The sequence below is a fragment of the Nocardia sp. NPDC057227 genome, from assembly GCF_042669725.1.
GTDB lineage: Bacteria > Actinomycetota > Actinomycetes > Mycobacteriales > Mycobacteriaceae > Nocardia > Nocardia asteroides_A.
Window position 1 is genome coordinate 55,080 of sequence record NZ_JBHUXA010000023.1, and the last position, 54,947, is coordinate 110,026.

The 54,947-nt window shown below is 72.6% G+C and carries 55 protein-coding genes and 1 riboswitch (2 of these 56 cut by a window edge); of the genes, 17 read left to right on the plus strand and 38 right to left on the minus strand.

Annotated features, from left to right (window positions below):
• Window positions 1-953, plus strand: the 3' portion of a protein-coding gene (locus ACFUJ1_RS26585) for an alpha/beta fold hydrolase (protein ID WP_378649802.1). 214 nt of this gene lie to the left of the window's left edge; only the last 953 of its 1,167 coding nucleotides appear in the window; its start codon lies beyond the left edge, outside the window; the stop codon is at window positions 951-953.
• Here the strand turns inward: ACFUJ1_RS26585 and ACFUJ1_RS26590 are convergent, their stop codons facing one another.
• From ACFUJ1_RS26590 to ACFUJ1_RS26610, 5 genes are all read right to left on the minus strand, one after another.
• Window positions 954-1,793: an SDR family oxidoreductase gene (locus tag ACFUJ1_RS26590; RefSeq protein WP_378649803.1), complete on the minus strand. Its 840-nt coding sequence runs from the start codon at window positions 1,791-1,793 to the stop codon at window positions 954-956.
• 11 nt (window positions 1,794-1,804) lie between these two features.
• Window positions 1,805-3,037, minus strand: coding sequence for an acyl-CoA dehydrogenase family protein (locus tag ACFUJ1_RS26595; protein ID WP_378649804.1), 1,233 nt, complete (start codon window positions 3,035-3,037; stop codon window positions 1,805-1,807).
• A 93-nt stretch (window positions 3,038-3,130) separates the two neighbouring features.
• Entirely contained in the window at window positions 3,131-3,763 is a 633-nt protein-coding gene (locus ACFUJ1_RS26600; RefSeq protein WP_378649805.1) for a TetR/AcrR family transcriptional regulator, read from the minus strand.
• A gap of 9 nt (window positions 3,764-3,772) precedes the next feature.
• The gene (locus ACFUJ1_RS26605; protein ID WP_378649806.1) at window positions 3,773-5,008 is read right to left on the minus strand and encodes an MFS transporter; all 1,236 of its coding nucleotides are present in this window, start codon (window positions 5,006-5,008) and stop codon (window positions 3,773-3,775) included.
• A gap of 72 nt (window positions 5,009-5,080) precedes the next feature.
• Window positions 5,081-6,073, minus strand: coding sequence for a helix-turn-helix domain-containing protein (locus tag ACFUJ1_RS26610; protein ID WP_378649807.1), 993 nt, complete (start codon window positions 6,071-6,073; stop codon window positions 5,081-5,083).
• Between the two features lie 121 nt (window positions 6,074-6,194).
• Between ACFUJ1_RS26610 and ACFUJ1_RS26615 the strand changes: the two genes are divergently transcribed.
• Entirely contained in the window at window positions 6,195-7,058 is an 864-nt protein-coding gene (locus tag ACFUJ1_RS26615; RefSeq protein WP_378649808.1) for an NAD(P)-dependent oxidoreductase, read from the plus strand.
• A 36-nt stretch (window positions 7,059-7,094) separates the two neighbouring features.
• On the opposite strand, the gene ACFUJ1_RS26620 is transcribed toward ACFUJ1_RS26615, so the two are convergent.
• From ACFUJ1_RS26620 to ACFUJ1_RS26640, 5 genes are all read right to left on the minus strand, one after another.
• Window positions 7,095-7,649 (minus strand): hypothetical protein, encoded by a 555-nt coding sequence (locus ACFUJ1_RS26620; RefSeq protein WP_378649809.1) that lies wholly within the window; start codon window positions 7,647-7,649, stop codon window positions 7,095-7,097.
• Complete coding sequence (locus ACFUJ1_RS26625; protein ID WP_378649810.1) at window positions 7,646-8,530, minus strand: hypothetical protein; 885 nt, start codon at window positions 8,528-8,530, stop codon at window positions 7,646-7,648. The genes ACFUJ1_RS26620 and ACFUJ1_RS26625 overlap by 4 nt, the downstream gene beginning before the upstream one ends.
• Window positions 8,527-8,838 (minus strand): hypothetical protein, encoded by a 312-nt coding sequence (locus tag ACFUJ1_RS26630; RefSeq protein ID WP_378649811.1) that lies wholly within the window; start codon window positions 8,836-8,838, stop codon window positions 8,527-8,529. Before ACFUJ1_RS26630 ends, ACFUJ1_RS26625 begins: the two co-directional genes overlap by 4 nt.
• Window positions 8,828-9,553 (minus strand): hypothetical protein, encoded by a 726-nt coding sequence (locus ACFUJ1_RS26635; protein WP_378649812.1) that lies wholly within the window; start codon window positions 9,551-9,553, stop codon window positions 8,828-8,830. The genes ACFUJ1_RS26630 and ACFUJ1_RS26635 overlap by 11 nt, the downstream gene beginning before the upstream one ends.
• A 111-nt stretch (window positions 9,554-9,664) precedes the next feature.
• Window positions 9,665-10,882, minus strand: coding sequence for an NADP-dependent isocitrate dehydrogenase (locus tag ACFUJ1_RS26640; RefSeq protein ID WP_378614410.1), 1,218 nt, complete (start codon window positions 10,880-10,882; stop codon window positions 9,665-9,667).
• Window positions 10,883-11,283: 401 nt separating this feature from the next.
• Window positions 11,284-11,394, plus strand: a riboswitch (SAM riboswitch).
• Window positions 11,395-11,408: 14 nt separating this feature from the next.
• Here ACFUJ1_RS26640 and ACFUJ1_RS26645 point away from each other — a divergent pair.
• Both ACFUJ1_RS26645 and ACFUJ1_RS26650 read left to right on the plus strand, forming a co-directional pair.
• Window positions 11,409-12,725 (plus strand): bifunctional o-acetylhomoserine/o-acetylserine sulfhydrylase, encoded by a 1,317-nt coding sequence (locus ACFUJ1_RS26645; protein ID WP_378649813.1) that lies wholly within the window; start codon window positions 11,409-11,411, stop codon window positions 12,723-12,725.
• Window positions 12,722-13,849, plus strand: a complete 1,128-nt coding sequence (locus tag ACFUJ1_RS26650) for a homoserine O-acetyltransferase (RefSeq protein WP_378649815.1) — start codon at window positions 12,722-12,724, stop codon at window positions 13,847-13,849. The genes ACFUJ1_RS26645 and ACFUJ1_RS26650 overlap by 4 nt, the downstream gene beginning before the upstream one ends.
• Here the strand turns inward: ACFUJ1_RS26650 and ACFUJ1_RS26655 are convergent.
• The 3 genes from ACFUJ1_RS26655 to ACFUJ1_RS26665 all read right to left on the minus strand — a co-directional run bounded on the left by ACFUJ1_RS26655 (window position 13,846) and on the right by ACFUJ1_RS26665 (window position 15,467).
• Window positions 13,846-14,091, minus strand: coding sequence for a DUF3017 domain-containing protein (locus ACFUJ1_RS26655; protein ID WP_233021153.1), 246 nt, complete (start codon window positions 14,089-14,091; stop codon window positions 13,846-13,848). The genes ACFUJ1_RS26650 and ACFUJ1_RS26655 overlap by 4 nt on opposite strands.
• Window positions 14,092-14,165: 74 nt before the next feature.
• Window positions 14,166-14,522, minus strand: coding sequence for a VOC family protein (locus tag ACFUJ1_RS26660; protein ID WP_378649817.1), 357 nt, complete (start codon window positions 14,520-14,522; stop codon window positions 14,166-14,168).
• A gap of 147 nt (window positions 14,523-14,669) precedes the next feature.
• Window positions 14,670-15,467 carry a helix-turn-helix domain-containing protein gene (locus ACFUJ1_RS26665; RefSeq protein WP_378649819.1) on the minus strand — a complete coding sequence of 266 codons (798 nt, stop codon included), beginning with the start codon at window positions 15,465-15,467 and terminating at the stop codon, window positions 14,670-14,672.
• 107 nt (window positions 15,468-15,574) lie between these two features.
• Here ACFUJ1_RS26665 and ACFUJ1_RS26670 point away from each other — a divergent pair, with 107 nt between their 5' ends.
• Window positions 15,575-16,039, plus strand: coding sequence for a tRNA (cytidine(34)-2'-O)-methyltransferase (locus ACFUJ1_RS26670; protein ID WP_378649897.1), 465 nt, complete (start codon window positions 15,575-15,577; stop codon window positions 16,037-16,039).
• Here the strand turns inward: ACFUJ1_RS26670 and ACFUJ1_RS26675 are convergent.
• The 6 genes from ACFUJ1_RS26675 to ACFUJ1_RS26700 form a co-directional block, all read right to left on the minus strand.
• Window positions 16,036-16,431, minus strand: coding sequence for an antibiotic biosynthesis monooxygenase (locus ACFUJ1_RS26675; RefSeq protein WP_378649820.1), 396 nt, complete (start codon window positions 16,429-16,431; stop codon window positions 16,036-16,038). The genes ACFUJ1_RS26670 and ACFUJ1_RS26675 overlap by 4 nt on opposite strands.
• A gap of 91 nt (window positions 16,432-16,522) precedes the next feature.
• Window positions 16,523-17,521 carry a DUF4349 domain-containing protein gene (locus ACFUJ1_RS26680; RefSeq protein ID WP_378649821.1) on the minus strand — a complete coding sequence of 333 codons (999 nt, stop codon included), beginning with the start codon at window positions 17,519-17,521 and terminating at the stop codon, window positions 16,523-16,525.
• Between the two features lie 20 nt (window positions 17,522-17,541).
• Window positions 17,542-21,003: an error-prone DNA polymerase gene (locus ACFUJ1_RS26685; RefSeq protein WP_378649822.1), complete on the minus strand. Its 3,462-nt coding sequence runs from the start codon at window positions 21,001-21,003 to the stop codon at window positions 17,542-17,544.
• 9 nt (window positions 21,004-21,012) lie between these two features.
• The gene (locus tag ACFUJ1_RS26690; RefSeq protein ID WP_233016145.1) at window positions 21,013-21,465 is read right to left on the minus strand and encodes a hypothetical protein; all 453 of its coding nucleotides are present in this window, start codon (window positions 21,463-21,465) and stop codon (window positions 21,013-21,015) included.
• 79 nt (window positions 21,466-21,544) lie between these two features.
• Window positions 21,545-22,735: an epoxide hydrolase family protein gene (locus tag ACFUJ1_RS26695; RefSeq protein WP_378649824.1), complete on the minus strand. Its 1,191-nt coding sequence runs from the start codon at window positions 22,733-22,735 to the stop codon at window positions 21,545-21,547.
• Window positions 22,735-23,169 (minus strand): MarR family winged helix-turn-helix transcriptional regulator, encoded by a 435-nt coding sequence (locus ACFUJ1_RS26700; protein ID WP_378649826.1) that lies wholly within the window; start codon window positions 23,167-23,169, stop codon window positions 22,735-22,737. Before ACFUJ1_RS26700 ends, ACFUJ1_RS26695 begins: the two co-directional genes overlap by 1 nt.
• Window positions 23,170-23,254: 85 nt before the next feature.
• Here ACFUJ1_RS26700 and ACFUJ1_RS26705 point away from each other — a divergent pair, with 85 nt between their 5' ends.
• Window positions 23,255-24,175: an SDR family NAD(P)-dependent oxidoreductase gene (locus ACFUJ1_RS26705; RefSeq protein ID WP_378649828.1), complete on the plus strand. Its 921-nt coding sequence runs from the start codon at window positions 23,255-23,257 to the stop codon at window positions 24,173-24,175.
• Between the two features lie 84 nt (window positions 24,176-24,259).
• Entirely contained in the window at window positions 24,260-24,769 is a 510-nt protein-coding gene (locus tag ACFUJ1_RS26710) for a VOC family protein (RefSeq protein ID WP_378649830.1), read from the plus strand.
• Here the strand turns inward: ACFUJ1_RS26710 and ACFUJ1_RS26715 are convergent.
• The gene (locus ACFUJ1_RS26715; protein ID WP_378649832.1) at window positions 24,760-26,340 is read right to left on the minus strand and encodes a DNA polymerase Y family protein; all 1,581 of its coding nucleotides are present in this window, start codon (window positions 26,338-26,340) and stop codon (window positions 24,760-24,762) included. The two genes, ACFUJ1_RS26710 and ACFUJ1_RS26715, sit on opposite strands and share 10 nt — an antisense overlap.
• A 168-nt stretch (window positions 26,341-26,508) precedes the next feature.
• On the opposite strand from ACFUJ1_RS26715, the gene ACFUJ1_RS26720 reads away from it, so the two are divergent.
• Window positions 26,509-27,660: a serine/threonine-protein kinase gene (locus ACFUJ1_RS26720; RefSeq protein WP_378649834.1), complete on the plus strand. Its 1,152-nt coding sequence runs from the start codon at window positions 26,509-26,511 to the stop codon at window positions 27,658-27,660.
• Window positions 27,661-27,664: 4 nt separating this feature from the next.
• On the opposite strand, the gene ACFUJ1_RS26725 is transcribed toward ACFUJ1_RS26720, so the two are convergent.
• Complete coding sequence (locus tag ACFUJ1_RS26725; protein WP_233021152.1) at window positions 27,665-28,300, minus strand: response regulator transcription factor; 636 nt, start codon at window positions 28,298-28,300, stop codon at window positions 27,665-27,667.
• 49 nt (window positions 28,301-28,349) lie between these two features.
• Complete coding sequence (locus ACFUJ1_RS26730) at window positions 28,350-29,621, minus strand: PspC domain-containing protein (RefSeq protein WP_378649836.1); 1,272 nt, start codon at window positions 29,619-29,621, stop codon at window positions 28,350-28,352.
• Window positions 29,622-29,746: 125 nt separating this feature from the next.
• Here ACFUJ1_RS26730 and ACFUJ1_RS26735 point away from each other — a divergent pair, with 125 nt between their 5' ends.
• Window positions 29,747-31,357 (plus strand): PspC domain-containing protein, encoded by a 1,611-nt coding sequence (locus ACFUJ1_RS26735; protein WP_378649838.1) that lies wholly within the window; start codon window positions 29,747-29,749, stop codon window positions 31,355-31,357.
• A complete protein-coding gene (locus ACFUJ1_RS26740; protein WP_378649840.1) occupies window positions 31,350-31,550 on the plus strand; it encodes a hypothetical protein in 201 nt (66 codons plus the stop codon). The genes ACFUJ1_RS26735 and ACFUJ1_RS26740 overlap by 8 nt, the downstream gene beginning before the upstream one ends.
• 50 nt (window positions 31,551-31,600) lie before the next feature.
• Here ACFUJ1_RS26740 and guaA read toward each other — a convergent pair whose 3' ends face one another.
• Window positions 31,601-33,163, minus strand: a complete 1,563-nt coding sequence (gene guaA / locus ACFUJ1_RS26745; RefSeq protein ID WP_378649842.1) for a glutamine-hydrolyzing GMP synthase — start codon at window positions 33,161-33,163, stop codon at window positions 31,601-31,603.
• Between the two features lie 12 nt (window positions 33,164-33,175).
• Here guaA and ACFUJ1_RS26750 point away from each other — a divergent pair, with 12 nt between their 5' ends.
• Window positions 33,176-34,054: an alpha/beta fold hydrolase gene (locus ACFUJ1_RS26750; protein WP_378649844.1), complete on the plus strand. Its 879-nt coding sequence runs from the start codon at window positions 33,176-33,178 to the stop codon at window positions 34,052-34,054.
• Here the strand turns inward: ACFUJ1_RS26750 and ACFUJ1_RS26755 are convergent.
• Window positions 34,014-35,174, minus strand: a complete 1,161-nt coding sequence (locus ACFUJ1_RS26755) for a GuaB3 family IMP dehydrogenase-related protein (protein WP_378649846.1) — start codon at window positions 35,172-35,174, stop codon at window positions 34,014-34,016. The genes ACFUJ1_RS26750 and ACFUJ1_RS26755 overlap by 41 nt on opposite strands.
• A gap of 253 nt (window positions 35,175-35,427) precedes the next feature.
• Window positions 35,428-36,972, minus strand: coding sequence for an IMP dehydrogenase (gene guaB, locus ACFUJ1_RS26760; protein ID WP_378649848.1), 1,545 nt, complete (start codon window positions 36,970-36,972; stop codon window positions 35,428-35,430).
• Between the two features lie 277 nt (window positions 36,973-37,249).
• On the opposite strand from guaB, the gene ACFUJ1_RS26765 reads away from it, so the two are divergent.
• Entirely contained in the window at window positions 37,250-37,663 is a 414-nt protein-coding gene (locus tag ACFUJ1_RS26765) for a DUF5319 domain-containing protein (RefSeq protein ID WP_011207424.1), read from the plus strand.
• 128 nt (window positions 37,664-37,791) lie between these two features.
• Here the strand turns inward: ACFUJ1_RS26765 and ACFUJ1_RS26770 are convergent, their stop codons facing one another.
• The 3 genes from ACFUJ1_RS26770 to ACFUJ1_RS26780 all read right to left on the minus strand — a co-directional run bounded on the left by ACFUJ1_RS26770 (window position 37,792) and on the right by ACFUJ1_RS26780 (window position 40,503).
• Window positions 37,792-38,871: an anti-sigma-D factor RsdA gene (locus ACFUJ1_RS26770; RefSeq protein WP_378649850.1), complete on the minus strand. Its 1,080-nt coding sequence runs from the start codon at window positions 38,869-38,871 to the stop codon at window positions 37,792-37,794.
• Complete coding sequence (locus ACFUJ1_RS26775) at window positions 38,864-39,442, minus strand: sigma-70 family RNA polymerase sigma factor (protein WP_233016130.1); 579 nt, start codon at window positions 39,440-39,442, stop codon at window positions 38,864-38,866. Before ACFUJ1_RS26775 ends, ACFUJ1_RS26770 begins: the two co-directional genes overlap by 8 nt.
• Before the next feature lie 200 nt (window positions 39,443-39,642).
• Window positions 39,643-40,503: a hypothetical protein gene (locus ACFUJ1_RS26780; RefSeq protein WP_378649853.1), complete on the minus strand. Its 861-nt coding sequence runs from the start codon at window positions 40,501-40,503 to the stop codon at window positions 39,643-39,645.
• 596 nt (window positions 40,504-41,099) lie between these two features.
• On the opposite strand from ACFUJ1_RS26780, the gene ACFUJ1_RS26785 reads away from it, so the two are divergent.
• The 3 genes from ACFUJ1_RS26785 to ACFUJ1_RS26795 all read left to right on the plus strand — a co-directional run bounded on the left by ACFUJ1_RS26785 (window position 41,100) and on the right by ACFUJ1_RS26795 (window position 42,526).
• Complete coding sequence (locus ACFUJ1_RS26785; protein WP_067646602.1) at window positions 41,100-41,393, plus strand: WhiB family transcriptional regulator; 294 nt, start codon at window positions 41,100-41,102, stop codon at window positions 41,391-41,393.
• 253 nt (window positions 41,394-41,646) lie between these two features.
• The gene (locus tag ACFUJ1_RS26790; RefSeq protein ID WP_378649855.1) at window positions 41,647-42,285 is read left to right on the plus strand and encodes a sigma-70 family RNA polymerase sigma factor; all 639 of its coding nucleotides are present in this window, start codon (window positions 41,647-41,649) and stop codon (window positions 42,283-42,285) included.
• Between the two features lies 1 nt (window position 42,286).
• Window positions 42,287-42,526 carry a hypothetical protein gene (locus ACFUJ1_RS26795; protein WP_378649857.1) on the plus strand — a complete coding sequence of 80 codons (240 nt, stop codon included), beginning with the start codon at window positions 42,287-42,289 and terminating at the stop codon, window positions 42,524-42,526.
• A 102-nt stretch (window positions 42,527-42,628) separates the two neighbouring features.
• On the opposite strand, the gene groL is transcribed toward ACFUJ1_RS26795, so the two are convergent.
• Window positions 42,629-44,239 carry a chaperonin GroEL gene (gene groL, locus ACFUJ1_RS26800; protein WP_378649859.1) on the minus strand — a complete coding sequence of 537 codons (1,611 nt, stop codon included), beginning with the start codon at window positions 44,237-44,239 and terminating at the stop codon, window positions 42,629-42,631.
• Window positions 44,240-44,329: 90 nt separating this feature from the next.
• Window positions 44,330-44,632: a co-chaperone GroES gene (gene groES / locus ACFUJ1_RS26805; RefSeq protein ID WP_067646611.1), complete on the minus strand. Its 303-nt coding sequence runs from the start codon at window positions 44,630-44,632 to the stop codon at window positions 44,330-44,332.
• Between the two features lie 444 nt (window positions 44,633-45,076).
• Here groES and ACFUJ1_RS26810 point away from each other — a divergent pair, with 444 nt between their 5' ends.
• The gene (locus ACFUJ1_RS26810; RefSeq protein ID WP_378649861.1) at window positions 45,077-46,558 is read left to right on the plus strand and encodes an Hsp70 family protein; all 1,482 of its coding nucleotides are present in this window, start codon (window positions 45,077-45,079) and stop codon (window positions 46,556-46,558) included.
• Window positions 46,559-46,576: 18 nt separating this feature from the next.
• Here ACFUJ1_RS26810 and tsaD read toward each other — a convergent pair whose 3' ends face one another.
• The 7 genes from tsaD to ACFUJ1_RS26845 are packed head-to-tail and all read right to left on the minus strand — an operon-like array spanning window position 46,577 to window position 53,161.
• Window positions 46,577-47,620 carry a tRNA (adenosine(37)-N6)-threonylcarbamoyltransferase complex transferase subunit TsaD gene (gene tsaD / locus ACFUJ1_RS26815; protein ID WP_378649863.1) on the minus strand — a complete coding sequence of 348 codons (1,044 nt, stop codon included), beginning with the start codon at window positions 47,618-47,620 and terminating at the stop codon, window positions 46,577-46,579.
• The gene (rimI, locus tag ACFUJ1_RS26820; RefSeq protein ID WP_378649898.1) at window positions 47,617-48,126 is read right to left on the minus strand and encodes a ribosomal protein S18-alanine N-acetyltransferase; all 510 of its coding nucleotides are present in this window, start codon (window positions 48,124-48,126) and stop codon (window positions 47,617-47,619) included. The genes tsaD and rimI overlap by 4 nt, the downstream gene beginning before the upstream one ends.
• Before the next feature lie 23 nt (window positions 48,127-48,149).
• Window positions 48,150-48,872, minus strand: coding sequence for a tRNA (adenosine(37)-N6)-threonylcarbamoyltransferase complex dimerization subunit type 1 TsaB (gene tsaB / locus ACFUJ1_RS26825; protein ID WP_378649865.1), 723 nt, complete (start codon window positions 48,870-48,872; stop codon window positions 48,150-48,152).
• 48 nt (window positions 48,873-48,920) lie between these two features.
• Entirely contained in the window at window positions 48,921-49,367 is a 447-nt protein-coding gene (tsaE, locus tag ACFUJ1_RS26830) for a tRNA (adenosine(37)-N6)-threonylcarbamoyltransferase complex ATPase subunit type 1 TsaE (RefSeq protein WP_378649867.1), read from the minus strand.
• On the minus strand, window positions 49,360-50,424 hold the full coding sequence (locus ACFUJ1_RS26835) for an alpha/beta fold hydrolase (protein WP_378649869.1): 1,065 nt from the start codon (window positions 50,422-50,424) through the stop codon (window positions 49,360-49,362). Before ACFUJ1_RS26835 ends, tsaE begins: the two co-directional genes overlap by 8 nt.
• Window positions 50,421-51,581: an alanine racemase gene (alr, locus tag ACFUJ1_RS26840; protein ID WP_378649871.1), complete on the minus strand. Its 1,161-nt coding sequence runs from the start codon at window positions 51,579-51,581 to the stop codon at window positions 50,421-50,423. Before alr ends, ACFUJ1_RS26835 begins: the two co-directional genes overlap by 4 nt.
• 32 nt (window positions 51,582-51,613) lie before the next feature.
• Window positions 51,614-53,161, minus strand: a complete 1,548-nt coding sequence (locus tag ACFUJ1_RS26845) for an NAD(P)H-hydrate dehydratase (RefSeq protein ID WP_378649873.1) — start codon at window positions 53,159-53,161, stop codon at window positions 51,614-51,616.
• A gap of 207 nt (window positions 53,162-53,368) precedes the next feature.
• Between ACFUJ1_RS26845 and ACFUJ1_RS26850 the strand changes: the two genes are divergently transcribed.
• Window positions 53,369-53,782 (plus strand): cupredoxin family copper-binding protein, encoded by a 414-nt coding sequence (locus ACFUJ1_RS26850; RefSeq protein WP_378649875.1) that lies wholly within the window; start codon window positions 53,369-53,371, stop codon window positions 53,780-53,782.
• A gap of 25 nt (window positions 53,783-53,807) precedes the next feature.
• On the opposite strand, the gene glmS is transcribed toward ACFUJ1_RS26850, so the two are convergent.
• Window positions 53,808-54,947: the 3' portion of a glutamine--fructose-6-phosphate transaminase (isomerizing) gene (gene glmS / locus ACFUJ1_RS26855; protein ID WP_378649877.1), read on the minus strand. The gene runs 741 nt beyond the window's last position; only the last 1,140 of its 1,881 coding nucleotides appear in the window; its start codon lies beyond the right edge, outside the window — the gene reads right to left on this strand; the stop codon is at window positions 53,808-53,810.

The window sequence follows — 54,947 nt, forward strand, 5'->3', positions numbered from 1 at the left end:
CGCCGAGTCTGCCGACGGTGATGCCCGACGAGGAACCCCTGACCCGCCCCTCCGGCACCCGCCGGGTGACGACGCTGCCCGTGCGCCCTGCCCCGGAACCCGCACCGAAACCGAAGCGCCCCATCCCCGCTCGCCCGCAACCCATCGCGGCGATCAACCTCGGCTCCGGCGACCCGCTGCTGCTCCTGCACGGCTTCCTGCTCTCCCCGCACTGCTGGGAGCAGGTGGCGGCACGGATGGCGGCGCGCTGCGAGGTCTTCGCGCCCGCACTGCCGGGCCACTGGGGCGGCCCGCCGGTCGACGGCCCCCTCGACGTGGGAAAACTGGCCGACGAGATCGAGCGGATGCTGGACGAGAAGGGCTGGCGCACCTGCCATATCGCGGGCAATTCACTCGGCGGCTGGATCGGCGCCGAGCTGGCGCGGCGCGGCCGGGCCCGCACGCTGACGCTGATCGCCCCCGCGGGCGGCTGGGGCTCGCCGAGCCTGACCCAGTTCCGGGTGGGGCTGAAGTTCCTCGCGCTGGTCCCGCTCGCCGAGGCGGGAAAGCGGATCGGGGTGCGGCCGATGGACAACCCGGTCGTGCGAAGGCTGGCCGGGTACGCGCTGGCCAAGCACCCCGGCCGGATCGCGAGCCGGGATTCGAGCGCCGCCGTGCAGGCCGTCCTGCAGTGCGCGGCCATGGTTCCCCTGCTGCTCGGCGGCGTGCGCCACCCCGCGCTCCCCGACCTCGCCACGCTCGGCACCCCGGTGCGGCTGCTGCTGGCCGAGTACGACCGGGTGATCCCGAACCGGGTCTACGCCCGCCGCTACCTCGCCGAACTCCCCGACTCCGCCGACCTCATCCTGGTCAACGGCGTCGGCCACGTCCCCATGCTGGAGGCGCCGGACCGGATCGCCACGCTCATCGCCGAGCACGTCTACGCCAGCCGGAGCCGCCTCAAAGCCCTGTAGCTACTCGTCCTCGCCCCGCGCGCGGCGCTCGTAGGCACTGCGCGCGGCGGTGTCGACATCGTCCAGGAAGACCTTCTCCAGCCCGAAGGCGTGCGCGAGGTACTCGCTCACCTTGGTCGGCAGGAAGTACTGCGAGGCAACCAGCGCCCCGGCCAGCTTGGTGACCGCGACCCGGCGCTTCGGCTTGGCGATCAGCCCGGCGACCGCCGCCGCGATGTCCTCGGGCTCGGCGTTCTTCATGCCCTTCGCGCCCGCGGTGCCGGAGACCAGCTCGGTATTGGTGAAGGTCGGGAGCACCGCGGAGAACTCGACGCCCTGCTCCCGGTACTCCGCCCGCAGCGTGTCGGTGAGCGCGAGCACCGCCGCCTTGCTGGCGCAGTAGGTGGCGAGGCCCGGCGTCGGCGCCTCGCCTGCCAGCGAGGCGATATTGATGACGTGGCCGCTGTGCCGCGGCGCCATCCGCTGGGTGGCGAGCTTGCTGCCGACGATCACGCCGTGCACGTTGATGTCCATGATCCGGCGGCTCACCCGGTCCGGTTCCTCGTCGAAACGGCCCGCAGGCATGATCCCGGCATTGTTGACCAGCACGTCCACCGGGCCGAGTTGCCGCTCCACCTGGTCGAGGAAGGCGGCGAAGGAGTCCGGGTCGGTGACGTCGAGCCTGCCGTAGACCTCCAGGCCGAGGTCGGCGCCCGCCTCCTTGACCTTCGCCTCGTCGATATCGCCGATCGCCACCTGTGCGCCCTGGTCACGCAGGTGCTTCGCGGTGGCGAAGCCGATGCCGCGCGCGCCGCCGGTGATGACGACGACCTTGCCCGCGATGGTGGTTGCCGTTGCCATGCGAGTTCCTCTCAGCGCTTGGTGGCGGAGTCGGCGAGCAACCCCTTGGCGATGTGGGTGACCTGGATTTCATTGCTGCCCGCGTAGATCATCAGCGACTTCGCGTCCCGCGCCAGCTGCTCCACCCGGTACTCCTGCATGTACCCGTTGCCGCCGAACAGCTGAATCGCGTCCATGGCCACGTCTGTCGCCGCCTCCGAGGCGTACAACTTCATCGCCGACGCCTCGGCCAGGCTCGGCGGCTTTCCGGCCCGGCCGCGCTCCAGGGTGCTGAAGACCATGTTGCGCACATTGATCCTGGCCACCTCCATCTTCGCCAGCTTGAGCTGGATGAGCTGGAAGCGGCCGATCTCCTGACCCCACAGCGTGCGGGCGCGGGCGTAGTCGACCGAGAGCCGCAGGCACTCCTCGATGATGCCGAGCGCCTGGAACGCCACCCCGACCCGCTCGGCGGTGAAGCTGGAGCGCGCGCTCTCCCTGCCGTCGCCGCTGCTGTGCTCCTCGGTCTCGCCGAGCAGCCGGTCGCGGCCGAGCCGGACATCGTCGAAGAAGAGCTGGCCGGTGGGCGAGGCGTGCAGCCCCATCTTCTTGAACGGCTTGCCCTGGGTGAAGCCGGGCATGCCGGAGTCGAGCACGAAGGTGAGGACCTTGCGGTCGCGCTTGGCGGTGGTGCCGTCGTCGAGTTTGGCGTAGACAATGACCACGTCGGCGTAGGGGCCGTTGGTGATGAAGGTCTTCTGGCCGTTCAGGATGTAGTCGTCGCCGTCCCGGCGGACCGTGGTCTGCATGCCGCCGAAGGCGTCCGAGCCGGAGTCCGGTTCGGTGATCGCCCAGGAGGCGACCTTGCGCATGGTCATGAGATCGGCGAGCCAGCGCTCCTTCTGCGCCAGCGTGCCGCGCGCCCTGATGGTGGCCGCGCCCAGCCCGAGGCTCACGCCGAGCGCGCTGACCAGGCCCAGGCTCACGCCGGAGAGCTCGGAGATGAGCACCGCCATCATGGAGTCCTGCGAGTTCTCCTCGCTCGCGGCGCCGCCGCTCTCGCCCGCCCGCTCGCGGGCCAGCGCTTTCTGGACGGCGTCGTCCGACATGGCGTCGATCCCGAACTGCGCGAAAAGCTTCCGGATCACCGGGTACGGCGGCAGCTCACCGCTCTCCAGCTCGTCCAGCCGGGGCCGGAGCTCCTTGTCCACGAAACCGCGCACCGCGTCGCGGATCATCAGGTCGGTCTCGGACCACTCGAACATCGTTGTTCCTCCCGGCACACATGCGTGCACGCTTGTATGGAAGTGACCATACCGGCGGGCTCGCGGGGGCGGGCCGGTTCGCTGCAACCGGTGTCAGCGTGGCACGCCGGGGGGCTGTTCCGGCAGCGTGCGGCGCAATTCGGTGCTGGCGCGGAGCCAGCGGCGGCGGGCGCGAGATGGGTCGGTGCCGACGAAGTCGGCGACCAGGATGCCGCGCAGCACGTCCATGGCGGTGTAGAGGAGGTCGCGCAGCGGGCGGGAATCGCGGCCGGCGGGGAGCAGGTGGGCGATGGTGGTCAGCACCATCTCGTCGATGACCGGTTCGGCCTCGCGCAGGGCGGCGGCGAGGACCGGGTCGGTGCGGCCGGCGATCCAGAGTTCGGCGGAGGCGGCGAAGAGCGGGCCCTGGTGGGTCTCCCAGAGCAGCTCCAAGGCGACGCCGAGCGGGTCGGCGCTGGTGGTGGCGCGGTCCAGCTCGCGGACCGCGATCTCCGAGCGGCGCTGCGCCAGGTGCCGGACCGCGGCGACCACCAGATCGGCCTTGGCGCCGAAGTGGTGCACCTGGGCGCCGCGGGTCACCCCGGCCCGTGCCGCGATGCGCGGCGTCGTCGTGCCCGCGTAGCCGTACTCGACCAGGCAGTCGACGGTGGCGTCGAGCAGCCGCTCACGCATGGCGCTGCTGCGCTCGTGCTGGGTGCGGCGGCCGCCCGCCACGCTGCTGGCCATCAGCGGATTCTACGCGCGAGGCGCAGGGGGGCGGGGGTGTGCGGACGCGCTGGGCGCAGTGCGGCGACCGAAGGCGACGGTGATGGCGAAGAGTACGACACCGCTGACGGCGAGGGCGGCGCCGACGGCGGCGGGCGCGGTGTAGCCGTAGCCCGCGACGATCACCAGCCCGCCGAGCCAGGCGCCCGCGGCATTGGCGATGTTCAGCGCGGCGTGGTTGAGCGCGGCGGCGAGTGTCTGGGCGTCGGCGGCGACATCCATCAGCCGGGTCTGCAACCCGGGCGCGAGCGCGGCACCCGACGCCCCGACCAGCAGCGCGCCGATCGCGGCGGTCACCGGGTTGTGCGCGGCGGCGACGAAACCGGCCAGGATCACCACCATGAAAATCATGCCGATGAAGATCGAGCGATTCACCCCGCGGTCGGCAAGGAAACCGCCTGCGATATTGCCGATCACCATGCCCACCCCGAAGAGCGCGAGCACCAGCGGCACCAGCCCGGCGCCGAGCCCGGCCACATCGGTGAGCGTGGTCGCGATGTAGGTGTAGACCGCGAACATGCCACCGAAGCCGATGGCGCCGACCGCGAGCGTGAGCAGCACCTGCGGCCTGCGCAGCGCGCTCAGCTCGGTGAGCGGGTTGGTGGTGACGATCCCGGTCAGCGGCGGCACGAAGCGGAGCAGCGCCGCGACGGTGAGCAGCCCGATCGCCGCGACCACGACGAACGCCGAACGCCAGCCGAAGGCCTGCCCGAGCCAGGTGGCCGCGGGCACCCCGACCACATTGGCCACGCTGAGCCCGAGCATCACCGCCGCCACCGCCTTGGCCCGCTGCCCGGCGGGCGCCAGCGTCGCGGCGGCCAGCGAGGCCACGCCGAAGTAGGCGCCGTGCGGCAGCCCCGCCACGAAGCGCGCGGCAACGAGGGTGCCGTAGCTCGGCGCGAGCACCGTCGCCAGATTGCCGACGGTGAACGCCACCATCAACCCGACCAGCAGCTTCTTCCGCGGCATCCGCGCGAAGGCGGCCGCGATCACCGGCGCGCCGATCACCACGCCGAGCGCGTAGGCGGAGACCGCGTGCCCGGCCGTCGGCTCGGAGACATGCATGGCGCCCGCGATATCGGGCAGCAACCCCATGGTGACGAACTCGGTGGTCCCGATCCCGAACCCGCCGAGCGCCATGGCGAGCACGGCGGGCAGGTGCCAGCTGGTGCGCGGGATCTCGACGGCGGTAGCGGTGGAAGTCACGCTTCGGTGCAACCTCGCCGCACCGGCGCGGGGTTCCCGATCCAGGGGTGAGATCGGCCACCCGCCGGGGGATCAGCCCGCGGTGCGCTGCTCGAAGGTGCGTCGGTACTGGGCCGGGGAGACGCCGAGCGCGGCGGCGAAGTGCCTGCGCAGATTGGTCGCCGTGCCGAGCCCGCAGAGCACGGCGATCCGCTCCACCGGCAGCGCCGTGGTCTCCAGCAGTGTCCCGGCGTGCGCCAGGCGCTGGCTCAGCAGCCACTGCATGGGTGTCGAGCCGGTCGATTTCAGCAGCCGCCGGTGGAAGGTGCGCGGGCTCATGGCGGCACGGGTGGCGAGCGTCTCCACCGTGAGCGGCTCGTCCAGGTGGGTCAGCGCCCACTGCAGCACCGGCCCCAGGTCGTCGGCGGGCCGGGCAGGAACCGCGAGCTGGACGAACTGGGCCTGTCCGCCGGACCGGTGCGGCGGCACCACCATCCGCCTGGCCAGCTTGTTCGCCACGGCGGCGCCGAGGTCGCGGCGCACGAGGTGCAGGCAGACGTCCACCGCCGCGGTCATCCCGGCGCTGGTGAGCACGTCGCCGTCGTCCACGTAGAGCACCGAGTCGTCCACCTGGACCCGGGGGTGCCTGCGCGCGAGCAGCTGCGCGTGCTCCCAGTGCACCGTGACCCGACGGTCGTCCAGCACCCCGGCCGCCGCGAGCGCGAAGACGCCGTCGCAGAGCGCGACCATCCTGGCGCCGCGGTGGTGCGCGGCGGCCAGCGCGCGCACCAGCTCGGCGGGGACCGGGCGCTCGGCGCCGACGCACTCGTGCGAGACCGAGGGCACGATCACCGTGTCCGCGCCGACCAGCCCCTCCGGGCCGTACTCCGGCCTGAGCACCGCGCCGAAGCCGATGGGTTGCTCCACCCCGGCCCCGCCGACCGCGCAGACCCGCAGCTCGTACCAGGGATCGGCGAGATCGGGCTGCGGGGTGCCGAAGACGGCCGCGACCACGCCGAGTTCGTAGAGATCCCAGGGGTGCAGCGCGCCGGGGGCGAGCGCGAGGGCGACGGTGCGGTTCCGCATGCCGTTCAGGGTATGGCAGTAATCGTTCGCAAGTGGTCGGTCCTGCCACTGTCGTTGCCGCCTCGCCGTACGGAGACTGGATGCCGGGCGCCCACCCCGTCTACCTCCGAAGGGAACTCCGATGACCTCCACCCCCGTCACCGTGCTCGGCCTCGGCCGGATGGGCGCCGCCATCGCCGCCCTGCTGCTGCGCACCGGCCACCCCGTCACGGTCTGGAACCGCACGCCCGGCCGCGGCGACGGCCTGACCGGCGCCACCGTCGCCACCGAGCTCGCGGCCGCGGTCGCGGCGAGCCCGCTGATCGTCTCCGTCTCGGCGAGCACCACCGCGGCGGCCGAGACATTGCTCCCGCTCGGCTCCGCACTGCGCGGCCGCACCGTCCTGAACGTCGCTACCGGCCGCCCGGACCAGGCCCGCGACCTCGCCGCCGCCCTGGAGCGGCACGGCGCCCGCTTCCTGGACGGCGCCATGCTCGCGGTGCCGCAGACGCTCGGCACCCCGGAGAGCGTGCTGCTGCACAGCGGCTCCGAATCCGCCCGCGCCGAGTACGCCGACGTCCTCGCCGCCTGGGGCACCGCCCGCTACCTCGGCGCCGACCCCGGCGCCGCCGCGCTGCACGACATGGCGGTGCTCGGCGGCATGTACGGCCTGTTCGCCGGGTTCTTCCAGGCCACGGCCATGGTCGGCGGCTCGGCCCGCGGCTTCACCGACGACCTGCTGCTGCCCTGGCTGCGCTCGGTGCTCGACCTGCTCCCGATGCTGGCCGACGAGATCGACTCCGGTGAGTACCCGGTCAGCTTCTCCGACCTGGCGGTCAACCGCAGCGGGCTCGCCGACATCCAGGCCACCGCCGCGGGCGCGGGTGTCCGCACCGACCTCCTCGATCCGCTGCTGCGGGTCTTCGAGGAGCAGGAGGCGGCCGGGCACGGCTCGGACAGCTTCAGCCGCGCCGTCGCGGCGCTGCGCCCGGAGCCGGTGCACTGACCGCTCCCGGTCCCGCCCGCAGGGGCGGGACCGGGGTCAGCCGGTGAGCCCGGCGGTCAACTCCCGCACTACGCGGACCGCCGCGATCTTGTCCTCGTCGCTGAGCCGCAGCGCACCTGTAGCCGTCCGCGTCTCGGTGTCCACGACCTCGAGGGTGGCGTTCCACTCCTCGAGCCGGGTGGCGAACCGGACCTTCGTCGACGGGTTCGCCGCGTCCGCTCGCAGGTCGTAGACCCACACCGCGTCCCCAAGGGCGGGCTCCCGCACAAACCCCTCGACCCGGTTGGTCGGGTCCGGCTCGTCGGGCGCGCTGCGCGCCGAGTAGTAACCGATACGATTCGTCCCTTGATCGATCTCACAGATCGTGCCGCCGCCGATCACCATCTCCGCGGCGATGGTCGGTTCGGCCCGCACGTCGACAGCCCCCAGCTCGTTCACGAAGAAGCGAGCGACCGCTTCACACAATTCCCCGTGCGTGGTCCGCTGCTGCGCCGGGACCGGCGTCGGTACCGGTGCCGGTGTCGGGTCGGCGCACGCGGTTGCCGCCACCAGCAGAGCCAGGCCGATGGCGGCTGACGAGCCACGCTTCATTTCGCCACGCTCCAGTCGGATTTATCCCCGTCGCGCGTGGAGCCGTCGCCGATCGCTGTCCGGATTCCTTCGATACCGGCTCCGTACGAGGACTTCACCCCGCTGGGCCACCGGTTGTCGGGCAGCCCCTTCTGAACATGCAGGGACTCGGAGATCCTGTTCCCCTCGATCATGTTGTTCTTGGCGGCCTCCGCCATGCCGCGGACGACGGCTAGGATGAAGGAATTCGCGGCCTCGACCGCCGAGGTGAGCGCCTTGATCTGCGCAACCGCGCCACTGAGCGAGAAAACGTCGAGCAGCGCACCGAGGTAGTCGACGGTGGTCTCCTCGACCTTGGTGATGAGCTCCTGCGCCTTGACCGCGAGCTCGCCGTACAGCGCCAGCTCCGATGACGCGATTCCTTCCAAGCTCAGCGCGATCTTGTCGAACTCCAGCGGCAGGAAATCGAAGGCGTCCTTCTGCCGCACCCGCAGTTCCGCGTAATTGGTCGCCGCGGCACCCTGCCACTCGCTGGCGAGAATGGTGTCGTTGAAGTTGTTCCCGGCTTCGACGAGATTGTTCCTGAGCCCGCGCCACTCGTTCGCGACATCGATGAACCGCACCGGCACCTCGAGATCGGGATCCAGACGGCTCAGCTTCGCCCACGTCTCCCGGATGGCGCTGTTCGTCTTGTCACGTTCGCGCCAGACCTCGTCGACCGTGTCCTCGACGGTCAGCGCGCCGAACGGGTTGACCACAGCGTTTCCGTAGCCGGCGGTCCGGATGTGCGCCACCAGCGCCCCGGCATAGTCATCGACCTTCGCCGGAAGATCGCCGATCCGATCCTTCTTCTCCCTGATGTACGAGATCTTGTCGATCAGGCTCGCCCGGTCATCGCTCATATCTCGTTCTCCAGCTTCGTCAACCGCGCGGCGCTCGCCCGTTCTTCGGCCTCGTAGGCGTTGCATGCCGCGTTCAGGACCTCCGCGATGTCCCCGAGCACGGTCACGCCCTCACGCAGCCGGTCACCGAAGTACCCGGGCGCCGGTTGATACTTGCCGAGGGCTTCGGCGAACGTTCCGGCTTGCGTCGCCGTGATCTCGAGTTTCGATGTCGCGGCGGCGCCCTCGCCCACGCTCGCCGCGGCTTCCTGCCAGCTCTGCACGGCCAGCCGCATCGCGGCGATGCTCAGGCCCACTTCATCGGTCACGGTGCACCTCGGAATCGAGTAGTCGGAGCCGGTGGATATCGAGTTCGTGCTCGAGCTCGGCGTCCGTCCAGCGTGCGTAGTCACCGCGGGCAACGAGTCTCGGGCGCATGGCCCGGATCTGGTCCGCGCAGTGGAGGATCTCGTCGCAGATCTCATCGGGGTCGGCGGTCGCGGCCCAGTCGCCGCGCACCGCGATGGAGCGGATGTAGGTCCGGTCGGCGATCACCGTGACGGCACGTTCCCCGTGCACGACGGCCCGGCCGGAGCCGTGGAATCTACCGTTGCTGATCAGCTCGCTGGACAGTCTGCTGAATTCGGCCCAGGTGCCGGTCTCCAGCAGCAGGGTCCACATGGTTCGGAGGTCGGGAACCGCCGCGTCCGAGATCTGCCGCTCGGTGGGCCACCTGCCGCTGCCACACAGCTGCTCGATCCGGTCGGATACGGCTGCCCGATAGGCCGCCATGAACTCACCGGCCACCGTGTGCGGTGCGGGATCCCACCCGGGGCTCGTCGAGATGCCGATCGGGAGACACCCCCCATCGATCGCAACGGAGACGAGCGGCGCGCCGAGAACCGGCGTACTCGGCGCAGGGTCGGTCAGCGGCGGCGGCTCGGCCACCACCTCGACGACGGGCGGCGCAGCCCCTCGCACGATCGGCTCGTCGTCCCAGAATTCGTCAGGGTCGTCCACATGGTTGTAGAAGCCTCCCCCCATCGATAGCCCCCCATCGCTCTGCTCGTCAGCAACTCTCGTGCCGCGGCGGGCACTTGTCAATCGCAAAACCCCCGCTCCGCGGTCGGCGGAACGGGGGCTTCGGCGACGAGATCAGCGCAGCGCGCGCGCCAGGTTGACGTCGAGCGCGCCGAGGAACTCCTCGGTGCTCAGGTACCCCTGGTCCCCGCCGACCAGCGCGGCCAGGTCCTTGGTCATCTGACCACCCTCGACCGTCTTGATGACGACGTCCTCGAGCGTCTGCGCGAAGCCGATCACCTCGGGGGTGTTGTCCAGCTTGCCGCGGTGCTCGAGCCCGCGGGTCCAGGCGAAGATCGACGCGATCGGGTTGGTCGACGTCGGCTTGCCCTGCTGGTGCTGGCGGAAGTGCCTGGTGACGGTGCCGTGTGCGGCCTCGGCCTCGCAGGTCTGGCCGTCCGGGGTGAGCAGCACCGAGGTCATCAGCCCGAGCGAGCCGAAGCCCTGCGCGACGGTGTCGGACTGCACGTCGCCGTCGTAGTTCTTGCAGGCCCAGACGTAGCCGCCCTCCCACTTCATGGAGGAGGCGACCATGTCGTCGATCAGCCGGTGCTCGTAGGTGAGCCCGGCGGCGTCGAACTGGCTCTTGAACTCGGCGTCGAACACCTCCTGGAAGGTGTCCTTGAACATGCCGTCGTACGCCTTGAGGATGGTGTTCTTGGTCGACATGTAGACCGGGTAGTTCTGCTGCAGGCCGTAGTTGAACGAGGCCCGCGCGAAGTCCTCGATGGACTTCTTGAAGTTGTACATGCCCATGACGACGCCGCCTGCCTCCGGCATCTTCACGACCTCGTGCACGATCGGCTCGCTGCCGTCCTCCGGGGTGAAGGTGAGCGTGACGGTGCCCGCCTCGAACACCTTGAAGTCGGTGGCGCGGTACTGGTCACCGAAGGCGTGGCGGCCGATGATGATCGGCTTGGTCCAGCCCGGCACCAGCCGCGGGACGTTGGAGATGATGATCGGCGCGCGGAAGATCGTGCCGCCGAGAATGTTGCGGATGGTGCCGTTCGGCGACCGCCACATCTTCTTCAGCCCGAATTCCTCGACCCGCGCCTCGTCCGGGGTGATCGTGGCGCACTTGACACCGACGCCGTGCCGCTTGATCGCCTCGGCGGCGTCCACGGTGACCTGGTCATCGGTCTTGTCGCGGTACTCGATGCCGAGGTCGTAGTACTCGAGGTTCACGTCGAGGTACGGGTGGACCAGCTTGTCCTTGATGAACTGCCAGATGATCCGTGTCATCTCGTCGCCGTCGAGCTCTACGACGGTGCCTTCAACCTTGATCTTGGACATGGATCTTCGTGTCCTCCTAGGGTGTGTGCCCTCATTGCACGGCCAGGCGAACACGCTTGTGAGCGGACCCCAGCTGTCCAACAGACAACGTCTATGTCCCGCTTGGTCGGCGAGACCCTGTGGTGCAAACAAGACAAGCGTACTGCTGCCCGACCTCGTATTGCACGGCGAGGGTCGCCCCTTCGGGCACCCCGGCTCGTTACCCGCGAGTAGCTCCGGCGTGACCGAGGACACGCCCCTTGCGCACCGTTCGAGCGTACGACGAGGGGCGCGCGTGGCGCAGCACCCACCCACTCGGAAAGGCCCGCGAACCCCTGTGACCGCATTCACAACGGTCACCTGTGGATAACCCCACGCCGGGGTTCGATCGGCAGACCTCGGTCCGGTTACGATGTCGAACAGGTCATGAGTGCCAGCGCGAAGCCCCGGCTCGCTGGCCGGCAACCCTCCAGCAGCGGCGGGGTGCTCCGGGTGATGACCCGGCTCCCGACGGCCGGGAGCAAGCGCGCTCTTCTGGAGGTAACACGTGACCGAGACGACCGACCCGACCGCGAACTGGTCCTTCGAGACCAAGCAGGTGCACGCGGGTCAGGCTCCCGACGGCAGCACCAGCGCCCGCGCCCTGCCGATCTACCAGACCACGTCGTACACCTTCCGGGACACCGCGCACGCCGCTGCGCTCTTCGGCCTCGCCGAGCCGGGCAATATCTACACCCGGATCATGAACCCCACCCAGGACGTGGTCGAGCAGCGGATCGCGGCCCTCGAGGGCGGCGTCGCGGCGCTGGTCGTCGCCTCCGGCCAGGCGGCCGAGACCTTCGCCATCCTGAACGTGGCCAACGCGGGCGACCACATCGTCTCCAGCCCGCACCTCTACGGCGGCACCTACAACCTCTTCCACTACACCCTGCCCAAGCTCGGCATCACCGTCTCCTTCGTGGACGACCCGGACGACCTGGAGCAGTGGCGCGGCGCCGTCCGGCCGAACACCAAGGCGTTCTACGGCGAGACCATCGCCAACCCGAGCAGCGCCATCCTCGACCTGCCCGGCATCTCCGCCGTCGCGCACGACGCGGGCGTCCCGCTGATCGTGGACAACACGGTGGCCACCCCGTACCTGCTGCGGCCGCTGGAGCACGGCGCCGACATCGTGGTGCACTCGGCCACCAAGTACCTGGGCGGCCACGGCGCCGCCATCGCCGGGGCGATCGTCGACGGCGGCACCTTCGACTGGACCGGCACGACCGATTCCGGCGAGGACCGCTTCCCCGGCTTCACCACCCCGGACCCCAGCTACCACGGAGCAGTCTTCGCCGAGCTCGGCGCGCCCGCCTTCGCGCTCAAGGCGCGGGTGCAGCTGCTGCGCGACCTCGGCTCCGCGGTCTCACCGTTCAACGCCTTCCTGATCAGCCAGGGCATCGAGACGCTGAGCCTGCGCATGGAGCGGCACGTACAGAACGCGCAGGCGGTCGCCGAGTTCCTCGCGACGCACCCGGCGGTCACCTCGGTCGCCTACGCCGGGCTGCCCACCTCGCCCTGGTACGAGCGCGGCAGGCAGCTGACGCCGAAGGGCGCGGGCGCGGTGATCGCCTTCGAGCTGAAGGGCGGCGTCGAGGCGGGCAAGAAGTTCGTCGACGCGCTGACGCTGCACAGCCACGTCGCCAATATCGGCGACGTGCGCTCGCTGGTGATCCACCCGGCCTCCACCACGCACTCCCAGCTCACCCCGGACGAGCAGGCGAGCTCCGGCGTCACGCCGGGGCTGGTCCGGCTGGCCGTCGGCATCGAGGGGCTGCAGGACATCCTGGCCGACCTGCGCGCGGGCTTCGACGCGGCGTCGTGACCGTGAGTACCGAACCGGGCACCGCCCTGCTACCGCCGCCGGACGGCACGTCCGGCGTGCTCGCGGTGGGCGACATCAAGCTGGAGAACGGCACGGTCGTCCCCGATGTGCGGCTGGCCGTGCAGCGCTGGGGCGAGCTCTCCCCCGCGCTGGACAACGTGATCCTGGTCGAGCACGCGCTGACCGGCGACGCGCACGTCGCCGGCGCCCCGGACAATCCGGCACCCGGCTGGTGGGAGGGCATGGTCGGCCCCGGCGCCCCGCTGGACACCGGCGAGTGGTGCGTGATCGCCACCAATGTGCTCGGCGGCTGCAAGGGAAGCACCGGCCCCGCCGCCCCCGCCCCCGACGGCAAGCCGTGGGGCAGCCGGTTCCCGGACATCTCCATCCGCGACCAGGTGACCGCCGAGATCGCGCTCGCCGACCTGCTCGGCATCGAGCGGCTGGCCGCCGCGATCGGCGGCTCCATGGGCGGCATGCGGGTGCTGGAGTGGATGGTCGGTCACCCGGAGCGGGTGAGCGCGGCGCTGGTCCTCGCCGTCGGCGCGCGCGCCACCGCCGACCAGATCGGCACCCAGACCACCCAGATCGCCGCCATCGTCGGCGACCCGGCCTGGCAGGGCGGCGATTACCACGGCACCGGCAGCGCTCCGGTGACCGGGCTCGCCGTCGCCCGCCGGATCGCGCACCTCAGCTACCGCACCGAGGCCGAGCTCGACCACCGCTTCGAGAACCTGCCGCAGGACGGCGAGGACCCGTGGGACGGCGGCAGGTACGCGGTGCAGAGCTACCTGGAGCACCAGGCGGAGAAGCTGGTCGCGCGGTTCGACGCCGCCACCTACGTGCTGCTCTCCGAGGCCATGAACCGGCACGACGTCGGCCGTGGCCGCGGCGGGGTCGCGGCGGCGCTCGGCTCGACCCCGGTGCCGTGCGTGGTCGCCGGGGTCGACTCGGACCGGCTCTACCCGCTGCGCACCCAGCGCGAACTGGCCGAGCTGCTGCCCGGCTGCACCGGGCTGGACGTCATCCACTCCAGGGACGGCCACGACGGTTTCCTCACCGAGGCCGAGCAGATCTCGGTTCTGCTGGCCCGCACCGCCGAGCTGGCGAGGGCGAACCGCTAACCGACGCCGAGCGTGTTGATGGTCGCGGCGAGGAAGACGATGGTGCTGCCGAGCAGGCTCAGCGCCGCCACGTCGAACGGCTTGCCGCGCACCGCGAGCAGCCCCACCCGCACCGTCGGCAGGCACAGCCGGAAAACGGCGGCGAGCAGCGCCGCGCTGCCGAAGATGAAGGCGCCGCGGCGCCAGCGATCGGAGGCGACGAAGACGATCGCCACCAGCACGACCAGCCCGACGACCACCATCGGCAGGTGACAGCGCAGGAACTGCGCACCCCAGCTGCCGCCTCCGGATTCGCGCCGCGCCACGGTCGGGTCTGTCACGCCTGCGATTGTGACAGACCCGGCTGGTGCAGCCCGAATCGCACGCCCTGGTCGTCGCGGCAGAAGGCGAAGCGGCCGAAGCCCTCCTCTTCCGGGCCTGGATCATCGGCCGCACCGCCGAGATCGCGGACTTTTCGCGCCGCGGCCTCGATGTCGTCGACGTGGAAGAAGATGCCGATCCAGCGGTCCTCGTCGCCGTCGTGCACGCCGCCGCGCACGCCGCCGGTCTCCAGCCAGGCGGGGCCGCCCGGTTTGGTCTCGTGCGATTTCCAGCCGAGGAGTTGCTCGTAGAACGTGCGGGCGCGGGTGGCGTCGGGGACGCCGATCTCGAAGAAGCTCGGTTCACCGGTCATCGTTGGTTCCCTCCGTTGCGGTGGTTCGACCCTAGGTTCGCGATGTGGCTCCGGTCTTGAACGAATGTTCACGCCGCGCGGCGAGGCGCGGGTGCCCGCCCGGCACGTCCCGCGGGCCGGGCACGGAATCTCGCGCGGCGGCGGGCGTCATCCGCGGTCGGCGGCCCAGGCACTCGGCGGCCGGCCGGCGAACTCGCGGAAGTCGCGGGTGAAGTGGGCCTGGTCGGCGTAGCCGCAGGAGAGGGCGATGGCGCTGAGCGGCTGCGGGTCCGGCGCGCGGAGCAGGGCTGCGGCCCGGCCGAAGCGGATCACCCTGGCCGCCGCCTTGGGCGTGAGCCCGATCTGGGCGCGGAACCGGCGCGCCAGCCGGGCCCTGCTCCAGCCGATCTCGGCGCGGATCTCGCCGATCCCCGCGGTGCCGCCGGTGCGCTGCAGGGTGTGCCAGGTGTACGCGACCTCGGGGTCCGGCTCCGGGCCCTCCACCGCGGCCCGGCCGAGCAGCGCATCCAGCAGCGCGAACCTGCTCGCCGGGTCCTGCTGCGCCACAATCTTTTCCGGTAACTCCCGGCCTTCCCTGCCGAACAACTCCGCCAACCCGACCGCCCGATCGGCCAGCTCGGACACATTCCCCGCCACCCGATACAGCCCGAGCGGCGTCAACCGCACCTCCACACAGTGCTGCACCCCCGCGTGCTCGGTCCGCGTCGGCCCGAGGCTCGGCCCCGCCGCGAAGGCGCGCCAGGTGCGCGACACCCCTGGCTCCGCCACATCGGCGACGATCAGCGGATCCGCGAACTCGACGATCAGCACCGCCCCGGCATTGGCGGGTTCGTACCGCACCACGGGTCCATCGGCACGTTCGCTGAACTCGGCATACTCGCCGACCAGCCCGGCGAGCGCCGGATGCGGCGGCGCCGCGACCGTCTCCCATGAGCTCGCGTCCATACCCCCCATCCTGCGCCGAACACCGGCCGGGCGCGCGATCCGGACGCGGCACGCGACCGCTGCCGCACCGAGCGGCCTGTCCCCCGGGTTCCTGGTTGACTACTCCCGTGTTTCATCTGATGTTCCACGAGCCGTGCATTCCGCCGAACACCGGCAATGCGATCCGCCTGGTCGCCGGGACCGGGTGTGAGCTGCATCTGATCGAGCCGCTTGGGTTCGACCTGTCGGAGGCGAAGCTGCGCAGGGCGGGGCTGGATTACCACGATCTGGCTTCGGTGCGGGTGCATGCGGATCTGGAGACGGCGTTCGAGGTGATCCGGCCGGAGCGGGTGTTCGCGTTCAGTACGCAGGGGGAGGTGCGGTATACGGATATCGCGTACCAGCCAGGGGATGTGCTGCTGTTCGGGACCGAGCCGACGGGGTTGCCGGAGGAGGTGCTTTCCGATCCGCGGATGACGGCGCGGGTGCGGATTCCGCTGGTGCCGGGGCGGCGGTCGATGAATCTGTCGAACGCGGCGGCGGTGACGGTGTACGAGGCGTGGCGGCAGCAGGGGTTTTCCGGCGGGGTCTAGCGCTGGTGGCCGGTGAGGCGGTCGCGGGCGTCCGACCAGGACAGCGGGAGCCGGTCCGGGGTCGCCGGGGAGGTGATGAAGCCCGGTGCGCCCACCCGGCCCTTCATGTCGGCCAGCATCAGCGCGTGGGCGTCGCTGCGGACGAATGCCTCCATCGACGCCTCGTCCGACCACGCCGACAGCGTCCAGAACGTCTTGCTGAGCAGGCGGGCGTCGAGTGTGTAGCCGACGCAGCCAGGCGCCCGGCGTAGCTGGCGGCGGATTCGCAGGGTCCAGCGGAGGAATCGCGGGATGTCGCTGTAGCGGTTCAGGGGGAGGCGGGAGGTGAGTACGTGGAGAGTCTCCCCGTTCGAGGGGTGGTGTACTCCACGGGTCCAGGGCAGCGCGGGCATCGGCTTCCTTCCACAGTGGGATGTCTGACGGCCAGCTTATGTGCACAGCCGTAAACATTCAACCGGGTTCGGCCGATCTCGAAGCGCTGCCTTACGACTTTTCGGGGTGATCGCCGGGTGATTCCGGCTGCGCCGGCGCGGCTTTCGCCGGTTCGGGCTCGGCCCACGCCTTGCCCGGCGCGGGCTCGGTTCCCGGACCGCCGCGACGGCGGCGCACGGCGCGGACGATCACGAAGATCAGCCCACCGATGACGGCGAGGAAGGCGAGCGTCGGCAGCGCTTTGCCCACGGCGACCACCGCGTCCCCGAGCCAGTCGACCAGTCCGTTCCACCCGGCGACGATGCCGCCCCAGAAGGAACTCGGCTCGTCGTCGTCGACCGGGTTGGCCGCGGGGGTGGTGACCGAGATGCTCAATGTGGAGAGCGCGACCTGGTCGTCGAGGAGCCGCTTCTGCGAGGTCAGGCTGTCCAGCTCGCCCTGCCTGGAGGAGAGCGCCTGCTCGGCGGCGAGCAGGTCGGCGGTGTTGGTGGCGCCCGCGATCAGGGTGCGCAGGCGGTCGACGGAGGTCTGGAGGGCGCGGATGCGGGCGTCGAGATCTTCCCACTGCATGGTGACGTCGGCGCGGTTCAGGCTGATCCTGGTGATCCGGCCGACCTGGCCGAGGCCGTCGACGAAGGCGTCGGTGCGGTCGCTCGGGACGCGCACGGTGAGCGAGGCGCTCGGCCCCTGCGGGAGGGGGCGGTAGCCGGAGCTGCCGTCGTTCTCGTCGGTGCGCGGCTGCTCGGTGCGGCTGTCCACCCGGCCGTCGAGGGCACGCACCCGGTCGGCGATGATGCCCGCGGCGGCGATGGGATCGTCGGCGACCAGCGCGACGTCGCCGGTGACGACCTCCTTGCGCGTGGTGTCCGGCGCCTGCTCGTTGTCCAACGGCGCCGGTGCGCCCTGGTCGCGCAGCCCGGGCGGGCTCACGGCGGGCGCGGCGACCGTGGAATCGGGTGCGCCGGGCGCGCTTTCGGAGCCGCCGGCCCCGCAACCGACGAGCAGGGCGAGCCCGAGCAGCCCGGCACAGAACACCGCAACCTTCCGCATGAGCGCAGCGTAGCGGCCCGCTACCGGAAGTCCCGCGACTTCGACGCCATCCGCAGGTCCAGCGGCTGCAGATGCTCGGCGACCACGCTCACGGCGCCCTCGGCGTTCTGCACGAGGCCACGCACGATCAGCGCGGAGGCGCTCTGCGCCAGCCTGCGGTGCCGCTGCCACAGCCCCACCGAGCAGACCACGTTCACCATGCCGGTCTCGTCCTCCAGGTTCATGAAGGTGACCCCGCCCGCGGTGGCCGGGCGCTGCCGGTGCGTCACCGCGCCCGCCACCAGCACCCGGGTGCCGTCGCGCACCGCGAGCAGCCCGGATGCCGGGCGCACGTCGATGCTGTCCAGGTAGGCGCGGAGGAACTGGGTGGGGTAGCTGTCCGGTGAGACGCCGGTGGCCCACACATCGGCGGCGGCCAGCTCGAGCCCGCTCATGCCGGGCAGCGACGGCGCCGCGGTGGCCGCGCCGATGCCGGGCAGCCGGTCCGGCCGCTCCCCGGCCGCCGCGCCGGCCGCCCAGAGCGCCGAGCGGCGCGGACCGGCCAGTGCGCCGAGCGCGCCCGCGGTGGCGAGCGACTCCGCCTGCGGCACGGTGAGTTCGACCCGGCCGGTGAGGTCGGTGAAGGAGGTGTAGGGGCCGTCCTTTTCGCGCGCGGCGACGATGCGGGCGGCCAGTTCGTCGCCGATGTGCCGCACCGCGGCCAGCCCGAGCCGCACCTCGGTGCCGCGGCACTCCAGGGTCGGCTCGGCGCGGCTCGCGTTCACGTCCGGCCCGTGCACCGCGACGCCGTGCCTGCGGGCATCGGCGACCAGCGACTGCGGTGAGTAGAACCCCATGGGCTGGGCGCGCAGCAGCCCGGCGCAGAACGCCGCCGGGTAGTGCAGCTTGAACCACGCGGAGTAGAAGACCAGCGCCGCGAAGCTCTGCGAATGGCTCTCCGGGAAGCCGAAATTCGCGAAGGCGTACATCTGCTCGTAGATCCGCTCGGCCACCTCGCCGGTGATCCCGTGCCGCTCCCGCATCCCGGCGAAGAGCCGGTCCTTCAGCCGCTCCATCCTGGACTTGGAGCGCTTGGAGCCCATGGCCCGGCGCAGCTCGTCGGCCTCGGCCGCGGTGAAACCGGCGACGTCGACGGCGAGCTGCATGAGCTGCTCCTGGAAGAGCGGCACCCCGTAGGTGCGGTCCAGGGTGGGGCGCAGCGCCTCGTGGTCGAGCTGGTAGGGCTCGCCGTTGCGGCGGCGGATGTAGGGGTGCACCGAGCCGCCCTGGATCGGGCCGGGGCGGATCAGCGCGACCTCGACCACCAGGTCGTAGAACTCGCGCGGCTTCAGCCGGGGCAGCGTCGCCATCTGGGCCCGCGACTCCACCTGGAAGACGCCGACCGAATCGGCCCTGGTCAGCATGGCGTAGACCGCTGGCTCGCCGAGATCGATGGTGTGCAGCTCCACGGTTTCGCCGATGTGCGCGCCGACCAGGTCGATCATGTAGTGCAGCGCGGAGAGCATGCCGAGCCCGAGCAGGTCGAACTTCACCAGGTTGACGGCGGCGCAATCGTCCTTGTCCCACTGCAGCACGCTGCGGCCCGCCATCCGGGCCCACTCCACCGGGCAGACGTCGGCGATCGGCCGGTCGCAGATCACCATGCCGCCGGAGTGGATGCCGAGGTGCCTCGGCAGCCCCTCCAGCTCGGACGCCAGCTCGAGCACGTCGGCGGGGATGTCGGTGCCGGTCTCGGCGGCGACCCCGGACCACCGGCTCACCTGTTTGCTCCAGGCGTCCTGCTGGCCGGGCGAGAAGCCGAGCGCCCGCGCGGCGTCGCGTACCGCCGACTTGCCCCGGTAGGTGATCACATTCGCCACCTGCGCCGCGTTCTCCCTGCCGTACCGGGTGTAGACGTGCTGGATGGCCTCCTCCCTGCGGTCGGACTCGATATCGAGGTCGATGTCGGGCGGGCCGTCCCGCTCCGGCGCGAGAAACCGCTCGAAGAGCAGGTGGTTGCCGACCGGGTCGACATTGGTGATGCCGATGGCGTAGCAGACCGCGGAGTTCGCCGCCGAGCCCCTGCCCTGGCAGAGGATGCCGTTGCGGTGGCAGAAGTCCACGATGTCGTGCACCACGAGGAAGTACCCGGGGAACTTCATCCGGCCGATCACCGTGAGCTCGTGCTCGATCTGGGCGTAAGCCTGCTCGTTCTCCGCGCGCGGGCCGTAGCGCTTCGCGGCGCCCCGATAGCTGAGCTCGCGCAGCCAGGACAGCTCGTCGTGGCCGGGCGGGACGTCGAAGGGCGGCAGCGTGGGGGCGATGAGCCGGAGGTCGAAGGCGCACTCGCGGCCCAGCTCGGCGGCGTGCGCCACCGCGGCCGGGCAGTCGGCGAAGAGCTCGGCCAGCTCCGCGCCGGAGCGCAGGTGCGCCCCGCCCGCCGCGGCCAGCCAGCCCGCCATCTCGTCCAGGCCGCGGTTGGCCCTGATCGCGGCGAGCGCCATGGCGCGGCGGCGGTGCGCGGGGGCGGCGAAGTGCGCGCCGGTGGTGGCGAGCACCGGGAGCCCGGCCCGGTCGGCTAGCGCGATCAGCAGGGCATTGCGCTCGTCGTCCTCCGGGATGCCGTGGTGGGTGAGCTCGACGCTCACCCGGTCGGCGCCGAAGCGCTCCACCAGATCGCGCAGCGCGGCCTCGGCGCGCGGGGCGCTGGGGTCGCGGGCGAGCACGTCGAGCGCGAGGGCGCGGCGCACCGTTCCCTTGCGGCAGCCGGTGAGGATGTGCCAGTGGCCGCCCGCCGCGGCGGTGAGCGCGTCCAGGTCGTAGCGCAGGATGCCCTTCTCCCCCGCCGCCAGGTGCGCGGCGGCGACCTCGCGGGAGAGTCTGCGATACCCCTCGGCGCCGCGGGCGAGGACGAGCAGGTGCGGCCCGGCCGGGTCGGGCTCGCCGGTGCGCGGCGCGGAATCCGGTGCCTCCGCGTGCCCGCCGACCGCGGCCCCGGTCGGCGCGGCCTGGACCGCGGGCCCCCGCGCCCCGCGGCTGCGCAGGGGCACCGAACGGCTGCCCCGCCGCGTCCCGGCGCAGCCGGCGACCGCCGGACGCCCCCGCTCCGGCGCGGAGCCCAGCGAGAGCTCGACGCCGAAGACGGTGGGCAGCCCCCACTCCTTGGCCGCCTCGGCGAAGCGCACGGTGCCGTAGAAGCCGTTGTGGTCGGTCAGCGCGAGCGCCGAGAGGCCCAGCCGCACAGCCTCTTCCACCAGCTCCTCGGGGTGCACGGCGCCGTCGAGGAAGCTGTACGCCGAGTGCGCGTGCAACTCCGCGTACGGCACCGTCGCGCCCGCGGGCGCCGCCGGCCCGGCCCGGTACGCGCCGCGCTTGCGCGACCACGCCGGGCTGTCGCCGCCGTCGCCCGGGTGCATCGACGCCGGATCGGCGCGGCCCGAGCGGCGGCCGGAGAGCATCCGCTCCATCTCCGCCCAGGTGGGCGGGCCGTGATCCCAGCCCACGACCGCGCCTCAGGCCGAGAGCCGCTCGGTGGAGCCCGCCGCGAGCGCCTGCTCCACGTGCTCCAGCCCGGACCGGATGATGTCGCCGTACGCGTCGTGGGCCAGCACGTCGAGGTGGCCGCGCGCGATGGTCAGCTGCATCCGGGCCGACTCGAAATCGCCGGTCCGGCGCTGGCTGTCGGCCAGATTCAGGTAGAGCGAGGGGAGGAAGCCGCGGAGCCCCTCGTCCAGCGGGACGCCGTAGGCGAAGACCGCCGCCAGCGCCCGCTGATCCCAGTACAGCGCGTCCTCCGCGCAGTCCTGGACGTCGGCGAGGTGGTGCGCGACCACGCACCGCTGCACGGGATCACCGTCCTCGCCGAGCTCCTCCCATACCTCCGTGAGCGCGCGTCGCGCTGCCGCACGGTCAACACCTCCGAGCCGCACCGCGGCGTAGATATCCGCCATCCGATCGTCCGCCATGCGCCGAGTATCGCACATGTGTTCGAACGTTTCGAGTGCGGATCGAACATCTGTTCGCAACTTCGCGGTTATCCGCGGATCAGCGCGACGACCGGAAGGTCCGGCGCAGGTCAGCGACCCATTCGCCGGGGATCTCCCAGGGGATGAAGTGGCCGCCGCGCTCGTGCACGGTGACCTCGTCCAGCCGGTACCACTCCGCCCGGGTGGCGCGGAACCACGCGGCACGCTCGGCGGTCGGCACGCCCGGCGGGTTCTCGTGCGCCACCAGCGTCACCCCGGTCGGCGCCTGGACCACGGGTTTCCGGTCGTGCGCCGGCGTCCAGGGGTGGCGGTTGTTGTTGGCGTAGGTGCGCATCGAGGTGCCGATCGAGTTCGTCACCCAGTAGATCGTGGCCTGGGTGAGCAGGTCGTCGCGCGGGAACGCCCGCTCGACGTCGCCGCCGCAGTCGCTCCACGAGGTCCAGCGCTCCAGGATCCAGGCCAGCATGCCCGCGGGCGAATCGGCGAGGGCGTGCGCCAGGGTGTCCGGCGCCAGCGTGTGCGCGGCCAGGTGCACCGCGAAACGGTGCTCGAGGGCGATCAGCCGATCCCTGGCCGGGCCGGGCAGGTCGTCCGGGATCGGCCTGCCGCCACTGACGTCCCAGCCGCGCTCGCCGTTGAAGAGCGTGAGCGGCTGCCCGGAGCCGATGTGGATGCCGTACAGCTCGTCCGGGTACCGGTGCCCGAGCTCGGCGGTGACCAGCGCCCCGACGTCGCAGCCCGCGGCGGCGTAGCGCTCGAACCCGATGACATCGGTCATCAGCGTGTGCCAGAGCTCGGCGATCCGCCAGAAGTTCAGGTCGGCGCGGTCGAGCGGGCCGGAGAAGCCGAAGCCGGGGAGCGAGGGCACGATCAGGTCGAAGGCGTCGGCCGGGTCGCCGCCGTGCGCGCCGGGATCGGCCAGCGGCTCCAGCACTCTCGACCAGTGCCAGAAGGTCCACGGCCAGCCGTGCGTGAGGATCAGCGGCCGCGGCGCCGGGCCGACGCCCGGCCTGCGCAGGAAGTGCACCGGGACGCCGTCGACGGTCGCGCGGTAGTGGTCGTAGGCGTTCATGGCGGCCTCGGCGGCGCGCCAGTCGTACTCGGTGCGCCAGTACTCGCACAGTTCGTGCAGGTAGTCGCCGGAGACGCCGTAGCCGCCGCCGGGGACGGCGGCCCTGCGGGTCAGGGCGAGCCGCTGCCGGAGATCGTCGAGCACCGCGTCGGGCACGTGGATGGGGCGGCGTTCCATCAGCGGTTCCGTTCGTCGTCGAGTTCGGCCAGCCGGGCCAGCGCGGGGAGCGCGGCGGTCAGCGCGGCGCGGTGCTCCGGTTCCAGCAGCGCGACGAGCTCGGCCATCCGCGCCACCCGGGCGGTGCGCCTGCTCGCCACCGTCGCCGCGCCGCGCGGGGTGATCCGGACCAGCACCGCGCGGCCGTCGCTGGGGTCGGGGCCGCGCGCGACCAGGCCGTCGCGCTCCAGCTTGGCCACGATCTGGGTGATGGCGGGCTGGGTGACCTGCTCGCCCGCGGTGAGCGCGGAGAGCCGCTGCGGGCCGCGCCCGGCCAGCGTGTGCAGCACCGAGAGCGTGGTGAAGCTGCGCTGCTGCACCGCGGGCAGGCGGATGAACATCCGGGTGAACCGCTCCATGACGGAGGTCAGGGCGGCGGGGTCGAGGTCGGGCACCACCCCTTTCTAGCAGAAACTTATATAAGTTTCTAATTCGATTCGACTCTTGGCAGGGCATCTTACTTGAGAGTAAGTTCAGCGCATGGGTGAAACTCTGACCGGCCGCCACGTGCTCATCACCGGCGCCTCCTCCGGGATCGGCCGGGCCGCCGCGCTCGCCACCGCGGCCAAGGGCGCCACGGTGTTCCTGCTGGCCCGGCGCGCGGACGAGCTCGACGAGGCGGTCGCCGAGGTACGCGCGGCGGGCGGCGACGCGTACGGCTACCCGTGCGACATCACCGAGGGCGAGTCGGTGGAGCGCACGGTTCGCGCCGTCCTCGACGAGCACGGCCACGTGGACATGCTGGTCAACAACGCGGGCCGCTCCATCCGGCGCGCGATCCACCGCTCCACCGACCGGCTGCACGACTTCGAGCGCACCATGGCGGTGAACTACTTCGGCGCGCTCCGGCTCACCCTCGCGCTGCTGCCGCAGATGCGCGAGCGGCGCTTCGGGCACATCGTGAACATCAGCAGCGCCGGGGTGCAGGTGGCGACGCCGCGGTTCGCCGCGTACCTGGCCAGCAAGGCGGCGCTGGACAAGTTCACCGAGGTGGCGGCGGTGGAGACGATGGCGGACGGGGTGACCTTCACGACCATCCACATGCCGCTGGTGCGCACCCCGATGATCGCGCCGAGCGGGAACCAGGGGCCCGCCGAGACGCCGGAGTGGGCGGCGGCCACCATCGTGCGCGCCCTGGTCGAGCGGCCGCGGCGGATCGACGTGCCGCTCGGCACCATCGCCGAGTACGGGGCGCTGCTCACCCCGAAGCTGCGCGACCGGATCCTGCACCGCTACTACCGCGCGCTGCCCGACTCCCCCGCCGCGAAGGGTGAGAACGAGGCTGCGCCGCAGGAGGATTCGGGGTGGGCCGAGCCCGCGCGGTCACGATCGACGCCGCTGCGGGTCACCGGGACCGCGCTGCGCCGGGTCGGGCGCTGGGTGCCGGGCACGCACTGGTGACGCCGGGCGCCGAGGCGCGCACCGCCCGCGGCGAATGTCGGTGGCTGCTGCGACGATCGGGGTGAGCAACAGGGAGGAGTCACCATGACGAACACCCCGTCCACCGACCCGACGCCCGCCGGGGTCGCCCCGGTCGCGAGCTGGATCATCTCGCGCGACACCGAAGCCGAGCTGGAATTCCTCGCCGGCGTCTTCGGCGCCACCGAGCGCCACGGCAGCCGCGTCATGAACGGCGCGATGATCAATCACGTCGAGATCGAGCTCTCCGGCGGGTCGCTCATGCTGTTCGACGCAGCACCCGAATGGCCGCCGACCCCCGCCCATACGCGGGTGTACGTGCCCGATCTCGCCGCGGCGGTGCGCGCGGCCCGCGAGCGCGGCGCCCGGATCGTGACCGAGCCTGCCGCGATGCCCTTCGGCGACGCGATCGCCCGCTTCCGCGATCCGCAGGGCCACCTGTGGTGGGCGCACGAGCGCGTCGAGGATGTCGATGCCGACGAGATGATGCGCCGGTTCGCGCTCCCGGAGTACGTCGCGGCGCTGGGCTACGTGGGGGAGACCCTGGCGGCGGAGATGGCGCGCGGTCAGTCGTAGACCCCCTCGGCGCGCCAGCCGCCGTCCCGGTAGGCGAGCAGCAGCACCCTGGCGTCCGCAGGCTCGCCGTCCAGCCGGATCTGCGCGCGGGCGCGAACCGTCGCCGAGCCCGGCGCCCACCAGCGCTCGTCCACCGGCCACGGCCCGGCCCAGCCGGCCAGCGCCCACTCCCGGCGGCCCCAGCGCAGCCGGGCCGGGGCGGTGCTGAAGACGCCGCGCTCGGTGACCTCGACCGCGGCGCCGTCGGCGGCCTCCAGCAGCACCGCGGGCTGGTCGACGAGGACGACACCGGGTGCGGGCTCGGGCAACCTGCCCGGCCACGGCAGCGCCGGATCGGCGGCGGGCACCCGCTCGTCGCCGAGCGCGACCATGGTCACCCGCTCCCCCGGCCCGCGCCCCCCGCTGAGCACCCCGAACTGCACGGCCTCCCCGCCGAGCAGCCCCTGCACCCGGATCAGCGCGCGGCGCGCCTGCCCCTCGGTCTCCCCCGACCCGCCCCACAGCCCGAGCTGCAGCGCACCGGCAGGCACCACCTCGCTCGGCTCCAGCCGGAGCACGGTGATCGGCCCGGTCGGGCGGGAGCGGTGCGTGAGCCAGCCGTCCAGCTGCCAGCGCACCCGGTCCGCCGTTCCCGCCGCGGTGAGCGGCTCGGCGCACCGCCAGACCCGGGAGAGCTCCTCGCCCGCTTCGGTCTCCGCGCTCACCACCAGCCGGGTGCACGCGGTGCCCGCGGCGGCGAGCGCGGCGTGCAGCCTGGTGGCGAGCATGCGGCCGGCGAAGGCGGCGGCGTCGACCCGGTCGATCGGCGGGTCGCAGCGGTACACCACGGTGAACTCGGGCGGCGGGCGACGCGCGGAGACGGTGCGCTCCGGCAGCGCGCGGGCGCAGCGGTGCGCGGCGATGGCGTCGGCGCCGAAGCGGGAGGCGATCTCGGCCGGGGTGAGCGCGGCGAAGTCGCCGATCCGGCGCAGGCCGAGGCGGTGCAGCAGATCGACCAGGTCGGCGCGGTACTTCGCGTCCGCGCCCGGCTCGGCCGCGAGCTCGGCGATCGGGAGCGGGGCGAGGAACTCCCGGCCTTCGCCCGGCGCGACGATGGCGCCGCGGCGGGCGGCGAGCACGGCGGTGGAGAGCGCGTCGGCGATCCCGACCGCCGCCTCCGCGCCCGCCGCCGCCACCGCGTCGACCAGCCGCTCGGCCGCGAGCTCCTCGGAGCCGAAGTAGCGGGCGGCGCCGCGGGCGGCGAGCACGAGCAGGCCGGGGCGCAGCACCTCGACGCCGGGCACCGTCGCCTCGACGGCGGTGACGATCGGCTCGAAGAGGCGGGCGTCGCGGTCCTGGTCCGCGCGCGCCAGGAAGATCTCCGGGCAGCGGGCCTGGGCCTCGCGCCGCCGCAGGCCGCGCCCGACCCCCGCCGCCCGCGCCGTCGCGGTGCAGGCGACCACCCGATTGGCGGCGAGCACCGCCACCGGACGATGCCCCGGAATCCCGGCCGTCGCAGCCGCGGCCACGGCAGGCCAGTCCGGACACCACACAGCGAGCAAACGGGAGGAGTCCTGGCGCGATCGGTCCATGTCACCCTCACCTCCGGCCGCCAGCTATCGATCCGCAATCGAATATACGTTCGAGTTGCGGAGAGGGGAAGCCGACCCCGGGTCGGCTCCACCGGCCGAACCGGACGCCCGTCTCACCCCCGCCCCGAATCAGGTCGGCTACCGGGGCTTTCGACTACCCTGCACACCATGATCGATCGCCCCCGCCCCATCATCGGCCCGGACTACCTGGTGGCAGGCCGGTACCGGCTCCAGTCGAAGATCGGCGGCGGCGGCATGGGCGCCGTATGGCTCGCGCTCGACCGGCTGCTGAACCGGGACGTGGCGATCAAGCAGGTGCTCACGACGGCCGGGCTGGACGAGGCGACGGCGCGGGCGGTGCGGGAGCAGATCATGCACGAGGGCCGGGTCGCGGCGAAGCTCTCGCACGAGCACGCCATCGCGGTCTACGACGTGGTGCTCGAGGCGGGCGAGCCCTGGCTGGTGATGGAGCACCTGCCCTCGCGCAGCCTCGCCAAGGCGCTGTCGCTGGTGGAGGCGCTGCCCCCGGTCGAGGTGGCGCAGATCGGCGCCCAGGTGGCGGATGCGCTGGCGGCCGCGCACGCGGCGGGGATCGTGCACCGCGACATCAAGCCGGGCAATATCCTGGTCGCCGACCGCGGCCCCGAGGTCGGCAAGGCCAAGCTCAGCGACTTCGGCATCTCCAGCGGCGCGGGCGACCCCGCCGACCAGCAGGACGGCATCATCACCGGCACCCCGTCCTACCTCCCGCCCGAGGTCGCGCGCGGCGCGGTGCCGACCACCGCCAGCGACGTCTTCTCGCTCGGCGCGACGCTCTACACCGCCATCGAGGGCCAGCCGCCCTTCGGCTTCGACGACGACAGCGACGCCGTCGTGACGCGGGCCGCCATGGCGCAGATCATCCCGCCCACCCGCAGCGGCGTCCTCACCAACGCGCTGCTGCACATGATGGAACCCGCCCCGCAGCGCCGGCCGAGCATGGCCGAGGCGCGCGACGAGATCCTCACCGCCGCTTTCGGTCCCGGCACGGCCCCGTACATCCTCGGCGCGCCGGTGCGCACCGAGGACGGAACCATCCCGGCCTGGGCCGCGCGCAACTCCGCCTCCGGGCAGCGCAGCCCGCACTCCACCCCGCTGCCCCGCCCGCACCGGCAGCACGCGGGGGCACAGGCGGCGCCGCAGCAGCAACAGCGGCTCGGCAGCGGTACCGGCAGCGGCGGTGGCGGCTTCAGCAGCAACCCCGGCGCGCCGCTCGCGATCGCCGCCGGGCTGCTCATCGGGCTGGTGCTGGTGATCGCGATCATCATCGTCGCGCTGTAGCGGTTCAGTCGATCCGGCGGCGGTGCGCCCAGCGGGTCAGGGCATTGCGGTTGGACTGCTGGGTCTTGCGGAGCACGTTGGAGGCGTGCGTCTCCACCGTCTTCACCGAGATGAAGAGCGCCTCGGCGATCTCCCGGTAGGTGTAGCCGCGGGCGAGCAGCCGCAGCACCTCCAGCTCGCGCGGGGTGAGCGAGTCCAGCTCGGGGTCGAGCGGCGGCTCCGGCACCGGGGAGCGGCCGGTGAAGGAGTCGAGCACGAAGCCGGCCAGGCGCGGGCTGAAGACGGCATCGCCGCCGGCGACCCGGCGGATGCCGTCGGCGAGTTCGGCGCCGGAGATGGTCTTGGTGACGTAGCCGCGGGCGCCCGCCCTGATTACCGCGATGACGTCCTCGGCGGCGTCCGAGACGCTGAGCGCCAGGCAGACCGGGCCGTCGTCGATGCCGTTGAGCACCGCGACGCCGCCGCCGTCCGGCATGTGCACGTCCAGCAGCACCACGTCGGGCCGCGCGGTGTTGATGCCGGAGACCGCGTCGGCGACGCCGCCCGCCTCGCCGATCACCTCCATATCGGCCTCCCGCCCCAGCTCGGCCCTGACCCCCGACCGGAAGACGGCGTGATCGTCGACCAGAAAGACGCGCACACTCACCGGTTACTCCTCCTCGTCACGGGGTCATCATGCCCGGGAGAACTCACGGGCGGGCCGTGGGGCTGAGCACGGCCTCCTCCGCCACCCCGGAATCGCTGCGCGGCATGACGATCCGCACCTCGGTGCCGCGGCCGGGGGTGGAGCGCACCTCGACGGTGCCGCCGCGCCGCTCGATCCGGCCGCGCACCGAGCGCGCGAGCCCCTGCCGGTCGGCCGGGATGTCGTCGGGGTCGAAGCCGATGCCCCGATCCCGGACGAACACGCTCACCTGATGCGGCTCGGCCTCGGCGAAGAGGTCGATCTCCGGGACGCCCGCGTGCTTGGCCGCGTTCACCAGCGCCTCCCGGCCCGCCCCGAGCAGCGCGGTGAAGTGCTCCTTGGGCAGCCCGCTCCCGGTGTCGCCGACGTCCATGCTGACATCGCCGACGGTCACCGGGGTGACCTTCACCCCGTGCTGATCCTCCACCTCGCCCGCGATCGTGCGCAGCGCGGCGGCCAGGCTGGACTGCGCGGGGCCCGCGTCCTCGAAGAGCCAGCGCCGCAGCTCCCGCTCCTGGCTGCGGGCCAGCCGCACCACCTCCTGCGCGTCGGCCGCCTGGCGCTGGATCAGCGCGAGCGTCTGCAGCACGGAGTCGTGCAGGTGCGAGGCGATCTCCTCGCGCTCCTCGTTCCGGATGCGGGCGGCGCGCTCGGCGTTCAGCGCGCGCACGGTCTTCACCCAGAGCGGGACGGTGAGCAGCCCGGCGCCGACCAGCGTGACCCCGACCGCGAGCAGCGCGGGCCCCAGCGAGCCGAGGTCGATCCTGGCCAGCACGACGACGCCGAGCCCGACCACGACCAGGGTGACCCCGGCGATGATCCGGGACCAGGTGATCACGGTCGGCTTGGCGGGCAGCCCGAGCAGCGAGCGCGGCCCGCCGCCGTCGGCGTCGTACTCGCGCCAGACCAGCGCGGCGCCGACCGCCACCACGACGATCGGCGCGACGATGCCCGCGACCCGCCCGCTGAACACCCAGGACACCGCCACCGCGAGCCCGATGCCGAGCAGCACCAGCCCGACCGCCTGCCGCCGCTCCTCGCCGGAGACCTCCTCGGTGTCCGCCCCCGCCGGGGTGAAGAGCCAGAGCAGGCCGTAGCCGAAGATGCCTGCCCCGGCCAGCGCGGAGAGCAGCACGAAGGCCATCCGCACCTGGAAGACCGGGATGCCGAGGTGGTCGGCGACCCCGCCGGCGACCCCGCCGATCACCCGGCCGCCGGTGCGCCGCACCAGCCGCGGCGGGGAGGCGGGCACGGGTGTGGCGGTGGCGGGGGACATGCCTCCGATGGTGGCACGCCCCCGCGCGGGGGGACATCGGGAAACACCCTGACCCCCCGGCCCGGGGTAGCGATTCAGGGTTACCCCCGATGCGCGAAAGCCCAGGTCTCGCCACCATGGAAAGCATGAAGACGAGCATCGGAGACCAGCTCCAGCAGTTGTGGCAGACCCGGCCGGTCCGGATGTCGCGCCAGGGCCCGGTCGCCGGCGTCGCCGCCGGCTTCGGCAGGCGCTACGACATCGACCCGGTCCTGGTGCGGATCGCGTTCGTGGTGTCGACGCTGTTCGGCGGGGCGGGCGTCGTGCTCTACCTGCTGGCCTGGCTGATGCTCGACGACGCGGGCGACCCGAGCGTGCCGCCGCGCTCGCTACTGGACAAATCGCAGTCGCAGACCAAGACGGTGGTGCTGATCGTGGCGCTCGCCATCGCGGTGAGCACCATGGGCCCGATCGGCGTCGGGCTCGGCGGGTCCGGGCTGATCAGCATGGCGCTCATGCTCGGCGGGTGGTGGCTGCTGCACCTGCGGCAGCCGGAGCCGCCGCTCGGGCTGCCCGGGCAGCCCGTGACCTCGTTCGGCGGTTTCCCGGCCACCGGCTACCCCGGTGTACCGGCCGGGTCGCCGCTGCGCTCGGTCGGCGACATGTTCCGCGCCGACCCGGGGCCGTACTCGCCGTACACCAAGCTCCCGGAGTTCTACGTGCCGGAGCAGGATCGCGCCGCGACCACACCGCTGCGCGCGGAGCCGGAAGGCCAAAGGCCGGACCTGACCAAGGCGGCCGCCGACCCGGAGCAGATCGGCGAAACCTCAGCCACCGGCGCGGCCGAGACCAGTTCCGGCACCGCGGGCACCCCGGCCGACGCGACCGGCCCCGGCACCGCGGGTCTCTCGGCCCACGCAACCGACATCGGCACCGCGGGTCTCTCGGCCGACGCGACCGGCCCCGGCGCCGCGGGTCTCTCGGCCGACGCGGCCGAACGGAGTGCCTCATCCGGCATTCCGGCCCCCGAACGCCCGAACCTCACCAAATCCCCGACCCCGGCGGCCCGGCACCCCTTCCCCACCCCGGTTCCGCCCTCCTGGGACCCCCTCGGCGTCGCCCCCCTCGCCTGGGACCTCCCCGAGCCCACCCCGGCCAAGACACCGGTCGCCCCGCCCGAGCGCCGCCCGCGCTCCCGGCTCACCCCGGTCACCATCGGCCTCGCCATCCTGGCCGCGGGCGCGGCGGGCTCCGTCGCCGCCGCGGGCGCGGCGTGGATGACCCCCGCCATGATCGGCGGCGCCGCACTGGCGGTGCTCAGCATCGGTCTCCTGGTCGGCGCCTTCCTGCGCCGCGGCCACGGGCTGTACCTCGCGGCCGTTCCGCTGGCCGGTTTCGTGCTGCTCGCCTCACTGATCGGCCCGATGAACTTCGACAGGGCCGACATGGGCGAGCACGTCTGGACCGCCGCCTCGGCGAGCACGCTCGAACCCGCCTACCGGGTGAACATGGGTAATGCCACGCTCGACCTGCGCGAACTCGCGCTCACCGAGAACCGCGCGGTCCAGCTGGAGGTCAGGATGGGCGAGGCCGAGGTGCTGCTCCCCGCCGACCTGACGGTGAACATGACCTGCGCGACCACCATGGGCGAGTCGAACTGCGTCCCCGGCATCAGCGGCCCGGCCACCCCCGGCGCGCCGGTGCTCGACCTGAAGATCGACGTCGTCGCCGGCAACGTGGAGGTGCACCGTGGCTGACCCCGTCAGGCCCCGCGGCGGGCCGTCGCTGTCCATGCTGGTGGCCGGGTTGATCGGCCTGGCGATCAGCGTCTGGGCCTTCGTCGGCCCGAGCGCGGTGGACATCATCCCGCTCGGCTGGACCGCCGTCGGCGTCGCCATCGTGGCGGGCATCCTGCTGGTACTTCCGCGCGGGCGGAACAAGAAGGACTGACCGCGCCGCACACGGGCGCCGCTCCTACCGGGAGCGGCGCCCGTTCCGCGTCACTCCCACTCGATGGTGCCCGGCGGCTTGCTCGTCACGTCGAGCACGACCCGGTTCACCTCGGCGACCTCGTTGGTGATCCGGGTGGAGATGCGCTCCAGCACCTCGTACGGCAGCCGCGTCCAGTCGGCGGTCATGGCGTCCTCGCTGGTCACCGGGCGCAGCACGATGGGGTGGCCGTAGGTGCGGCCGTCGCCCTGCACGCCGACGCTGCGCACATCCGCGAGCAGCACCACCGGGCACTGCCAGATCTGGCCGTCCAGCCCGGCCGCGGTGAGCTCCTCGCGGGCGATGGCGTCGGCCTGGCGCAGGGTGGCCAGCCGGTCGCCGGTCACCTCGCCGACGATCCGGATGGCGAGCCCCGGCCCGGGGAAGGGCTGGCGCCCGACGATCTCCTCGGGCAGCCCGAGCTCGCGCCCGACCGCGCGCACCTCGTCCTTGAAGAGCAGCCGCAACGGCTCCACCAGGGCGAACTCGAGATCGTCCGGCAGCCCGCCGACATTGTGGTGCGACTTGATGTTCGCGGTGCCGCTGCCGCCGCCGGACTCCACCACGTCCGGGTAGAGAGTGCCCTGCACCAGGAACTCCACCGACCCGGTGCCGCCCTGCTCGGCCACGATCCCGGTGACCGCGTCCTCGAACGACCGGATGAACTCCCGGCCGATGATCTTGCGCTTCTCCTCCGGGTCGGTGACGCCCTTAAGCTCGCCGAGGAACTTGTCCACCGCGTCCACCGTCACCAGCTTCGCGCCGGTCGAGGCGACGAAATCCTGCTGGACCTGCTCGCGCTCCCCGGCTCGCAGCAGCCCGTGGTCGACGAAAACACAGGTCAGCCGGTCCCCGATCGCACGCTGCACCAGCGCAGCCGCCACCGCGCTGTCCACCCCGCCGGAAAGGCCACAGATGGCGTGGCCGTCGCCGATCTGCTCGCGCACCGCACCGATCAGCGACTCCGCGATATTCGCCGGGGTCCAGCCCGCCGGGATCCCGGCCAGCTCGTGCAGGAACCGGCTCAGCACCTGCTGGCCGTGCGGCGAGTGCAGCACCTCGGGGTGGTACTGCACCCCGGCCAGCCGCCGCGCCCGGTCCTCGAAGGCCGCGACCGGCGCGCCCGCCGACGTCCCGGTGACGGTGAAGCCGTCGGGGGCGCCGGTCACCGCGTCGCCGTGGCTCATCCAGACCGGCTGCACCGCGGGCAGCCCGCCGTGCAGCACGCCGCCGTCGACGCTCAGCTCGGTGCGGCCGTACTCCCTGGTCCCGGTCTGCGCGACGGTGCCGCCGAGCGCCTGCGCCATCGCCTGGAAGCCGTAGCAGATGCCGAACACCGGGACGCCCAGATCGAACAGCCCGGCATCCAGCCGCGGCGCGCCGTCGGCGTACACACTGGCCGGGCCGCCGGACAGGATCACCGCGGCCGGCTTCTTCGCGGCGATCTCCGCCACCGTGATGGTGTGCGGGACCACCTCGGAGAAGACGCGCGCCTCGCGCACCCGGCGGGCGATCAGCTGGGCGTACTGCGCGCCGAAGTCGATGACGAGAACAGGGCTCTGGGTATCTGCCACCGGCACAGTTTAATGAGCGCGCGAATCGCCCCGCGCACCCCCGCGCCGCTGGCTATCCTCATCGGCGTGCCGTTCGCCCGTGCGATAGACGCCGACATCCACTACGAGGACAGCGGGGGCACCGGGCCGGTCGTTCTGCTGGCGCACGAATTCTTCATGGACCGAACGATGTTCGCCGCGCAGCAGGCCGCCCTCACCCCGGAGTTCCGCATCGTGGCGTGGGACGCGCGCGGCCACGGCCGCAGCCGTGACCAGCGCCTCCCCTTCACCTTCTGGACCGCCGCCCGCGACGCCCTCACCGTGCTCGACCACATCGGGGTGGAGCGCGCGGTGGTCGGCGGCACGGCGCAGGGCGGCTTCACCGCGCTGCGCGCCGCGCTGCTCGCCCCGGAGCGGGTCGCCGGGCTGATCCTGATCAGCACCGAGGCAGGTGGCCTCAGCCGCGAACAGTCGACCGCCACACTGCGATTCCTCGACCTCTGGTACGACGAGCACTCCCGCGAGCGGGCCGCGCAGCAGCTCGCCCGCTGGCTCATCGGCGACGACGACTGGTACCGCGCCATCTGGACCAGGCGCTGGCTCGGCCAGGGCCGCCGCGACATCGAGGTCGCCGCGCACTGCGTGCTCGCCCGCGACTCGGTGGCCGACCGGCTCGGCGAGATCACCTGCCCCGCCCTGGTGATCCACGCCACCGACAGCGGTATCGCCAGGGCCAGATCCCGCGAACTCGCGCGCGGCCTGCCCGACGCCACCTACCTGGAGATCGACGGCGCCCGGCTCGCCGTCACCATGACCCACCCGGAGCCGGTGAACACCGCCATCGGCCGATTCCTCCGAGCGCACACCGCGCTCAGGCCCGGACCGTCAGCCCGACCCGCTGGAACTCCTTGAGGTCGGAGTACCCGGCCTTCGCCATCGACCGGCGCAACCCGCCGACCAGGTTCAACGAGCCGAACGGGTCGTCCGACGGGCCGAAGAGCACCCGGTGCAGATCGGGCCGCGCGCGCTCCGGGTCGGCGCCGCCCGCATCCCACGGGTCGTCCACCTCGAGCAGCGCGCCGCGCGGCACCGAGGGGTGCGCCGCCGCCGACGGCCAGTACCAGCCCCGGCCCGGCGCCTCCGCGGCCAGCGCCAGCGGAACCCCGAGCACCGCGGCGTCCGCGCCGCAGGCGATCGCCTTCGCCAGCTGCCCCGAGGTCGAGACGTCGCCGTCCGCGATCACGTGCACGTACCGGCCGCCGGTCTCGTCCAGGTAGTCCCGCCGCGCCGCCGCCGCGTCCGCGATCGCGGTCGCCATCGGCACCCCGATCCCGAGCACCTCGCCGGTCGTGGTCGCGCCCGGGTACGAGCCGTAGCCCACGATCACGCCCGCCGCGCCGGTCCGCATCAGGTGCAGCGCGGTGCGGTGATCACTCACGCCGCCCGCCACCACCGGGACGTCCAGCTCGGCGATGAAGGTCTTGAGGTTGAGCGGCTCGCCCTCGCTCACGTGCTCGGCCGAGATGATCGTGCCGTGCACCACAAGCAGGTCGACCCCGGCCTGCACCAGCGCGGGAGTCAGGCCCCGGGCGTTCTGCGGGCTCACCCGCACCGCCACCGTCACGCCCGCCGCGCGAACCTGCGCGACCGCGGCAGCCAGCAGGTCCGGCAGCATCGGGGCCGCGTGCAGCTCCTGCAGCAGCGCCACCGCGCGGTCGGACGGGCCGGTGGCGGCCAGGTCGGTCAACTGCTCGATCTTCGCCTGCACGTCGGCGTGCCTGGCCCACAGCCCCTCGCCGTTGATCACGCCGAGGCCGCCGAGCTTGCCGAGCTCGATCGCGAACTCCGGGGAAACCAGCGCGTCGGTCGGGTGCGCCACCACCGGGATGTCGAAGCGGTAGGCGTCCAGCTGCCAGGACAGCGAGACCTGCTTGGACGAGCGGGTACGCCGCGACGGGACGATATCCACGTCGTCCAGGTCGTATGTCCGGCGAGCGGTCCGGCCCATGCCGATTTCCACCATGTCGCGCATAGTGATGTGCCTTTCTGCCCGCTGGCGCGGGCGGGGTTTGCGGCCCTTCGGGGTCCCGCGTTCGGCGGCCGAGACTCGCGGCTGCGCCGCATTGCTTCGGCCGCCGAACGCGGGACGGGCCGCAAACCGTTGTGGGCTCGTCTGTGACGTCGCCGCTGGATCCGGATGTTGACCCGGGGGTGCCGCCCCGGGGGGGCCGTGCCGGGGTGTGGACATGGTTCTACCCCGGCTTTCGCGCAAGCCGGGGTAGAGCTTAGCCGCGGCCGGTGTAGTTGGGGGCCTCGACGGTCATGGTGATGTCGTGGGGGTGGCTTTCCTTGAGGCCCGCGGCGGTGATCTGGACGAACTGGGCGTCCTGGAGGTGCGCGATGTTCTGCGAGCCGGTGTAGCCCATGGCGGCGCGGAGGCCGCCGACGAGCTGGTGGATCACCTGGTTGACGGGGCCGCGGAACGGGACCCTTCCCTCGATGCCCTCGGGGACGAGTTTGTCCTCGGCGAGGACGTCGTCCTGGAAGTAGCGGTCCTTGGAGAAGCTCTTGGCCTGGCCGCGGCCCTGCATGGCGCCGAGTGAGCCCATGCCGCGGTAGCTCTTGAACTGCTTGCCGCCGACGAGGATGAGTTCACCGGGGGACTCCGCGGTGCCCGCGAGCAGGGAGCCGAGCATGACGGTGGAGGCGCCCGCCGCGATGGCCTTGGCGATGTCGCCGGAGAACTGGATGCCGCCGTCGGCGATCACCGGGACGCCGGCGGGGCGGCACACCGAGACCGCCTCCAGGATCGCGGTGATCTGCGGGGCGCCGACGCCGGCGACGACCCGGGTGGTGCAGATCGAGCCGGGGCCGACGCCGACCTTCACCGCATCCGCGCCCGCGTCGACCAGCGCCTGCGCGCCCGCCCGCGTGGCGACATTGCCGCCGACGATCTGGATCCGCTCGCCGACCTCGGTCTTCACCTTGGTGACCATCTGCAGCACCTGCGCCTGGTGGCCGTGCGCGGTGTCGACCACCAGCACGTCGACCCCGGCGTCGGCCAGCGTCATGGCGCGCGACCAGGCATCCTCGCCGACGCCGACCGCGGCGCCGACCAGCAGCCTGCCGTCCCGGTCCTTGGTGGCGTGCGGGTACTGATCGGTCTTGACGAAGTCCTTCACCGTGATCAGACCGCGCAGCCTGCCGCCGCCGTCCACGATCGGCAGCTTCTCCACCTTGTGCCTGCGCAGCAGCCCGAGCGCCGCCTCGGCGGTGACGCCCTCCTGCGCGGTGATCAGCGGCGCCTTGGTCATCACATCGGCGACCCGGCGGTTCTGGTCCACCTCGAACCGCATGTCGCGGTTGGTGATGATGCCGACCAGCGCGCCCTGCTCGTCCACCACCGGCAGGCCGGAGATCCGGAAGCGGGCGCACATGGCATCCACCTCGGCGAGGGTGTCGGTCGGGCGACAGGTGACCGGGTCGGTGACCATGCCCGCCTCGGACCGCTTCACCGTCTCCACCTGGGCGGCCTGATCGGCGCCGGAGAGGTTGCGGTGCAGCACGCCCATGCCGCCCGCGCGCGCCATGGCGATCGCCATCCGCGCCTCGGTGACGGTATCCATCGCCGAGCTGACCAGCGGGGTGCGCAGCCGGATATCCCTGGACAGCTTGCTCGAGGTCTCCACCGAGCTGGGAATCAGGTCCGACGCGGCGGGCAGCAGCAGCACGTCGTCGAAGGTGAGACCGAGCATGGCGATCTTGTTCGGATCGTCACCACCCGTATGAGGGCGAGCGGCGAGTCGTTCGCCCGGTACGGGATTACTCATTCGGATCGACCCCTCCTGGACGTCGAAGGCACCGGGAGCCGGATCGGAACCGGCGCCGCGGCGGTGTGAAATCGGATGGACGGTAGCGGCGGAGGCGGCCCCTGACCCGGTGCGCGATACGGACGGCTTCCGTAAATACGCCGAGCTGCGCGGGCATCGCCTGTGCCTTTCGCCTATGGTATCGGTCGCGTGAACGCGATGTTCCAGTCGGTCCGCCCGGGAAACTGGCCCGGCGCACCGCTGGCGCAGACCCACCTGTTCTGCGTACCGTGGGGATGTGCGTGACCACCTACCACCTGGCTTGCCGCCGGATCCCTTCGCCGGAGACCCCTCCGACCCGTCCGCCGCGCTCGACGCCATCGAGCCCGGTGAGCCGCTGGATCCCCATGAGCGCCTCGCGGTCGAGGAAGATCTCGCCGACCTCGCTGTCTACGAGGCCCTGCTGGCGCACCGCGGAATCCGCGGGCTCGTGGTCAGCTGCGAGGACTGCAGGCAGGATCACTACCACGACTGGGACATGCTCCGCGCGAACCTGCTCCAACTGCTCGTCGACGGCACCGTCCGCCCGCACGAGCCCGCCTACGACCCGACCCCGGAGGCCTACGTCACCTGGGATTACTGTCGGGGATACGCGGACGCCTCGATGAACGAGGCCTTCCACGGCGACGGATTCGACGGCTTCGACAGCTGAGACGGAGAACACCTCCGCGGTGTGCGTGTCGCGCGCGCCGGATCGAAGCGGGCCCACGCACTGCCCGCACACGAAGACACGAAAAAACCGGCCGTCGCGTGACGGCCGGTTTTTCGTTGTCTCGTACTTCAGCCCGCCGGGGTGACCGGAACCGCCGGAACGGGAACCTGAACCGGCGGCACGGTGTCCACCGCGGGCACCGACTGGGTCGGCACCTGCTGGGTGGGCACGCCACCACCACCCCCCGCCGTGGGCACCGCGGTCGGCGAGGCGATCGTGGTGGGGGCCGGGGGTGTCGGCTGCTCCGGTTGGGTCGGCTCCTGCGTCTGCGGCGGATCCGGCTGCGTCGGCTCCGGCTGGGTCGGGGCCGTCGGCTTGGTCGGCAGCACGGTGCCCGGATCCGGCGTACTCGGCTCCTGGGTGCCGAGAGTCGACGGGTCCGGGGTGGTACCCGGCTTGGTCGGTGCCGTGGTCGGCACCTGCCCGGACGGCTTCGGCTCCGACGGCCTGGACTGGGTCGAGGTGATCTGGCTGGCGATTTCGGGCGCGACCTTCCCCAGTTCCGCCACCAATGCGTTCCAGCGCTCGATCAGATCGTCCTGCTTGGCCGGGTCGTCGACCTGCTGCGCGGTGGTGCGCACCCGGTCGAGAAGCACCCGCGCCTCGTCGTTGTCGCCCTGTGCCAGCGCCGCCTGCACCTGGCTCAGCTCGTCGTCGGCGCGGGCCACCACGGTGGTCTGCGCCTGTTCGCTGAACACGACCTCCTTGACCCGCCAGAGCGGGTCGCCGGGCTCGGCGCTGTACGAGAACGCCGTCATCCCGCCGAAGACCAGGGCCAGCGCGGCCGCCGCACCCGCGAGCGGGCGCACCAGCCGGAGCCTGCCGCCGCTCCGCGGCCCGACCCGCGCCTTCCTTGCCCCGATCTCCTGATTGACTGCCGCCACGATCTCGTCGAGATCGGGCGCCGCCGGGAGGGGTGGCGCGACGACTTCCGCGCGCCAATCCGCGAGCAGCGCCGCGAGCTGGAACTCCTCCGGGCTGTCGGTCTGCACCGGTCCATCGCTGGCGATGGCGTCGATGAGCGCGTCGTCGCGGCGTACCGCGGCGATATCGACGGGACCGGAGTCACCGGTCCCCCCGGCATAGGGACCGCTGTTCCGCGCGCCGAGCCACGCTTTTCGATCGCCGCGCTCGCCATCCCTAGCCATACATTTCACCTGCCCTCGCCACTTGTGACTTCAGTTTCGCGAGTGCCCTGTGCTGGGCAACCCGTATCGCGCCCGCCGTACTGCCCACGGCGACCGCGGTTTCTTCCGCTGACAAACCCATGACCAGACGGAGGATCAGAATCTCTCGATGCTTCTCCGGAAGAGTCGCGAGCAGACGGTTCATCTGCCTGCTCGTCTCGGAATCGAGAGCCCGTTGCTCCGGTCCCTGGTCGGTGGATATGACATCTGGTACTTCGGCCATCGCCTCCGCCTTGTTACGGGCGGCGTTCCGATGGGCGTCGGCGACCTTGTGCGAAGCGATTCCGTACACGAAGGCCATGAAGGGCCTGCCCTGATCCTGATACCGGGGCAGCGCCGTCATCACGGCCAGACAGACCTCCTGCGCGACGTCGTCGGCGGAGAGCTGGCCGCGCTCCGCGGCGCCGATCCGCGCCCGGCAGTAACGAACCACCAGTGGTCGGACCAGTGCGAGTACCTGAGCTAAAGCGGATCTGTCGCCCTGCGCAGCGGCAGTGACGGCGAGGTCCAACTCTTCGCCCGAGTGCGTCATCGTCAGAGAGATTCCTGGCGTTACAAGTGGCACCGGCGGTGAGAACCGGTGCTTCCGCCCGATCGGACGGAACGGGTCCAACAATAGCGACACAACGGATGCCACACGCGCACCCGGTGCGGTCCGCGGATCCCGCCCCCGGGAGAGTATTTCGCCGAGCGGGCGCTGACGCCGTGGTCGGGCCGAAGATCGAATCCGGTTCAGGAGCCGGCCGGACCCGAGAAGTCACCCCCCCTTGCCCGCAGCAGGGCCGCGCATTCGGCGGCCTCCGCGGCCGCGCCCGCCGCCCCGAGCCCGGCCCGCAGCATGGCGGTGGCCCAGCGCAGCGGGAGCAGGTCGTGCGCGGCGCAATCGCGCGCGACCGGCTCGGCCAGCGCCGCGGCGCCAGCGGAATCCCCGGACGCTGCGGTGGCGGCGGCGAGCAGCAGGGCGGATTTCACCCGGTGCCGGGTCGAGGGGCCTTGCGCCCCCAGTTCCACGGCTGCCGCGGCGTGCTCGAGTGCCGTACCGGGGTCGCCGACCGAGAGCGCGGTCTCCGCCGTCACCCAGTGCAGCCGGACGGCCGCGCGCGGGCGGGTGCGGGCGGGCTCGCGCACCCGGGCGAGGAGGCGGAAGGCGAGGGCGGGGCGGGCGCTGCCCAGCGCGTCGGCGGCGAGGCCGGTGAGCGCGTCGCACCAGGCGTCGACGGCGTCGGGAGCGCCGAACCAGGGGTCGGCGCGGCCCGGGTCGACCGGCGCCGGATCGGCGACTCCTGCATGAAGGACGAACTCGGCGACGAGGGCCGCGGCCCGGCCGTCGGGGTCGGCGGCGGCCGCGTGCCTGCCGGACTGGCGGATGAGCGAGGCCGTCGTGCTCAGGGCGAGCGAGCGGAGTACCCGGCCGGTGCCGGGGCGGGTGAGCGGCGCGAGCTCGGCGCGGGCGGCGGCGTAGCGGCCGGCACCGCCGAGCGCGACGGCGCGATGCCAGCGGTCGAGCGGGGCGCGCGCGGGCGGTAGCTGGGCGGCGCCGGGCGCGGGACCGAAGGCGGCGGCGGCGGGAACCGAGTGCAGGGGGCTTACCACCGGGCGCACTGTATCCGAGCGACCCAGCGAACCACTCTCACCTGCGCGGCAATCTCCCAGCATTTTCCACGGTGAACGATGTTTCCATCAGGTAAATCTCGTCCGGTCAAAGGCGATCGCGTGGACTTTCGAATTCACGCACGTTTCCCGCTATTAACCCGCGCGCCCCGTTTTCGCCATCTCCGGCGCTGCCGGCGGGCGGCCGAGCCGCCGCGCGGGGCCGCCGCCCGGGCTCCGGGTCGCCCACCGAAACGGCCGGACCACCGGTAAAAACACCTCTACCAGCGCTTTTCCCAGAATGTACCGGACAGCGGGGAGCGACCTCGGTTTGGTCAACCGATCAGTATCGCTGGAGCGGGCCGCGCTTGTAAACAGTGCGGAGGTTAAATTCTTTCTCCGCCTGTTCGAGGAACCCCTGCGCCGAACTATTGACGGAATTTCGACCCGGGTCCTAACGTAACTCATCGCCACGGTCGGCGCCGCGCGAAATTACAGCGACCTCGCGTCAGCGAGCTCCGGCGACACCGTGGTTGACACCTGTTCGCAGTAGAACCGGCTCGACAACGCCGACGAGCTCGCACCACGAGGAGTTCACCATGCCCATGCCCACCCACCTCCCCGGGCCGAACGCCGATGTCTGGGATTGGCAGATGCGCGGCTCCTGCCGCGGAGTGGATTCGGCGGTGTTCTTCCACCCCGACGGGGAGCGCGGCCGCGCCCGCACCGCGCGGGAGATGCGCGCCAAGGAGATCTGCCGGACCTGCCCGGTCCTCATGCAGTGCCGCTCGCACGCGCTCAAGGTGAGCGAGCCGTACGGCATCTGGGGCGGAATGTCCGAGACCGAGCGGGAGCTGCACGCCAGGCGCAACCGGCGCCGGATGACGGTCTGAGCCGTTCCGCACCGCTCCCATCCACCGGGTGCACCGGCGCCGAATGCCTGTAAGCCAAACGGTCGCTCGGTGCCCGGGGATTCGGCGCCGGTGACCGGAAGTTTTCCGGCCGCGGCAGCCGATGGCTGGTAGCCGCCGCGCCGGAGTGGAACTTTTCCGCACCGCTACCGGTTGGCCGATGGTTTGCCGTGTCCTGCCACGGCACGGGGAGCCGCGCGCTACCGTAGTCCGCGATGACTCAGAATGGAGCGTTGTGACGGCGCGGCCTTCGGCCGCAGGGGGCGATGCGTTCCGGAGAGCAGCCTGCCCACCGGGAACGGGCACTGCTACGACGGCGCGCGCGGCGGAGAATCTCGAGCTCGCACAGCTGCTACGCGGCTGCGGCCGCGCCGACCAGGAGGCGTTCGCCGAGCTCTACGACCGGACGAGCGCGCGGGTGTTCGGGCTGGTGCTCCGGGTGCTGCAGGACGCAGGCTATGCCGAGGAGACGACCCAGGAGGTCTATCTCCAGATCTGGCGCACCGCCTCCGGCTTCGACCCGGCCAAGGGCTCGGCGCTGACCTGGCTGATGACCCTGGCGCACCGGCGCGCGGTCGACCGGGTGCGCGCGGAGCAGGCGCACAGCCAGCGCGAGAACACCTACGGCAGCCGGGTACTCGGGTACGACTTCGACGAGGTCACCGAGGAGGTGGAACGCAGGCTGGAGCAGCAGGCCGTGGTCGCCGGGCTCGCCACACTGACCGAGACGCAGCGCGAGGCGATCTCGCTCGCCTACTACGGCGGCCGGACCTACGCGGAGGTGGCTCGCCATCTCGGCGTAGGCTTGCCTACGGTCAAGTCCCGCATACGGGACGGGCTCACTCGCCTGAAGAGAAGTTTGGGGGTGCCGTGAGATGGACGAGCCGGGTCTCGACCTCGCGCACACCGTCGCGCTCGGCTCGATCGACGACGAAGACCACGCAGCGGTGGTCGCGGTGCTCGGCACCGCGGCCCGCGAGGAGTTCCTCACCGAGGTGAGGGGCTCGAGGGCGGCCCTGGCCGCCCTCTCCGAGGTCACCGCCGCCACTCCACCTCCCGCGCTCCGCGCCCGCCTCCTCGACGCCATAGCCCCGGAGCGCGACACCGCCTCCTGACCCGATCGAGGCCCCGCTGCGCAGCGCGAACCCCGCGCCGACCCCTCGGCACCGAGAAGCGCCCCCGGACCGTCGGGTCCGGGGGCGCTTCTCGCACGAAAATCAGTGACTGTGCCCGTGGTGCGAGTGATCGCCCTCGTCAGTGACGGGCTTCTCGACGATCGCGCTCTCGGTGGTGAGCACCATACGCGCGACCGAGGCCGCGTTGACCACCGCGGAGCGGGTGACCCGGACCGGGTCGACGACGCCCTCGGCGAGCAGGTCACCGTAGGTGAGGGTGGCCGCGTTGAACCCCTGCTCCCCCTCGATGACCTTGCTGACCACGACGGCGCCGTCCAGCCCGGCATTGCTGGCGATCCAGTACAGCGGCGCGCGCAGCGCCTGCCTGACCACCTCGACGCCGACGGCCTCATCGCCGGAGAGCGAATCGCGCAGCGCCTCCAGCCCGGCCCCGGCCAGCACCAGCGCGGTGCCGCCGCCGGGCACGATGCCCTCGGCCACGGCCGCCTTGGCCGCCGCGACCGCGTCGTCCACCCGGTACTTGCGCTCCTTGAGCGCGGTCTCGGTGGCCGCACCGACCCGGATCACCGCGACGCCGCCCGCCAGCTTGGCCAGCCGCTCCTCGAGCTTCTCCCGGTCCCAGTCGGACTCGGTCGCCTCGATCTCCCGGCGCAACTGCGCGCTGCGGGCGGCGATGTCGTCGGCGGTGCCCGCACCATCGATGATGGTGGTCTCGTCCTTGCCGACCACGATGCGGCGGGCGACGCCGAGCACGTCGAGCCCGGCCTCACGCAGCCCGATGCCGATGTCCGGGTTCACCACGGTGCCCGCGGTGACCACGGCCAGGTCGTCCAGGAACGCCTTGCGCCGGTCGCCGAAGAACGGCGCCTTGACCGCGACGGCCCTGATCGTCTTGCGGATGCTGTTCACCACCAGGGTGGAGAGCGCCTCGCCCTCGACGTCCTCGGCGATGATCAGGACGGGCTTGCCGCTCTCCGCGATCTTCTCCAGCAGCGGGAGCAGGTCGGGCAGCGAGCTGATCTTCTCGCGGTGCAGCAGGATGTAGGCGTCCTCGAGGACGGCCTGCTGCGCATCGGTGTCGGTGACGAAGTAGGGCGAGAGGTAGCCCTTGTCGAACTGCACGCCCTCGGTGACGATCAGCTCGGTGAGCAGCGTCGACGCCTCCTCGACGGTGACGACGCCGTCCTTGCCGACGGTGGTCAGCGCCTTGCCGACCATCGCGCCGATCTCCGGGTCGCGCGAGGAGACCGTGGCGACCTGGGCGATGGCCTCCTCGCCGGAGACCGGGGTGGCCAGCTTCAGCAGCGCCTCGGAGACGGCGTCGGTCGCCTTGGCGATGCCCGCGCCGACGACGATCGGGTTGGCGCCGGCGGCGATGTTCTTCAGCCCGCCGCGGATCAGCGCCTGGGCCAGCACGGTGGCGGTGGTGGTGCCGTCGCCCGCGACGTCGTTGGTCTTGGTCGCGACGCTCTTCACCAGCTGCGCGCCCAGGTTCTCGAACGGGTCCTCGAGCTCGATGTCGCGCGCGATCGTGACGCCGTCGTTGGTCACGGTCGGGCCGCCGAAGGCCTTGGCGAGCACGACGTGCCTGCCGCGCGGGCCGAGGGTGACCTTGACGGCATCGGCGAGCTTGTCGACACCGCGTTCCAGAGCCCGGCGAGCCTTCTCGTCGAACTCGATCTGCTTTGGCATGAGGTTTCGCTCCTGTGGTTTCGGTGCAGGCCGGAACGCGTTCCGCCCCGGGTCGAACGACTCCGGGGCGGAACGCGGGTGCCCGAACGGCTACTTGGTGACGACGGCCAGGACGTCACGCGCCGACAGGATGAGGTACTCCCCGCCCTGGTACTTGATCTCGGTGCCGCCGTACTTGCTGTAGATGACGGTGTCACCCTCCTGGACGTCCAGGGGGATGCGCTTCTCGCCCTCGTCGTCCCAGCGACCGGGTCCGACGGCGACGACGGTGCCCTCCTGCGGCTTCTCCTTCGCCGTGTCGGGGATGACCAGGCCGGAGGCGGTCGTCGTCTCGGCCTCGTTGGCCTGGACGAGGATCTTGTCCTCGAGCGGCTTGATGTTCACGCTCGCCACGTTGAGCCCTCCAACTTTCGGGGTTTACGGTCGGGCGGAACCGATTGCTCCACCCGTTGGGGTCGGTCTCGTGCTGACCCTGCGTACAGCCCCGTCGTCGCGGGTGCCGGAGCCCTCACACAGCGTCGACTAGCACTCTATACATGCGAGTGCCAGCGCTCAAGGTCTGACTCTGCTACCGGGGCGTACCGGCGGGGACACACCCCCTCCAGTCACCAGAACTGGGGGACTTTCCAAGGGCGTGGTAAATCTGTAACGTTCGGATAACGGATCGTGACACTATGGTCGAGCGTTCCGTGTCGGCCGCTCCGCAGCGCCTGCCGGGCATCGAAGCTCGGTGGTACCGGAATTCACAGTGACTCCTCGTCACAGTGACAGCGGAGCCTTCGAACTCGAAACACCACACGCCAGCTACGGACAGTCCGCGCGCGAGGGGAGGTGACCATGCGAACATCCCTGGGGATCTCGGCAGGCAACGAGGTCGTCTGCTCCGCCACCGTCGTCACCGCGCCGAACGGCGCCCAGACCTTCGACTACCGGGTCGTCTCCGCCGACGCCGCGCACTCCGACCTCGGCGACCTGGTCACCTCGTCCATCGAGCTGATGACCACCCAGCTGCCCGCGACGCACCCGCGCGAGCCGGTGCACCCGGTCGGCGGCCGCTACACCGAGCGGCCGGAGCCGGTTCCGGCCGAGGCGCCGACCAGCGTCGCGGTCGCCTACCGCGGCAAGGAGCAGGAGCAGATCATCCGCGCCGCCACCGGCAGGCAGCGGGAGCTGCGGATGGTTCCCGAGTTCACCGCCGCGCTCACCTACCTGCGCCACACCGGCCTGCTCGACCGGTACGGCACCGTCGCCGTCGTCGACCTCGGCGCCACCGGGCTCACCGTCACGGTGGCCGACCGCGCCGACGGCACGGTGCTCGTCGCCGAGCGCACCTCGGTGCTGAGCGGCAACGCCATCGACGAGCTCATCTACCGGCACCTGGTCGATCAGCACTTCGCCAGGCGCGGCACCCGCCCGAACCGGCACACCCTGGTGAACCGGGCGCGCGCCGCCAAGGAGCACCTCTCGGTGACGCCCGCGGTCACCGTCGACCACGTGGCCGGTCGCCCGCTCAAGCTGACCCGCGAGGACTTCGAGTACCTGATCGAGGAGCTGCTCGGCGACATCGCGCACTTCACCGCGACCGCGGCCGAGCGCGCGGAGCGGCTGCCCGAGGCGGTCACCGTGATCGGCGGCGGCGCCAATATCCCCGCGGTGCTCTCCGCCCTGCACGACCGGCTCGGCATCCCGGTGCTGACCGTGCCCGATCCGGACGCCGTGATCGCCAAGGGCGCCGCGCTCGTCGCCGATCAGGCGCAGGCGCTGCCGGACGCCCCGATCGCGGCGGTGCGCGCCGACACCTCCGGCCGGACCGTGACCAAGGTGGCCGGGGTGCTGGTCGGCGCGCTGGTCGTGGTCGGGCTGGTGATCGGCTACGGGGTGCGCGAATTCGCGCCGATCGCGGACGAGGAGATCTCGCCAGCGGGCACGACGAGCAGCGGCGGGCTCCCCACGACGACCACCCCTCCGGTCACACCGACGCCCGTCGTCGCGCCGGGCACCACCGCCGAGCCGCCGGCGACCACCACGCCGCCGGTCACCGTCACGACCAGCCAACCGGCCGGGCCGACCTCGCCAACGCTGCGCCCGGACCCGAACAACCCGCCGATCCCGTTCCCGAACTCGCTCGGCCCCGGGCTGGAGATGCCGAGCACCGCGCCTGCCCGCACGGTCACCCCGTCCCCGCTGCCGCCGAACGCGCAGACCCCCGCCGAGAGCAGCATGCCGCTGGCGCCGCCGGTCGACTCCGGCTCCGCGGGCGGAACGACCACGCCTGCGGAGAGCTCCGCTCCCCTGCCTACGCTCGTCGTTCCGCGCTGACGTCGCGCTCCGGTCGGCTCAGCCGACCCGGCTGATCGACACCGGCAGCCCCGGGTCGGTCTCCACCGTGAGGGGGGACGGCTCCGCGCCGCCCGCGATGACGTGCGCGCCGAGCGCGGCGATCATCACCCCGTTGTCGGTGCAGAGCCGCGGCTTCGGCACCCGCAGCGTGAGCCCGGCCGCCGCGCAGCGCTCCTCGGCCATCGACCGGATCCGCGAGTTGGCCGTCGCGCCGCCGCCGAGCACAAGGGTGTCCACTCCGGTGTCCTGCGCGGCGCGCACCGCCTTGCGGGTCAGCACGTCGGCGACCGCCTCCTGGAAGGAGGCCGCGATATCCGGGATCGGCAGCGCCTCGGGGGCGATCCCGGCCCGCTGCGCCGCCTCCACGTGCCGCGCCACCGCCGTCTTCAGGCCGGAGAAGGAGAAGTCGTAGCTCGCGTCGCGCGGGCCGGTCATGCCGCGCGGGAAGGCGATCGCCGCCGGGTCGCCGGTGGCCGCGGCGGCGTCCAGCGCGGGGCCGCCGGGGAAGCCGAGCCCGAGCAGCCGCGCCACCTTGTCGAAGGCCTCGCCCGCCGCGTCGTCGACGGTGCTGCCCAGCTCGGTGATCGGCTCGGCCAGGTCGGTGACGCGCAGCAGGTGCGTGTGCCCGCCGGAGACCAGCAGCGCGACGCAGGGCGGCATCGGGCCGTGCTCCAGAGTGTCCACCGCGACATGCCCGCCCAGGTGGTTCAGCGCGTAGAAGGGGATGTCCCAGGCCGCCGCGTACGCCTTGGCCGCGGCCACCCCGACCAGCAGCGCGCCGGCCAGGCCGGGCCCGATGGTGACGGCGAGCGCGTCCGGCCTTGCGATGCCCGCGGTCGCCAGCGCGCGGCGCATGGCGGGCACGATGGCCTCCAGGTGCGCCCGCGAGGCGATCTCCGGGACGACGCCGCCGAAGCGGGCGTGCTGCTCGACGCTGGAGGCCACCTCGTCGGCGAGCAGCTCGCAGCGGCCGTCGGGGTGCCTGCGCACCACGCCGACTCCGGTCTCGTCGCAGGAGCTCTCGATCCCGAGCACGATCACGAGAGCACCTCGTCGCTGCGCACCGCTGCGCCGGGGTCGCCGTCCGGCACCAGGCCGGGGAAGTCGCCGAGCTCGGGGCGGCGCATGGTGTACGCGTCGGCGCCGCTGGGCTGGTAGTAGTTCTTGCGCAGCCCGATGATGTGGAAGCCGTGCTTGGCGTAGAGCGCGATGGCGGGGGCGTTGTCGGCGCGCACCTCGAGGAACACCGGGCCGCCGCGCTTGGCCGCCTCGGTCAGCAGCCACTCCAGCAGCAGCGTGCCGATGCCCGCGCGGTGCACCTCCGGGTCGACACCGATGGTGTGCACCTCGGCCTCCGGGTACGCGGCATCGCCGAGCAGCGCGATCCCGGCGTAGCCGACCAGCCTGCCGTCGGAGTCACGGGCCGCGATGTACCGGTTGTGCGAGCCGGCCAGCTCGGAGCGGAAGGCGACCGCGTGCCACGGGTCGTCCTCCGGGAAGAGCAGCTGCTCCAGCTCGACGCAGCGCTCGATGTCGCGGGGCCGCATCGGCTCGATGTGGATGGCCACGATCACGCTCCCGTCCGGTCGAGGGTGCGGTAGCTGCGCTCGACCGCGTCCGGCCTGCGCAGGTAGAGCGGGACCAGCGGCTCCGGCGCGGCGCCCGCGAGCAGCGCGGGGGCGGCGACGGTGACCAGGCCGCGCGGCGACGGGCTCTCCACCGGGAGCACCGGGAGGTCGAAGAGGTCGACGTGCGAGGCCGAGCCGGCGATCGCCGCGACGGTGTCCGGGTCGACGTCGGCGGGCTTGTCCACCGCGGGGCCGGCGACCCGCAGGCCGTCGCGGTAGCGCGCCCAGTACACCTCGCGGCGCCTGGCGTCGGTCACCACCAGCAGCCCGGCGGCGTCGGGATCGGCGCCGAGGGCGGGGATTTCGCCGGGCGGCTCCCGCCCGGCGTCGGCGGCGATGGCGTCCAGGGAGCAGACGCCGTACACCGGGATGCCGAGCGCGTCCCCGAAGGCGGCCGCGGTCGCCATGCCGACGCGGAGCCCGGTGAACGGGCCGGGCCCGACTCCCGCGACGACGGCGTCGATGTCGGCACGGGCACAGCCGGACTCGGCGAGACACTCCAGGATCTGCGGGGTCAGTACCTCGGCGTGCGCGCGGGCGTCGACGTGCACCCGGGAGGCGACGGTGCGCACCCGCTCCGGGATCGGCCCGGCTCCGGTCTGCTCGAGGTGCACCAGCCCCGCGGTGACGGCGGGGGTCGCGGTGTCGACGGCGAGTACAAGCATGATTCGGTCAACGATACCGGGTGGTACCGCCCCCGAAGGGTCGCGGGTTCACCGCTCCCGGACCCACTCCCAACTGGCCGTTCGCACATCGGATTCCGGCTCCCGGACCAGCCGGACCAGCAGGTGCCGGTCGGTCAGGTGCTCGACGACGCCGCGCCCCCACTCGACGACGACGACCGCGCGGTCCAGGTCCGCGTCCAGGTCGAGCGCGTCGAGTTCGTCCAGGTCACCGGCGAGCCGGTAGGCGTCCACATGCACCAGCCCGACGCCGCGGTCGCCCGCCCGGTGCGCCCGCGCGATCACGAACGTCGGCGAGCTCACCCGGCCGAGCACGTCGAGCCCGGCCCCGATGCCGCGGGTGAGCGCGGTCTTGCCCGCGCCGAGCGGGCCGTCCAGCACCACCAGGTCGCCCGCGCGCAGCCCGGCGGCGAGTTCCCGGCCGAGCGCCTCGGTGTCCTCGACCGTCGGCAGCAGCCTGGTGACCGGATCAGCCACCGGCGGCCCGTCGCTTGCCCGTGCTCGGCACCGCCCTGGCGAAGAGCCGGTCCAGCGCCGCGTTCACGGCGTCCGGGAACTGCAGGTGCGGCATGTGCGCGCCGCCGTCCAGCCGGACCAGCTCGGCGTCCGGGATCTCGCCGGCGAGCAGCTCGGAGTTCTTGAACGGGATCACCCGGTCGTAGCCTGCGCCGATCACCAGCACGGGCACCCCGGCCAGCGCGGGCAGCGCCGCCGACTCGTCGTGCACCTCGATGGCCTGCAGGAACTTCACGATGGTCGCGACCGGGGTGCGGTCGATCATCATGGTGGTGAAGCGGGAGACCGTCGGGCTCACCTGGCCGTGGAACGAGCTCACGTGCAGCAGCGGGGTGATGACGTGCCGCGCGGTGGCCCGGCCCGCCTGCACCAGCGCGGGCGCGAACCGGACCGCGAGCCGGAAGCCGTCCAGCGCGGGGTTCGGCAGCAGCTGGCCGATGCCGCCCGCGGTCATCCCCGCGGCGGTGGTGCAGATGAGCGCGACGCCCGCGACCCGCTGCCGGAAGAGCCCCTGGTGCGCGGCCGCGGCGGCCAGCACCGCCATGCCGCCGAGCGAGTGCCCGACCAGCACGACCGGGCCGTGCGGGGCGCGCGCCTCGACCACGGCGGCCAGGTCGTCGGCGAGCTGGGCCACCGTGCAGTTCGCCACCTCCGGGACGCCGGACTCGCCGTGGCCGCGCTGGTCGTAGAAGACCAGCCGGGCCCGGTCGCCCCAGCGCGCGGGGAGGTCGCGGCGCTGGAAGTGGTAGGAGGTCATGTCGTTGCAGAAGCCGTGCACGAAGACGACGGTGACCGCGGCATCGGCCGGGCCGTGCTCGCGGACCGCGAGCGGGACACCGTCGGTGGCGTGCACCACGGCGGCGCGGTCGCGGCCGAGCAGGCCGAAGTCCTCGTCCCGGTACTCGTCGGCGCGCGCGGGCCAGAGCACCCGGGAACCCATGCGCCGCAGCACGTGCGCGACGGCGAGCGCGCTCACGGCGACCGCGGTCGCCGCGCCACCCTGCACGATCCGCTTCATCCGTCCTCCTGTGTGAAAGTCCGCCGCACCCGCCCGCGCGGGGAGCACACCACCTCATAGTGGATGGTCCCGAGCAGCTCCGCCCACTCCTGCGCGCCCGGCACGCCGGGGCCCGCGCCGAAGAGCACGGCCTCGTCGCCGGGGCGCACCCCGGCGGCGTTCGCGCCCAGATCGACGACGAGCTGATCCATGCAGACCCGCCCGACGCCGGAATGTCGTGCGCCGCCGACGAAGACGTCGAGCCTGCCGCCCAGTGTTCGGAACACACCATCGGCGTACCCGGCGGGGATCAGCGCAACCGTGGTGTCCCGTGGCGCGATCCATTCGTGGCCGTAGGAGACACCCTCGCCCGCCGCGACCTCCTTCACCAGCGCCACCCTGGCCCGGAAGGTCATGGCCGGGCGCAGCCCGAAGTCACCGACCTCGGGGACCGGGTTCAGCCCGTACACCGCGATACCGGGCCGCACCATGTCGAAGGCGAGATCGGGCCTGGTCAGCGTGGCCGCGGAGTTGGCGAGGTGCAGCACCTCGGGTTCCAGGCCGTGCTCCTTCGCCAGCGCGACCGCCGCGACGAAGCGGGCGCGCTGCACGTCCAGGAAGGGGTGGCCGGGCTCGTCGGCGTGCGCGAGGTGCGAGAAGATGCCGCGCAGCCGCACCACCCGCTCGTCGACGAGGGCGCGCAGCGCGGTCAGCACGGCGGGGTAGCCTGCGGCGGCGATGCCGTTGCGGTTCAGCCCGGTGTCCACCTTGAGGCTCAGCACCGCGGCGCAGCCGGTGGCGCGGGCGGCCGCGGCCACCGCCTCCAGGTGCGCGAGCGAGGAGATGCCGAGCTCCACGTCGGCGCGGACGGCGGCGGCGAAGTCGGCCTCGGCGTCGTTGAGCCAGCACAGCACCGGCGCGGTGATCCCGGCTTCGCGCAGCGCCACCGCTTCGGCCACCGTGGTGACCCCGAGTTCGCGGGCGCCCGCCGCCAGCGCGGCGCGGCCGACCTCGACCGCGCCGTGGTTGTAACCGTCCGCCTTGACCACGACCATCAGCGCCGCGGTGCCCGCGTGCTCCCGCAGGATCCGCACATTGTGCGCGATGGCGCCCAGGTCGACGACGGTCTCCGCTTGCGCATGCACGGTCCCCGATCCTGCCACTGTGATCGGGGGCACCGGCGTTCGCGGCTGTTCCGGCGTGGGTCCGGTCACCGGTCGGCGGGGGCGGTGGCGCGGAGCGTCGCGATGGCGGGGCGGAGGTGTTCGAGGAGCGGGGTCGCCGAAATGGGGGCGGTCGCAGGGGTTGTCGTGGGAGCGGCGGAGAACGCGGTACCCGCGGAGACCGGCGGTGCCGCGGCGATGCCGGGCGGGGCGGCGGCGAGGTTGGCGGCGAGGGAGTGGGCGCGGGCGGCGGCCGCGGCGGCCCAAGCGGGGTCGTGGCCCGCGGCGAGGAGGGCGCCGATGACGCCCGCCAGGATGTCGCCCGCGCCTGCGGTGGCGGCCCAGGAGCCGCCCGCCTCGTTGACGAGGACGGCGCCGTCGGGGGCGGCGACGATCGTCGCGCGGCCCTTGAGCAGGACCGTGACGTTCCAGGAGCGGGCCAGGTCGCGGGCCGCGGCGACCCGGTCGGCGCCGACGGGGTGGCCGGTGAGCCGGGCGAACTCACCCGCGTGCGGGGTGAGCACGGTCGGGGCGGCGCGACCGCGCAGCGGCGCGGGGTCGGCGGCCAGGATGGTGAGGGCGTCGGCGTCGACGACAACGGGGAGGTCGGTGCCGAGCACGGTGCGCAGTCGTTCGGCGGCGGCCGCGTCGGTGCCCGCACCGGGGCCGATCACCCAGGACTGCACCCGGCCCGCGCTCGCGGGGTCCGCGGTGGCGACGACCTCGGGGAAGCGGGCGAGCACCGCGTCGGCGCCGGTGCCCGCGTACCGCACCAGGCCGGAGGTCGCCGCCACCGCGCCGCCGACGCAGAGCACCGCCGCGCCCGGGTAGCGGGCACTACCGGCGGCGACACCGGTCGCCCCCTGGCTGTACTTGTCGTCCCCCGCGCCCGGCACCGGCCAGCGGGCGCCGATCTCCGCCGGTTCCAGCGCCGCGAATTCCGGTTCGGGGAGCCGCAGCCCGATCTCGACCAGCTCGATCCGCCCGCAGTGCGGCACAGCCAGCGCGTGCACCGGCTTCCGCGCGCCGAAGGCGACGGTCACCGCGGCGCGCACGGCCGGGCCGTCGGCCGCGCCGGTCTCCGGGTCGACGCCGCTCGGCAGGTCGGCGGCGATGATCGGGGCGCGGACGGCGGCGACCAGCGCCGCCGCCACCGGGCGAAGGGAGCCGCGTCCGGAGATGCCGACGATGCCGTCGAGCACCAGGTCGGCGTCGAGCGCCGCGATCGACGCCGGGTGCGGTGGCACCGCGCAACCGGCATTCAGCACCCGGCCACCGGCCCGGCGCAGCGCGGCCAGCCCGGCGGCGTGCGCTCGCTTCGGCTGCAGCAGCAGCGCGGTGACCGCGACACCACGGCGGCGCAGCGCGGCACCGGCCCACAGCGCATCGCCGCCGTTGTCACCCGACCCCACCAGCAGCGTCACCCGGCGCCCCGCCACCCCGCCGGTGCGCTCCGCGAGCTCGCGCGCCACCACGGTGGCGAGCCCGTGCGCCGCGCGCCGCATCGGCACGCCGTCCGCGACTCTGGTGAAGAGCTCGGCCTCGGCCGCCCGCACCTGATCCGCGGTGTAGTACCCCCGACGGGCGAACGCCATGACCCCTCCTGCGTCGATCGATCCGGAAAAACCCATACCCGAGCGAGCCGGCCCACGCGGAAACACGGATCACACGTGCGCGGCGACCGCGCGAGCATCGCACACCGCCGCCTGCCACCCCGGCGAGGAACCCCCGCTCCCGGCCGGGCCGGGTGGGGCGGCGCGGCCCCCGAGCCCGTTCCGCGGCGCGGACTACGCTTGGCGATCATGCCGCTCCCCCGCCGTCGCGCCCGTGCCGCCCTCGCTGCCATCGCCGTCCTGGCGCTCACCGCGGGCTGCGGCACCGACGATTCCGGGACCGCCGCCCCGGCGAGCACCACCTCCGCCGCGGCGGGCGTACCGACCTCGCGGCAGGCCACCGAGCCGAGCACGATCACCGTGCGGGTGGACGATATGGCCTTCTCCCCCGCCGAGCTGCGGGTCCGGGTCGGCGATACCGTCACCTGGGAATTCGCCGACAGCGCGGCGCACTCGGTGCAGGGCATCGGCGACCGGGCGATGGGCATCAACAGCCCGATCCTGAACAAGGGCTCCTGGAGCTACACCTTCATCGCACCGGGCAACTACCGCTACCTGTGCTCGCTGCACCCGGAGATGCGCGGCGCCGTCGTCGTGGAGTAGGGGGCGGGCGCGGGCCCGCCCCCGCTCACTCGACCGTCACCGATTTGGCCAGGTTCCGCGGCTTGTCCACGTCGTACCCGCGGGCCTGCGCCACCTCGGCGGCGAAGATCTGCAGCGGCACGGTGGAGAGCAGCGGCTGGAACAGCGTCGGCGCCGTCGGGATCTCGATGAGGTCGTCGGCGAACGGCCGCACCGTGTCGTCGCCCTCCTCCGCGATCACGATGGTCCGCGCGCCGCGGGCCTGGATCTCCCGGATATTGCTGAGCAGCTTGGAGTGCAGCACCGCGCGGCCCTTGGGCGACGGCATGACCACGATCACCGGCAGCCCCTGCTCGATCAGCGCGATCGGGCCGTGCTTGAGCTCGCCCGCGGCGAACCCCTCCGCGTGCATGTACGCGAGCTCCTTGAGCTTGAGCGCGCCCTCCAGCGCCACCGGGTACCCGACGTGCCTGCCGAGGAAGAGCACCGTCGGCACCTGCGCCAGCTCGCGCGCGATGGCCCGCACCTGCGGCGCCGTCTCCAGCACCCGGGAGACCAGCTTCGGCATCGCCTCCAGCTCGGCGAACTCGCGCGCCACCTCGTCCGGGTACTTGGTGCCGCGCGCCTGCGCGATCGCCAGCCCGACCAGGTAGTTCGCCGTCACCTGCGCGAGGAACGCCTTGGTGGAGGCGACGCCGATCTCCGGCCCGGCCCTGGTGTAGAGCACCGCGTCGGACTCGCGCGGGATCTGCGCGCCGTTGGTGTTGCAGATCGCGAGCACCCGCGCCTTCTGCTCCTTGGCGTGCCGCACCGCCTCCAGCGTGTCCGCGGTCTCGCCGGACTGCGAGATGGCGACGACAAGGGTGGAGCGGTCGAGCACCGGGTCGCGGTAGCGGAACTCGCTGGCCAGCTCGACCTCGACCGGCAGCCGGGTCCAGTGCTCGATGGCGTACTTGGCCAGCAGCCCGGAGTGATAGGCGCTGCCGCAGGCGACGACGAAGACCTTGTCGAAGTCGCGCAGCTCCTGGTCGGCGAGGCGCTGCTCGTCCAGCACGATCCGGCCGCCGGACTCGTCCTGGGTGAAGTGCCCCATGAGCGTGTCGGCCACCGCGGTCGGCTGCTCCTCGATCTCCTTGAGCATGAAGTAGTCGTGGCCGCCCTTCTCGGCGGCGGCCAGATCCCAGTC

Coding starts and splice junctions, on each gene's coding strand:
- ACFUJ1_RS26590 (WP_378649803.1), bottom strand. CDS start 1,793: ATGGCAACGGCAACCACCATCGCGGGCAAGGTCGTCGTCATCACCGGC.
- ACFUJ1_RS26595 (WP_378649804.1), bottom strand. CDS start 3,037: ATGTTCGAGTGGTCCGAGACCGACCTGATGATCCGCGACGCGGTGCGC.
- ACFUJ1_RS26600 (WP_378649805.1), bottom strand. CDS start 3,763: ATGGCCAGCAGCGTGGCGGGCGGCCGCCGCACCCAGCACGAGCGCAGC.
- ACFUJ1_RS26610 (WP_378649807.1), bottom strand. CDS start 6,073: ATGCGGAACCGCACCGTCGCCCTCGCGCTCGCCCCCGGCGCGCTGCAC.
- ACFUJ1_RS26615 (WP_378649808.1), top strand. CDS start 6,195: ATGACCTCCACCCCCGTCACCGTGCTCGGCCTCGGCCGGATGGGCGCC.
- ACFUJ1_RS26620 (WP_378649809.1), bottom strand. CDS start 7,649: ATGAAGCGTGGCTCGTCAGCCGCCATCGGCCTGGCTCTGCTGGTGGCG.
- ACFUJ1_RS26625 (WP_378649810.1), bottom strand. CDS start 8,530: ATGAGCGATGACCGGGCGAGCCTGATCGACAAGATCTCGTACATCAGG.
- ACFUJ1_RS26635 (WP_378649812.1), bottom strand. CDS start 9,553: ATGGGGGGAGGCTTCTACAACCATGTGGACGACCCTGACGAATTCTGG.
- ACFUJ1_RS26640 (WP_378614410.1), bottom strand. CDS start 10,882: ATGTCCAAGATCAAGGTTGAAGGCACCGTCGTAGAGCTCGACGGCGAC.
- ACFUJ1_RS26655 (WP_233021153.1), bottom strand. CDS start 14,091: ATGGTGGTCGTCGGGCTGGTCGTGCTGGTGGCGATCGTCTTCGTCGCC.
- ACFUJ1_RS26660 (WP_378649817.1), bottom strand. CDS start 14,522: ATGACCGGTGAACCGAGCTTCTTCGAGATCGGCGTCCCCGACGCCACC.
- ACFUJ1_RS26665 (WP_378649819.1), bottom strand. CDS start 15,467: ATGGACGCGAGCTCATGGGAGACGGTCGCGGCGCCGCCGCATCCGGCG.
- ACFUJ1_RS26675 (WP_378649820.1), bottom strand. CDS start 16,431: ATGCCCGCGCTGCCCTGGACCCGTGGAGTACACCACCCCTCGAACGGG.
- ACFUJ1_RS26680 (WP_378649821.1), bottom strand. CDS start 17,521: ATGCGGAAGGTTGCGGTGTTCTGTGCCGGGCTGCTCGGGCTCGCCCTG.
- ACFUJ1_RS26690 (WP_233016145.1), bottom strand. CDS start 21,465: ATGGCGGACGATCGGATGGCGGATATCTACGCCGCGGTGCGGCTCGGA.
- ACFUJ1_RS26695 (WP_378649824.1), bottom strand. CDS start 22,735: ATGGAACGCCGCCCCATCCACGTGCCCGACGCGGTGCTCGACGATCTC.
- ACFUJ1_RS26705 (WP_378649828.1), top strand. CDS start 23,255: ATGGGTGAAACTCTGACCGGCCGCCACGTGCTCATCACCGGCGCCTCC.
- ACFUJ1_RS26710 (WP_378649830.1), top strand. CDS start 24,260: ATGACGAACACCCCGTCCACCGACCCGACGCCCGCCGGGGTCGCCCCG.
- ACFUJ1_RS26715 (WP_378649832.1), bottom strand. CDS start 26,340: ATGGACCGATCGCGCCAGGACTCCTCCCGTTTGCTCGCTGTGTGGTGT.
- ACFUJ1_RS26720 (WP_378649834.1), top strand. CDS start 26,509: ATGATCGATCGCCCCCGCCCCATCATCGGCCCGGACTACCTGGTGGCA.
- ACFUJ1_RS26730 (WP_378649836.1), bottom strand. CDS start 29,621: ATGTCCCCCGCCACCGCCACACCCGTGCCCGCCTCCCCGCCGCGGCTG.
- ACFUJ1_RS26735 (WP_378649838.1), top strand. CDS start 29,747: ATGAAGACGAGCATCGGAGACCAGCTCCAGCAGTTGTGGCAGACCCGG.
- ACFUJ1_RS26750 (WP_378649844.1), top strand. CDS start 33,176: ATGAGCGCGCGAATCGCCCCGCGCACCCCCGCGCCGCTGGCTATCCTC.
- ACFUJ1_RS26755 (WP_378649846.1), bottom strand. CDS start 35,174: ATGCGCGACATGGTGGAAATCGGCATGGGCCGGACCGCTCGCCGGACA.
- guaB (WP_378649848.1), bottom strand. CDS start 36,972: ATGAGTAATCCCGTACCGGGCGAACGACTCGCCGCTCGCCCTCATACG.
- ACFUJ1_RS26770 (WP_378649850.1), bottom strand. CDS start 38,871: ATGGCTAGGGATGGCGAGCGCGGCGATCGAAAAGCGTGGCTCGGCGCG.
- ACFUJ1_RS26775 (WP_233016130.1), bottom strand. CDS start 39,442: ATGACGCACTCGGGCGAAGAGTTGGACCTCGCCGTCACTGCCGCTGCG.
- ACFUJ1_RS26785 (WP_067646602.1), top strand. CDS start 41,100: ATGCCCATGCCCACCCACCTCCCCGGGCCGAACGCCGATGTCTGGGAT.
- ACFUJ1_RS26795 (WP_378649857.1), top strand. CDS start 42,287: ATGGACGAGCCGGGTCTCGACCTCGCGCACACCGTCGCGCTCGGCTCG.
- groL (WP_378649859.1), bottom strand. CDS start 44,239: ATGCCAAAGCAGATCGAGTTCGACGAGAAGGCTCGCCGGGCTCTGGAA.
- ACFUJ1_RS26810 (WP_378649861.1), top strand. CDS start 45,077: ATGCGAACATCCCTGGGGATCTCGGCAGGCAACGAGGTCGTCTGCTCC.
- rimI (WP_378649898.1), bottom strand. CDS start 48,126: ATGCGGCCCCGCGACATCGAGCGCTGCGTCGAGCTGGAGCAGCTGCTC.
- tsaB (WP_378649865.1), bottom strand. CDS start 48,872: ATGCTTGTACTCGCCGTCGACACCGCGACCCCCGCCGTCACCGCGGGG.
- ACFUJ1_RS26835 (WP_378649869.1), bottom strand. CDS start 50,424: ATGAAGCGGATCGTGCAGGGTGGCGCGGCGACCGCGGTCGCCGTGAGC.
- ACFUJ1_RS26845 (WP_378649873.1), bottom strand. CDS start 53,161: ATGGCGTTCGCCCGTCGGGGGTACTACACCGCGGATCAGGTGCGGGCG.
- ACFUJ1_RS26850 (WP_378649875.1), top strand. CDS start 53,369: ATGCCGCTCCCCCGCCGTCGCGCCCGTGCCGCCCTCGCTGCCATCGCC.